The organism is Sphingobacterium kitahiroshimense (assembly GCF_025961315.1).
Taxonomy (GTDB): domain Bacteria; phylum Bacteroidota; class Bacteroidia; order Sphingobacteriales; family Sphingobacteriaceae; genus Sphingobacterium; species Sphingobacterium anhuiense.
The window spans coordinates 1,095,761-1,153,431 of record NZ_JAOQNK010000001.1 but is presented as its reverse complement, the minus strand read 5'-3'; the positions used below and the strand labels follow the sequence as shown (position 1 = coordinate 1,153,431).

Genomic DNA, 57,671 nt, shown 5'->3' with positions numbered 1-57,671 from the left:
CACTCTATACTTTTTAGTTCATACGCTTCAATTTGATTTCTTTAAAACTTCATCCACATATTCATTAAATCTATTGTATCCGTTATGTGATGGATTATTAAGATCTATCATTCCATCCAATCCAGAATCGTAGATTTGCCAACCCTGTAATTTTGTCAATTGTATCATTTCATAAATAGCATTTTCACCATATAGATGTAAAATTTCATTTGAATTTAACTTATCATCTACAAAATAATCTATTTCAAAACCATCTCCAACGATAGTGCTACAGTTATCTTTAACTTCAATTCTTTTGAAATACGCTTGTAGCGGTGTGAAAAAATCGGTAGCTATTAACTGATCCTCCTGAATCTCTTTAAGATCCGTTATTATCTGTTACGAATTAAACAAAACAATATCCGAACTCATTAAGGTGATATTATATGGACGTATTATATAACTAATATAGTATAAATATAATAAATCATTGATATCTAAGGCGAACAAAATTAAATCCATTTAAACTAAAATTTATAGCAAAAATAAACTAATATATTTAGTTTTATTATTTATCTTTGGATATTGAATAAGGATGGACACGATATTAAGATAACCGGTTGCTCAACATTTTTGCGTGTTCATCCTGTTCAATATTGATTTAAAGAAGGGGAGAGTTCTGTAAGTTCACTTTATAGTAAGGAATTTAAGACCGAAATGTTGACCTGTTGGAATAAGGAGATAATAATAAATATTAATTGCGATGAATGTACCATTGACAATCGAGATCTTGAAGGACTTAAAACATAAGGGATACAATATCCTGAAGTCTGAGAATAGTGTGGATGATGTTATACAGCATTTTGTCCCGACAAAAGTAAACGACCTATGGGCGTTTATGAGCGAGTTTAAGGAAGAGTCTGCGACAGTCGTGATCGAGCAGATCCTGGATGTACCAGAGGAAGTTTTAGAAGGAAAATTCTTAAGGGTTTATTAAAGTTAGTAAACGAAGAATTTAGATTCATTTTTTTAGATAAGTAATTTGTTATTATGTTTTTATTAGTGTTAAATATTCAAAAGCATAAGTATATAGATAAAATTAAAATTTAATATTTTTTGTTTATTAGTAGTATTTATACTACCTTTGTGTTGTGGTATTCGAGATGTGTATGGTAGTTTAAGGCGTAAATTATCCACTCACATTTAAATCTGTTTCAATATGAAATCAAGTGAATTCCACAAGATTTTGCGAAAAAGTGGCTGGAACCATATCCGCACGAGTGGATCTCACTACATTTATGAGAAGGAGGGTAGAACATATCCAGTTCCTTATCATGGAAGTAAAGAAATTGGGGAAGGTCTTCGCAAGAAAATCATGAAGGATCTAGGGCTTAAATAAGCCTTAGATCCCAAATGAAAATAGAAAGGAGCAAAATATGAAAACCTTAAAAATTGTTATTGAACGCAGTGAAGATATGTTTAGTGCCTATGCAGAGAATGCAGAAGGCATCTATGGCGGTGGCGATACTGTCGAAGAGGCAAAACAATCCATTTTAGATGCTATTAAAATAATTACTGAAGAGTTTACTTCAGAGAATATACCTTCCATTCTAAAAGGCAAATACGATATTATGTATCACTTCGATGCAGAGAGTTTTCTCACTTACTACAAGGGTATCTTTACCAATTCTGCTTTAGAGAAGATTACAGGTATTAACCAGCGTCAGCTGCAACATTACTCGTCGGGGCTTAAAAAACCGCGTCAACCCCAGCTTAAGAAGATTGAGGATGGGTTACATCGACTTGCAGCGGAACTACAAGCGGTAGAGTTGGTATAATTAAATATGAATTGGTTAGTTGACTATATTATATTTAATGTTTCGCTCATTTTATCAGAGATGATCGAATATTCAAGGATGGCTTTTGTTAACGAAATGAATATTAAATTTTAATGCATGACAGGTCTTCAGGAAATGATTTTAATAGATGAGGTCATCTTACAATCTAAAATTGCCCAAAGAGCTGCAGCGCGTTTGAAAGCTACTCATGACAATTTTGATCATGTCGAAACATGGTGCTCCATACAATCCATTCTTGTAGCGGTTGGAAATATATCAAAAATTCTTTGGCCTATTGAAAAATATAAAGCACGTGGTAATAAATTAAGACAGTTACTCAAAGTCGATAATAATAATCCCATATCTAGTCGCAAATTCCGTAATCATTTCGTTCATTATGACGAACGCATTGAAGAACGGTTTGAAACCACTCCAAAAGGTGTATACATCGATTTGGTTATGAATCCTTCTTTGAGGAATAGTATTTTCAATGGTTCAATTTTAAATACTAATAGAGGATACAACTCATCTAATAATTCTTTAATATTTCGTGATGAAATACTTTATTTAGACGACGTATTTATAGCACTTCAAAATATTGTTATTAATTGCAAATCATACTGATTTAGTTATTTTACAGATTTCAAATATATATGTCTTAATTCCATCCACTGAAAAAAATCTTTTCTAAATTTTCTAGAATATAGCTCTTTATCAACTATCATTTCTAAAATTTGTTCAACTTTTATTGTGAAGTCATTAAGTATACCTTTTAAATTAAAATCTTGTACGTCACCTCTTTCTTTTCCTACAATCGAAATTCTATTTCCCCATTTGTTCAGAGTACTTTGAATCAGCCTAAAGTAACCAAACGTTTGTTTATCAGTATACTGATAATTGGTAGTGTGTGAGGCTATTTTATTTCTCAAATCAATAATTGTTAATGACTTTAGATCCATTTTCAACTCTTTTTGGTTTTTGAAATTAAATAATCGTATCAAATCTATCATTGCTCCAATTTGTAAATAGCACGCATTTAATAAACCATATAGTCGAAGATACATTTCATCTAAATCCGAGCTCTGTTTATAAAGGCCGTACTTATTAAAATTATCAATTGCGTATTGAGCATCTTGTATTTGGTCGATACAAGCTCGTAGTAGATCAATATCAGATGTATTTTGAAATTTTAATTTTTTGACTAAACAATTAAGGAATTCGTTCTCTGATAAGTTATTCTTAACAATGGTATATTTTAAAATTCCTAAAATTATATCAGTATAAATCTGAACATTCGAAAACTTTTCTAAATATTCTTTATCTTCCATTCGTTTGTATTATATGCTTTAAGTTAATTGGGGTGTATTATTTCGTCTTTCGAAGATTTTGCATAGCATTTTCAATCATCTTCAATACTTCTGGATTATTTGAATATTGCACTTTCTTCTTTTCCCACATTTTGAAGTGTGCTTCAAAAATATTTTCAGTTCTAGCTTCTAGTAAAGGCATATATTCTTTATTAAGTAGAAGTGAGAATTCAAACATTTGAAGGAGTATTTTCATAAAAGAAATTGCTTTCTTAGAAACAGTCTCAAGACTAGTATTATAAATTTCATCATAGGCTATTGATGGGGTATCATCATAATGAACAAAAATATTCCTAGAATTTTTCATGTCTTTTAGCGTGAAATCATCAAATTTATCCAATTCCGAAGTTATTCTGTTATATTCAGTTTTTAAATGCGGAAAGTAGCCGGAAACGAGGATACCGATGTCTTTTTTCCATATAGAACTATTTCTATCTTTAGTTTGCAGATCTCCTTTTTGGTTTTTCCAGACATAATTATATATCTTTTTAAAGCCTTCATTAATAATAATTACAATGTGTTTAGTTGCATATTGGTGTTCATAATCTTCCTCCGCTTTAAGAGCATTCCTGTAAGCACATGCGAGATCCTGTGAGATTAAACCTAATAATATAGAGTATTCTGCTAACTTTCTTGAATGGTTTTCATATTCAGAAATTTCTAGTCCGTGGTCAAATAATTCTTCTTGAATTTTGTCTATTTGTTTAATTTGTCTGATTTGTTGTCTCAGCAAAATTAAGTTTTCACTAGTCATCTTAATATTCAATTGTGAATAAGATAGTATTTCAAGCTTTGTTTTTTCGGTAATTGGTTGTTTTTCTTCTATGGTCATTATTTAAGTATTAAATTCTTATAACTGAAATTATAAAAAATGATCATCATTATTATAAAAGTAAAGTTAATAATTCAATAATTATTGATCATTTAAAAGAACAATTTACTGTTTCACTGAAAATTGTGTATATGGGCAATAGTCAATTTTCCCTGACAATAGATCAATACTGTTCGAAGTCGTAGATAAGCTTTACCTTTATTCCGATATAGGTAAATGGGATAGTTCTAATAGAGTTTAATTTACTGTAATAGATGTGTCCATTGTTTCTTGCTAAGAGTTATTCGTAATATTTTGACTTCGGGGTAGTTCGGATATATTAAGAAGAATTAGAGGAACAATTGAAAGAAGCTAAGCAAGCAGTTGTAATTGCTAAAGCTGAAGGTGAGCATCAAAAGGCTATTGAGATAGCTTTTAAGCTGAAAAAGATGGGTTTATCAGTAGAACAAATTGCTGAGGCGAAAGGCCTTACCATTGAAGAGATTGAAAAACTGAAATAAATCAAATAGATCATATAGATAAACATCTAAAGCCATTCTGTCAAGAATGGCTTTATACGTTTTATACCTTCCTTACGGCTTCCCGTATTTTTTAATCAAACCGATCCTTTATTTTCGGGCTTTTAAAACAGTATTCATCATACACCATGATCGTTACCAGTACCAATACCATCGAGGGGAGAGAAGTCCTGCGTTATTTTGATCCCATTTCAGCAACAGCTGTTATTGGAGCCAATGCTCTGAGTGCGATCCGGAGCCAGCTTCGTTTAGTTTGCTTCACAGATCCCTTCAGGATTCTTCGGTGGGCGCTCCCGCAATTATGAAAACAAATTACAGGAGCTATATACGAGCGCAGTGGAATCTTTAAAGCAATACACTCGTAGTTATCAAGCAGATGCCGTTATAGGCTTTAGCGTCAATATTGATGAGCTCTCGGGCAAAGGAACGCAAATGTTCACGATCACCGCTATCGGTACACCAGTATTGCTCAATGAAATCAAACATATACAAGTAGAAGCAGTAGGTAGAGATATCGATTGATCAGTTATTAAGAACAAAGTCAAAGCAAGCTTGATCATAGAACGCAATACCGGTATCTATACCATGGACAATACTACAGCGGAGGTTATAGCCACATCCCGATTGACCGAATTTGTACCCCTGCTATTCAAAGCGATGAATGAAACAGGGGGGGCAGACGTTACTTTAAGGTCACTCCATCTTACATAAAAAATAATGAAAAAATTTTAATCGAAAGATATAAAAATTTTATAAATTTTTATATCTTCGACAATTAACTGAACCATTTTATGAAGAAAAAACTATTATTTGCTATAACGACATTTATATTATTGAATTTTAACGCACAAGCTCAAAATAAAGATGTCCAAAACATTGTACTACGATTTTTAGACTCCGTACAAACTAATTCCTATATGAGTCTGAATGTGAAATGGGATTCTGTTCGTCCAGATTTTATAGAACAAACTAAAAATATAAATGATATTAATGATCTCAAACCTCATTTAACTTCCTTTATCAAAACATTGAAAGACGGTCATTCATCAGTTATATTTTTGAACAAAGAAGAAGATAATACAGAAGAATCCAAGTTTGCTTTTTACAAATTAATTGGAACAACTACTGATGCGGAGGCAGGTCTTCCTCCCAAAAACTTCCAACATCGCATACTTCAAGATAAATATGCTTATATTAATATACCATCGGTAGCTCTTGAGAATCGTAAATTTGTGGATACCATTGGAATACAATTAAAAGAGTTGGATGCGAAAAATCCAAAAGCGTGGATTATTGATTTAACCGAAAATAACGGCGGAAATATTATGTCTATGATTTGGCACTTTCCAACATTAATTGATGTGAATCATTGTTATTCGTATTTTAGTCTTACTAAAGATGAAAAAGTTTCGACAAGGTTTATTGAAACAAGTCCTGATGATATAAAAGTTGCTCAATTGATAAACTTAGAATATGAAAAAGTCCTACCTATAAGTATTAAGAATAAGAATGTGCCAATAGTGATTCTGACGAGTCAAATAACGGCTAGTTCAGGAGAATTATTTGCGGCTTATTTCAAAGGTCAAAAAAATGTGAAATTAGTAGGTCAAAAAACAACTGGTTTGACCTCTAACAATAGCCCTATTGATATTGGCGGAGGTATTACTATAAATTTAACAACTTCTGTTTTGAAAGATCGAAATGGAAAAATTTATAAAATTGGTGAAGGAATTGATCCTGACATTCAGTTGAATATTGATTATGCAAAACAGGAAGGAAAAACAGATTTGACCTATCAAGAATTGAGTCAGGCTATAAAAAAGAATAAACAAAAATATTTGGATGAAGCTATTAAGATTTTGGGAAATGATAGCTTCAACTAAAAAATTGCTTAATTAATATTGCTCATTATATTGCCAAGTCTAAGTACTTTTTTAAAAAAATTAATAGATACCAAATTATAACAATGAATTAATATGACTAACCAAATTAAAATCAAACAATTATCAGCGATATTAGAGGTGTTGCAGTTAGCTGAAAAATTGAAATTTGTCTACTGAAATGCCTACAATTGAGAATCCATCTCCTTTATGCGCACGAAATAGTTCCGTCAGCTCAGGAAATTGCGCAATACATGGTCCACAGTTACTATACCAATAATCAATTAAGGTAAATTTATTATTGTTAATTAGGGTATTAAGATCAGTAACTACATTATTTCTGTTTGTCAGAGAAAACTTTGGAAACTCGTTTCCAATAGATCCCTGTTCAGCTTTCTTTAATTCTAAATCCAATATTCGCCCAATATTGCTATTTCTTAGGTTAGAGTCTAATCCGTTATATATTTCACGAAAAATTGGTCGATTTCCAAATGGTAAAAGATGTGCTATTTTATAAAGGGGAACATAAGAGCTTGAGTAGTCCTTGGCTATAATACTCACAACCGTATCTGTATTATTATAACTTAAATTTAAAAGCGAATCTTTCATCTGCATATTACCTAGCTGATGATCTCTAAGGTATTTATAGATGTCATAGTTATTAGCAAAAACATTATTATAGGCTCCCATTGCATTTTCTTCCAAATATTTGTCTCGTCTTACTAACTGATACTTATTTTGAAAGAGCCTTGCTTGAACTATATTTACGCCAGGATGTAATACAACAGGATTTGTTCGATAATTGGAATCTATAACAAAACTCACGTAGGCGGGATTTCGAATAACAGCATTAAATAGAATATCTTTACCATTTATTGCTTTTTCAGGCAAGGAGTCTAGATAATATTGATTTCCCAGAACTTTTTCAATTTTAACACCGTGCTGTTTCCCATCAGTAAATAGTATACTTAAGTAGTTTTTTCCTGACCAAAAGTGAGACTTCCAATTGAAGATATTAAAATGGCAAGTATTATAATTTGTTTCATTGTAATATCTTTTTTTTTTAGTTTTTAGTATTCCATTTTCTTATCTAATTGACACTCATGGTTTCGAAATCTAAATTTAAGTATGTCTGTGCGGATACTATGGATGTACTGCAGGATAGTAGGAGTAAGAGCGCTAGTTTTTGTAATGGTTGCATCTTTATTTGGTCGTAGTCTATAAAATGGTAGGCACAAGATACCTATTTATCAAAGTAATCTAAACTTTTAAAACCAATTTTTTTTGGAACGACTGTAACTATTCGGTTCCAAATATTTTTCCATTAAATGTATGTGTACAGCAAGCGCAAAATGGTTTCATATCTTTTGCTTTTAGATCAGGATTAGATAATTGTAAAATATTGTTATTATCAACATATAGACCTGAAAAATAGGATGACTCTCCAATCCTTACAAAGTCTTGCTTTTCGTTTTCTTTTAAAGCTACTATTGCAAATATTGGTTCATCTTTATCTAACCTAGATTTTGCTTCACTAAAAACGTCGTTCCAATCAGATCCAACTTTGGATATTAAAAATCTGTAAAGTGGTGGTGTGTAATCTAAACCGCGCTCTTTTTTAGCAGACATCTTTCCCTTTGCTTGTTCTAATATTTCTTTTTTGCTATTACGAGTGTCTTTATAATCTCCACCAAATTTATGATGAACATTAAATGTCTTAGTATTTACTTTTCTAAATAATTTGGATTTATCTTTGTTCATGTTAAATTCTTAGCAATTAATGCACAAATTTAAAGTTGGTGACAGTTGGATTTTGTTATTATTGATATAAACCAGAACTGTCATACCTAAGTTGATAAGGATAACGTTCATAAATAGCATTATCTTCATTGATCGTGTATCCATTTTTTCGATCTAGCTCCGCTTCCTCTAGTAATTTTGAAGCAGCTTCCGTTTTACCTAGATGTACTAATGAAACAGCTTTATAATACTTCGCGTCAGAAAACTGTTGATATTTATTTAGGGTACGATCAAACGTTTTTATTGCCATATCATATTTCCCTTGCTCGTACTGGGAGATACCATAATAAAATAAATCCAGATGATGGATCCACTCTTCACCAATTCTTAGAACCGTCAAATCAATTTCTTGTTTTAAAATTGCTTCTGCTTTTTCAAATTCATTTAACTGCAATAAGCTCAGCGCTATGTAGAATTTATAGGAGTGGTCCATTATATGACCGTTACCATGCCTGGCTATAGCCTCTTCAAAGTCGACTATTGCTTCCCGATAGGTCTTAGCAAAAATACATTTTATAAATCCTCGATAGTTTAGGTAATTGTCTTTGTCATAAAAAACAGCTTTATCAAGATATTGCATGCCCATTTCATATTTTCCTTGTTTAAACAAGGGCATAGCTTTTTGTTGCCAGAGATAAGCAATCGTAGAATCTTCTTTTAAACCCATATCAATATATTTTCCCCATTCTTTTGAGTAGTAGCTGTATTGACGAGCGCTGTCTGTTAAATATTTTTCTACTATGGCTTCTTGCTTTGCTTTATCACGCTCAGGAGGAGGTTTTTCAATATTTCTGTTTTTACAACTTATTATTGTTACCGCCAAACTTAGTGACAACAGGGTATATTTTAATATGTATATGATATGATGGCTGCTATATAATCTTGGCATTTTCCTTATAAATTGAACCCTCAATATACAATAAAATAGAAGAACTTATTTGAATTTAGCATTTTGAATCGATCCTCACAACTTCACCTATCCATTTCCTTCATTCACCGAGTTTTTAGTTGGTTTAGTCTAATTGCCATTGGGTAGGGACGATTTACACCCTACTTTTGAATCAACAATTGCTTAAGCAAAGCATCAAGGTTTGAGTTGGGGGATGTGGGGCTGATGCAATTAGAAACAAAAACTAACAATATAACATAAAGACATTATGAGAACTTTAACAAAAACATTCGTAGCAGCAGCCTTGATCGCAGTCTCTACTTTTACTATGGCTGCGGGCAAACCAGAGGTATCAAACCCTAAAAAAGCAGTAGTCAACTTATCCACATCAGATTTGGCCATTGATCATTATGTTGCGGTTATGACAGAAGGACAATCGACAGGAGTAGAGCAATTGTTTACAACAGACTTCAGTCAAAAAGTAAAGGCATCAGAAGATAAAACCAATAGCCGTTCGGAAGTTATTTCCTTCTTGAAAAAGCAAAAAGGTGAGCAGTTAAACTGTAAAACAAGTACCACCATTGTACAGGAGTCAGCAGACTATATGATCGCTAAAGTAACGATGCAGTTTGAAGGTTTTACCAAAACCGATCTCGTGACATTGGTAAATGATGGCGGCAACTGGAAAGTATCCCAATCGATCAATTCTTACAAGTAATTTAGTGAAGTCCTTAAAAGGGTGAAACTTTATATTTTAACCCTTTTTTGGTCCTATTGTTCGCTTATGAACATATGGTGTCCGATTATGGTCAACCCATCATAATGATATTTTCATATCATACTGTTTATCAATAAACTATATTTTTGGTAAAAGACTTGGTATTGAGAGTATACTATAATAGTAAAAAAATATAATATAAAAATGATTACTAATATTATTGCCCTTAGCATTAGAAAGACTTCTAAACATTTATTGATTATTCTATTCAGTTTATTGTTTACGTTAACTTATGGTCAATCTGAAAAAAATATGGACAAACCTAAGGTTGATGAACGTATTGAAATCCTTAGTATTGTATTTAGATTAGCCGGTAACCGCGAATACAGTTCTGAACTCTTTAAAACTTATACAGATCGTATTGCAGCGCATTATTCACTTTATAAAGACCATGAATTGATACAATTTATCAAACAGATTAAGCAGGAGAATGGTATTGGTTATGATGCTGTAATGAGTATGGCAGTTCATCTTGATGATGAGCTAAATCTTAAATTAGAATATATCGACGGTTCTCTTGACAAACGCTGGAGTAAAGAAAATGCGATCAAATTTTCAAAATTATTAAAGCAGTTTTACAGGACTAGCCATAGCAGAAAATTTTTTCAACAAAATAAAAATATCTACCGTGAAGTCGAAAAACGGTTCTTGCCAATATATCAGTCTATCGACCTGAGCTGGTATTCGCGGTTTTACGGTAAAGAGCCTGCAGAAAAGTTTTTGATTGTTAATGGATTAGGGAATGGTGGAGGAAACTTTGGGGCAGCAATGAATATTCCAAAAGGTAAAAAGGAACTCTACGCTATTATGGGAACTTGGAGTGTCGATAGTATGGGAATGCCGAACTTTTCAAAGCAAGATTATTTACCAACATTGCTCCATGAATTTAATCATTCTTTTGTTAATTATTTATTAGAAAAAGATCCGTCAGCTTTTACAAATAGTGGAGAAAAATTATTTAACATTCTTAAAGAAAAAATGGAACGCCAGGCTTATCGTAGTTGGAAAACGATGCTAAATGAAGCTTTGGTTCGAGCTTCAGTAATAAAGTATATGAACGACCATCATTTTAAAACAGAAGAGATACAGCAAGAGGTAAATGAACAATTTGAGCGGGGTTTCGTTTGGATTGAGGCACTCGTTTCTGAACTTGAAAAATTTGATAACCAAAGAGATAAATATCCTACATTAGAGAGTTACATGCCCAATATTGCTAAGGCTTATCAGTCCTATGCTATAAATATTCAATCTTTTATTGATATTTATGAAGCTAAAAAACCAAAAATAGTTTCTTTTGAAGAGCTTCAGAATGGGCAGGAGAATGTTAGCAGTACATTAAAACAACTTAAGATCAATTTTGACAGACCGTTACTGGGAAAAGGTCATTCCTTTAATGGCATTTCTAAAGAAAGTTTTCCAATTATAAAAAAACATATTTATTCTTCTGACAACAAATCTGTTACTATTTACTGGGATTTAGAAGAAAACAAGAGCTACGAAATCATTTTTACAGGTAAATCATTTAGGACTATGGATGGTATACCAATGAGTGATTATCTCTTGAGGTTCAGTACAAAGTAAATGTAACACATAAAATAAATGATCATTATACCAAATAAAGCCATTCTGCCAAGAATGGCTTTATTTGTTTATCTACCCTCCTTACTGCTTCCCGTATTTTTTAATCAAACCGATCCTTTATTTTCGGGCTTTTAAAACAGTATTCATCATACACCATGATCGTTACCAGTACCAATACCATCGAGGGGAGAGAAGTCCTGCGTTATTTTGATCCCATATCAGCAACAGCTGTTATAGGAGCCAATGCTTTGAGTGAGATCGGAGCTAGCTTCGTAGCGTTTGCTTCGCAGATCCCTGCGGGATTTTTCGGTGGACGCTCCCGCAATTATGAAAACAAATTACAAGACCTATAAAAGAGCGTAGTGGAGTCTTTAAAGCAAAATGCCCGTAGCTATAGGGCAGATGCCGTTATAGGCTTCAGCGTCAATATTGATGAGATCTCGGGCAAAGGAACGCAGATGTTTATGATCACCGCTATCGGTACACCCGTATTGCTCAATGAAATTAAACATATACAAGCAGAAGCAGTAGGAGGAGATATCGATGGATCAGTTATTAAGAACAAAGTCAAAGCAAGCTTGATCATAGAACGCTATACCGGTATCTATGCGATGGACAATGCTACAGCGGAGTTTATAGCCACATCCCGATTGACCGAATTTGTACCCCTGCTATTCAAAGCAATGAATGAAACAGGGGAGGATCAAGTATTCAAAGATCGTCAAGCCACGCTCTTCCGTTATTTTGATTTTCTGGACAAAGACCAAGCTATAGCCACCTTTAGGGATATGAAAACCTGCTTACATCGAGGAGAAATGGGACAATAAATATCCCGTATACGCTATGTCATAGTTAAATAACTGGACCAATCTTGCTGCCTTTTTTGAATATGAGAGTCAGGTGCGAAAGGTTATTTATACGACTAATCCTATTGAAGGAATGCACCGTCAGATCCGTAAAATAACGAAGTCTAAGGGTGCATTCAGTTGTGAACAGGCGTTAATGAAGTTGATGTTCTTGATAATAAAGGGTATATCTAAAAAATGGACGATGCCAATTTACAATTGGGGCTTGACTATATCCCAGCTTTAAATTAAGTGATAGGCTAAAGCTAGATAGAAACTTTTAAAGAGAAACCAATGACAGAGTTGAAGTTACACTCCCAATCAAATCCCTTCTCAAATATTTATAATTTGAGAGGAGATTTGATAAGTTCATTTTTGTATTATCTCCACCCACCTCCTAAGGCTCGATATAATTCTATACGAGCGAACAATTCTTTGCGTTTGCTAATATTATAATCCATATCACAATTAAGTAGATTATTTTGAACAGTTAATATTTCAAGATAATTAGCTTGACCACTACTAAATAACAGTTTTGTCTTTTCGATATTACTTTCTAAAATAAATCTTTGTTTAGCTAAAATTTCCTGTTGTTCCGTTTGCTTATCTATTTGCACTAGTGCATTTGATACTTCTGAAACCGCATTTAATATTACTCCTCGAAATTTAATAACAGTTTTTTCCCGATTAGCTAGCGATATTTGATGATTTGTTTTTATTTTTCGTTTTTGTAATATAGGTTGACTTATACCTCCCGCTACAATTCCAAATAAAGATGCAGGGATATTAAACCAATCGCTCATTTTAAAAGACTGGAGGCCAACATTTGCATTTAAAGTTAAAGAAGGATAAAATGCAGCTTGGGCAATTCCTACCTCTGCATTTGCAATTTCTAAATCCAATTCGGCACTTTTTACGTCAGGTCTTTGAGCTAAAAGAATTGTTGGGATTCCAGTTTGTATATTTTTACTCATCCTACTATTTTCTAAAAACTGCTGTCGTTGTTGGGGGCTTGGAAAAGTACCAGTTAGTGTGCTCAATATATTCTCTTGAAGAAAGATTTGTAATTGTAAATCTGTAATTATTTTTTTCACATTCAAACCTTGTACCTCAGACTGTTCAACAGCAAGTGAAGTGTTTTTTCCTGCTAGAAATTGTAAATTTGTGGTTTTTTTAATATCATCATTTATCTCCATATTCTTATACGCTAAAGCCACCTGATTGTCTAAAATCATAAGATTATAATAACATTGTGCGATTTGTGCTATTAAGGTTGTCTGTATTAATTTTTTGACCTCTTCAGATTGTAAATAATTTGCTATAGCCACTTTTTTTTGATTTTTTATTTTACCCCAAATATCAGCTTCCCAATTCAATCCAAAATCAATCTGAAAATCTTCAATATTTTGTTTATTTTCAATATTTAATAAGTTATACTCTGAGGGATAATCTGTAGAGGACTTAATATCTAGTTGTAAATTAGGTATATTTCTCCATTGTGCTCTTTTTAATTGTAATTTTGATATTTCGATATTTTGAAGCGCTATTAATACATCTGAATTTCTTGTTAATGCATTGTCAATTAGTTGAATTAGGCACTCATCTTGAAAATATGATCTCCAATCTAATTGACCAATATCAATACTATCTGTCATTAGATAGTTTGTTCTATATTCGTTAGGAAAAGCATCCGTTGGAATAGAAACTTCAACTTTTGAAACCGTACATGCAGATAAAAAAGTTAGAAATATTGCTAAAGTAAGCATTATGATATTTTTATTCATAGGATATATTTTAGTTTATTTTTTGATGTTGACCTGAAATTTTCTCCTGTAAGTATTGGAATATTACATAAAGCACAGGTATGATAAATATCCCTAATACAACACCACTCAGCATTCCTCCAGTTGCGGCAACACTAATGGATTGATTTCCCATAGCAGAAGGACCTGTCACACGCATCATCGGTATAAGCCCTGCTGTAAATGCGAATGAGGTCATTAAAATTGGTCTTAAACGTAATTTTGAAGCTTCGATAGCAGAAGATATTATTGATTTTCCTGAATGCCTTCTCTGGATAGCAAATTCGACGATAAGAATGGCATTCTTTGCCAGCAACCCGATCAACATGAGCAAAGCAACCTGTATATATATATTATTTTCGATGCCTACCAAACCTATAGCCAAAAACACGCCTAATAAACCTGTAGGGATAGATAATAAGATTGCTAATGGTAATATATAGCTTTCATATAAGGCTGCCAGGATAAAGTAAATAAACAAGATACTTATGCTAAAAATAATTAAAGACTGTCCGGATGAAGTAATTTCCTCCTTCGTCATTCCTGTAAATTCATAAGAATAACCAGCAGGTAAATCCTTTAATGCGACTTCTTCAACTGCGGTAATAGCATCTCCTGTACTGTATCCTGCTTTTGGAATAACATTAATACCAATTGAATTAAAAAGATTGTATCGAGAAGCTGTTTCTGGTCCATAACTCTTTTCAAAACGAACTAAAGTGCTTAGAGGAATTTTTTCTCCTAACTTATTTTGTACATAAATAGCATCCATTGCGGATAAATTACTACGATCTGATTTATCGGCTTGCAAAATCACGCGGAAATATTTTCCAAATCTATTAAAATCGGAAGTCTGCGCACTTCCAAAGTAAGTTTGCATCGTCTCTAAAATAGTTCTAACCTTAACTTGTAATTGAGCTGCTTTTTCTTTGTCTACAACAAGTTCTAATTGTGGATAATCGGATTTAAAAGAAGTGAAGGCAAGATCAATTTCTGGGCGCTCTTGCAACTTACTAATGAAATTATTAGTGATATTACCAAAAACGTGTAAATCCTTCCCCATTCGATCTTGTAACACAATATCTAAACCATCCACATTACTAAAACCAGAAACAGTAGGTACGGTAAAAACAAAGAATTCAGCTCCTTTAATAGAAACTAGTTTATTTCTGATTTCTTCCATTATCAAGTTTATATCTTGTATTTCTCCTCTGTCTTTAGCTGGTTTTAATAGCATATAAATGGCTCCCGCTGAAGGGCTAGTCGTTCCTGTAAGAGGATCGGAACCATATAATGCATTTACAATTTCATTAGATTCCATGGGTTGGAGTAAACTTTCAGCTTTTTGCATTGTTTTTTCGGTTTGATACTGTGATGTGCCAGCAGGCATAGATAATGCAATGACTATAAAACGAAGATCTTCCGAAGGAATAAAACCAGTAGGTGTTTTCTTTGACATAAACAATGTAAGTGACGCAACGAGCACCAACATGGACATACTTAGCCATTTGTACTTTATTAATGTTTTAATTGATCGACCATATTTATTTGATAATTTTTCAAATCCAACATTGAACCCTGTAAAAAACCGCTCCTTGAAACTAATTTTCACACTATTATCTTTGCGCTTGTTTGGATCAACTTTTAAGAACACAGCTGCCAATGCCGGGCTTAATGTCAAGGCATTAATTGCAGATAGGAGAATTGCTATAGCCATTGTTAATGCAAATTGCCTATAAAATACACCCGTTGAACCTTCCGTGAAGCTTACTGGTAAAAATACTGCCGACATCACTAGAGTAATCGATATAATAGCTTGAGTGATTTCACTCATTGCCGATAATGTTGCTTTCTTAGGTAAAACATTTTCCTGATGAATTTTACTATGTACAGCTTCTACTACTACTATGGCATCATCTACTACAATTCCAATTGATAATATAAGTGCGAAAAGTGTTAATAAATTGATAGAAAATCCGAAAATATACATAAAGAAAAATGTTCCAACGATCGCTACAATGGCTGAAATAGCAGGAATGATGGTAGATCTAAGATCTTGCAAGAAAAGAAATACGACGATAAAAACAAAAACAAAAGCTTCTATCAAAGTATAGATAACCTGTTCAATAGATTGATCTAATGCTTCCTTTGTATTATATATAGTCGCCTGTTTTATTCCCTTTGGAAGATTCTTCTCGGCTTTGGACATGATCTGGGCAACCGATTTTTGTATTTCATTAGAGTTAGAGCCTGGGGCTTGCAAAATGTCAATATTAATCCCTGGTTTTCCATTTATACGTACATGATTAGTATAAGTTGCTGCACCAAATTCAATACGTGCTACGTCACGAAGTCGAATTAATGAGCCATCAGTGTGCATTCTTATGATAAGAGATTCATAATCGACAGGTTTGTTTAGTTTTCCTTTGTATTTAATAACATATTCAAAGGACTCTGTACTGTTGGCGCCAAGTTTTCCTGGTGCTGCTTCTAAATTATTGTCATTGATAGCTTCATGTACCTCTGCTGGTGTCATATTATAATTTGCTAATTTCGTCGGGTCTAACCAAACACGCATAGCGTAACTCTTATCTCCACCATCAATTCCAGCTTTTCCTACACCAGGAATACGCTTAATCTCTGGAATAATATTGATCTGCGCATAATTTGATAAAAAAGTTTGATCGTATAGATTTTCATCTTCTGTATACATTCCGAGTACCATGATCAAACTATTTTGTTGTTTTCTTGTCGTTATACCTGCTAACAAAACCTCTTGAGGGAGTTGACTTGTTGCTTGAGATACGCGATTTTGCACATTTACTGCGGCTTGATCTGGGTCAGTGCCTAAACGGAAATAGATGACAATACTTAACGTGCCATCATTACTTGCAGTAGAACGCATGTAATCCATATTTTCTACTCCATTAATAGCTTCTTCGAGAGATGGAGCTACAGATCGCAAAATAGTTTCAGCATTTGCTCCAGGGTAGGTTGCATTGACCTGAACAGCTGGTAAAGCTATATCTGGAAATTGTTGTAACGGTAATTTGTATAGACCTAGTAAGCCCAACATGACCAAGATGATCGAGATAACTGTAGCTAATACAGGTCGTTCAATAAATATTTTAAACATTATTGTAGTTAATAAATTATTAGATTAAAGTTCTTCTTCAACAGGATTTATAGTCTCGCCATCGGACAAAGCATCGATGCCTTTTGTTACAATTCGATTTCCGAATGATAGGTCTGATCTAAACAAATAATTGTTGCTGCTATTCGTTAAAACCTTTATAGCTTGAGCATGCACTTTGTTGTTTTTGTCTAAAACATATACAAATGTTTTATCTTGTATATCCAAAGTAGCCGATTGCGGAATAGAAAAAACATCTTGGTGGTTAATCTGCATCTGTATTTTTCCTGTATTACCAGATCGGATTAAAGCTTTAGAATTCGGGAAAATTGCTCTTAGTGTAATTGATCCAGTTGTTCTATCAAATTGACCATTGACCATATCTACCTTTCCTTTCTCACTATAAAGTATGTTATCTGCTAAGAGGAGTGAAACAGCAGGTACTTGTTTTATTTTATCTGTGAGTGTATTTCCATTGTAGGTGTCTTTAAAATGATTAAAGTCCATTTCACTTAAAGAAAAGTACACAAAGATTTGTTCTACATTGGAGATACTTGTTAGTGACTCTATATCATTGCGAGTAATCAAACTTCCAATTTTTCTAGGTATCCTTCCGATATAGCCTGAAATTGGAGCTTTTATTGTTGTAAAATCAACATTAATTTTAGTTGATTTTGCTGCTGAACTCGCCTTCGCTACTCTTGTTTGTGCTATTTTGTAATTAGTTTTGGCAATCTTCAGTTCATATTCTGAACTGATTTTATTTTCAATTAAAGGGATAAGCCTGTCTAATTCTAACTTTGCATTGAGTAATGCATTTTCTGCTTCATTTAAGTTTGCTAATGCTTCATTGTATAGTTCTAAATAAGGTAAATCATCTAGTTTAAATAACGGATCTCCCTTTTTAACGTATGAACCTTCATCAACGAACTGGTGAATCAAGTGTCCATCTACTCTAGAACGAACCTCAATATCCATAACCCCCTCTATTGTTGCAGGGTATTCTTTAAAAGTTACCGTATCGATCTTATTTAAGAAAACAAAAGGTAAAGTTTTATTTTCGTTGATTTTTGATTCTTCTATTTTCGAAGAGCAACTGAGAAAAATAATTGTTGGCAACAAATAGATTATGATGTTTGTTTTAAAACTATTCTTAAGCCACATTACATTATTGAAATTATTCAGTTTAAATTGTTTTTTTTGTTTTTCCATTTATTTATCTATTTTGTTGTGCAAATTTATACAGATTTATGGCTATAAAATTTGTATAAATCAACACTTGTTCTGTATCTTTACAGCATGAAAATAGAAAACATGTACAGTCCTTACGAGATAGAAATAATGGTAGCTGATGAGTGTCCTCTAAGAGATAACATTCTAAATTTTTTCCAGATTGTATATGTTGTTAGAGGCGAGGGTAAGCAATGGGTAAATGATCATGTAGCTGCCTACGAATCGGGAGATTTATTATTGATGATTCCTGAAGACAAATATTCTTTCGATGTAGAAACCACTACGGAATTTTTATTCATTAAGTTTAACAACTTCTATCTTCATGAAAAAAAAATAGGAACTGAAAGCATTCATCGATTGGAATATATACTAAATAATATTAGCTTAAAGATTGGATGTATAATTAATAGCGAAAATGATAGGGAATTTGTAGAATTACTGACTCGTGCAATTACTGAGGAAAATAATAACAGGAAATTATACGGCAATGAAATAGTTCAACAATTAATTAACACCTTAATTATGGTTATTGCTAGGAATATTGCTATTTATTTACCGGGCAAAATTAAGGAATATACGGATACAAAAGTTGGAGATATTCTTCAATACATTCAATGTAACATTTATGCCCCAGAACAGTTAAGGTTAGAAATAATGGCCAGCAACTTGGGGTTTTCTGACACTTATATTAGTCGATTCTTTAAAAAACACACCAATGAAACCATACAACAGTATATTACTCATTACCGTATGAGTTTAATAGAGAATAGATTGAAACATAGCAACATGAGAATTGGCGAGATAGCCTTTGAGTTTGGTTTTAGTGACGAAAGTCATTTGAATAAATTTTTTCGCAAACAAAAAAACCTTGCACCGAGTGAATTTCGAAAAATTTAATGTTTTTTTTAGTGTATTATCATCTTTCGCGGTCGCAAGACCATCACAGATCTTACCTATCGGGATACCGAGCGTATCGGAGCAACCGAAGAGATTGGCAAAGTTATCTTTGATCTGGTAGTCCAGATCAGTACAGGAGAAGAGATCATCATCGAGATGCAGACCAGTACACAGAGCAACCTGAAGCAACGGATGTTGTACTATGCAAGTAAAGTTATTTCAGACACAGCGCCCAAAGGAAACCGTAAAGCCTGGGGCTATGCCATTCCCGAGGTTTATACCATTGTACCGATGGATGGTTTTCATATGCCAGGAGGTGATCATAAAACCTATTTTTCCTCAAGCAATGCGCTTGATATTTGAGTATAAATATGGATTATTTTTTTAGAATTACTATTATCTCTATGAAACATCATCGATGTATAAAGTTTTTGGGTTTCTTGATGCCCTATATTGAAACTAATTATATTGTCAAGTTTTATTATAGCATGATGATATGGAGAATTTTTGTACCATCTATCAAAGATGTCATGACGCAATTTGGATTTTTTGTCATCATCAGAACAAATATATATTAACGAATTTTCAACCGTTTGGAAAAATTTTTCAACAATGTCTTCTATTGTTTTAGAAACTTTAGCATCATAAGATTCAAGAGCTTCAGTTGCTTTTTCGACAACTAATTGGAACATGTTGGGAATGGTCTCTCCAGATATTGATGAAAAAGTTTCATCCACCACAAATGCAACCCTGTATAAAATAGAATTTCTTGTTACAAAATTATACGTATTTGTAATATTATCGAAAACGTAGTTATAATGGTTTTGCAAACTTGATACCTTTTTTATCCAGTTCTTGAAGCGTTGTTTTACCTTTCATGTATGAACGCACAGCTTCCTTATCAGCAATCATTTGAGATACTGAAGTTATAATCACTTGCTTTTTAATTTCTTGTTTTTTCATACTATCACAAAGGTAATAAAAAAACATTAATTATCTATATCACAGTGTTATGCTGTAGAAATTCTTTAAACCAAACCTTTCCTTACGGCTTCCCGTATTTTTTAATCAAACCGATGCTTTATTTTCGGGCTTTTAAAACAGTATTCATCATACACCATGATCGTTACCAGTACCAATACCATCGAGGGGAGAGAAGTCCTGCGTTATTTTGATCCCATTTCAGCAACAGCTGTTATTGGAGCCAATGCTTTGAGTGAAATCAGGGGCCAGCTTCGTAGCGTTTGCTTTGCAGATCCCTTCGGGATTTTTCGGTGGGCGATCATGCTCGTTATATTGCTTATCTTGGTTTACATTATCCCGAGTATATTATCCACGAAATCCAGGATCTGGAAGATCTCATCCAAGTATTGATGTGTCTAGATCGAAAACAAGCGAAGTAGTGGTTTAGCACGCATAATATCACTGTTCTACAGTCAGATATCTGGATCCAAGACAAAGATGCTATTATAACTATTTTCCCTATTAAAAATAATCAACAGTTTATGACTTCCTTGGATGATAACGAAGACTTGATATATAATCTAATGAGTATAGCAGACTTACTGAGTCTCCGTGATCTATTTTGGATAGATCCGAGGATAAGTTAGATTCCTATAATTTTTAATAGAATTGAATTATTATTGTAGACTTGGATTAAATGACGTAGAAATATAGAATATCCCGTAGGTTCTGACATAAAATTGGTTTATAATGATATATATGATTACTTTTATAAGCAGGATGATCTTCAGAAAGGAATCTTCCGGATATTTTTTTTCTCTTTTCTTTTATGTCTTTCAATAATCCCATGGAGCCGTTTTTCAAATAGAAAATAAGAGGGAGAAATATAAACACCTCATAACTAATTGCTGTGCAGGATATTTAACACTTACTAGGGATAATGGAAGTATTGCCAATTCATTGAAAATAACAATAGTAAACTGGAATAATTGCATTAAGAGATTAATAAATATGAGCTATTTTAAAAAGTTTGTTTATGATTTAAAGCCAGAATATTCGGTTCTAATAGAAGATGATGGTAAGGTCTGTTACGCATATCTATTCATTAACAATAAAATCGTTGGTGATGTATGGCTATACAATAAAATAGAAAGTCCAATTGTTGCTGAGTGGCACAGTCCAGATAATTTACCATTTTTAAATCCTATTGAATTTATAAAAGATAATATTAACTCATTTAGTGATGAAACAAATGTAATTGTCGATTGGAATTCAGAGAGTAAAGTGTTTGCAATGATTTATATTTCAAATAGATTGATTGCTAAGTTAACAGAAGGCGATTTTCCAGGAAATTCAACTTTAGTAATTAAAGATGGGCCTCTTGCAAGAATATTATAATATTATATAACCCATTGTGCGTTATTATTAAAGGCAAGCGAGAAGAATCGATTGTTATTGCTTTAGAGTTCAGGGAAATGTGATTACCTATTGCCGATATTGCCAAAGCTACGGGGCTTACCATCGACGAGATTGAAAAGCTGTATAGCAATATGTCAATTAATATATAGCAAATATTCAAACCTAAATAATAAATTGTAATTTTACACTATATTCAAAGTGCAATGGAACAACGTTTTACAGATGTCATTCAGTTAATCAAACAATCTCGTAGCAAGGCGATAAAAGCAGTAAATACTGAGCTGATCAATTTGTATTGGAATATTGGCGAGTACATTAGTAGGCGCATAGAAACTACTGAATGGGGTCAATCTGTTGTAAAAGAATTGGCACAATATATCCAAAGAACGGAACCAGAAATAAAAGGCTTTTCTGATAAGAACCTTTGGCGTATGAAGCAGTTTTATGAAACCTATAAAGATTTTCCGAAACTCTCAGCACTGTCGAGACAATTAAGTTGGTCGCATAATTTGGCTATATTTTCTCGATGCAAAAGCATAGAAGAAAGAGAATTTTACCTAAATATTTCTAAGCAAGAAAACTATAGTTTTCGTGAATTAGAACGTCAAATATCAACAGGTTATTTTGAACGTACCATGATCGGGAATACAAAACTCTCAACAGTGTTGAGAGAATTTAATTTTGGTATAACTAATGCATTTAAAGATAGTTATATTTTTGATTTTCTGAACCTTCCAGAGCCATATAACGAAAGTGATTTACAAAGAGGTTTAATTCATCAAATGAAAAATTTCATTTTAGAATTAGGAAAAGAATTTTTATTTATTGCCGAAGAATATAAAGTACAAGTTGGAAATAGTGATTTTTATGTTGATTTATTATTTTATCATCGAGGATTACAATGTCTGGTCGCTTTTGAGTTGAAAGCCGACAAGTTTAAACCCGAACATTTATGACAATTGAATTTCTATCTCGAAGCTCTAGACCGTGATGTGAAAAAAGCTAATGAAAACCCCAGTATTGGCGTTTTACTGTGTAAAGACAAAGATAGCGAAGTGGTAGAATATGCTCTAAGTAGAAGCCTTTCACCCACAATGGTTGCCGAATACCAAATGCAATTACCTGATAAAAAATTACTACAGCAAAAACTGCACGAGCTGTTTGAGAATAATCAAGTATAACAGCAATAAAATGCAGTGGGAACATGATCATATAAATAAACGTATAAAGCCATTCTGTCAAGAATGGCTTTATACGTTTTATACCATCCTTACGGCTTCCCGTATTTTTTAATCAAAACGATCACCATAAAAATCCCATTTCAGCAACAGCTGTTATTGGAGCCAATGCTTTGAGTGCAATCAGGAGCGAGCTTCGTAGATATCTTCGGTGGGCGTTCCTGCAATTATGAAAACAAATTACAGGAGCTATACAAGAGCGTAGTAGAGTCTTTAAAGCAAAGTGCCCGTAGCTATAGGGCAGATGCCGTTATAGGCTTCAGCGTCAATATTGATGAGCTCTCGGGCAAAGGAACGCAAATGTTTATGATTACTGCTATCGGTACATCTGTATTGTTTCAACATCTTTAATAGAATTCATATGTTAACTGAGTTGTACCTTTTATCTTTTCCAGTAAAATTTTCCCATCCAAAAAATCTTTCCACGAGACCGAATAATCTTTGTTTTCAATTTCTTTAATCATTTCAAAAAAACTTTGGCCATGTAGGCTATCGATAGTCGGAGACTGAATAAATTCTGTAGGTAAACCATAATAAAAAACTAAAAACTGTTCTAGCGATTTGTAATCGTAATAATTGTTATAAACACTTCGTGCTCCTTTTAGCTTGTTATTCTTAATTACAATTTTTTTGATTTTCCCTTTATTGTAATAATAATCTACAGTCGAAGCATGAAACCGATCTAGCCATCGTCCTCCTATATGTCTTATATGATCCTTATCATAAACGGCTACAGAGTCACTTTTATAAAAGAAATGACCAATATCTCCTATATGAGATAGCTTACCAAATTGAAATGAATAATTCTTCCTGATATTCATAGGCCTATTATCTTTATTTGCAGGAATCCATTTCGATATATTTTCAAATTTTTGTTTCAATGAGTCTATGCCATTAATATAACCTAAAGAATTTAAATCTAAAACACTGCTGTCTTTCATTGCACTGAATTCTATAATAATTCTTCCATTAGCATGTGGAAAAGCTTTCAAAAGTTCTTCATAAAACTTATATACACCAATTTTGGGCGTTGGTAGAAAGTTTTCATACGAGATAAATACAACCTCTTTATCTTCTTGGCTTTTGGCGATAAAACTTAAAGCTAATAATGAAGCAATTACAAAGCATCTAGCTAGACTATATTTAATACCGCTTGAATACATAGATTTAATTATTGTAAGTATATAGGTTAATCGTATTAAGTTACGAATAAATACCATATATACATCAAGGATAATAGTTGCGAATGGTTGAAAATCCATATACATCAAAAGGGCCTAATTCTCATTAGACCCTTTATCTTGGCGTTTAACTTGCACAGTAATTTTTATGTTTCTTATCGTTTCCTCTTTTTTGTTTCATCATCCAAATTGTTTTCAAGCAATTGGATTTATTTACTGTACTACGTCATTTATCGTTTTACACTTTCATGTTGAAAGTATGTTTGTTATCGCTTTGTATTATAAGAACACCTGTCGAATAAAATAGTTCAAAAAAGTTTAAAATAATTTCACCTATTCATTTTGACAGTTCACCGAGTTTTTAGTTGGTTTAGTCTAATTGCCATAGGGTTGGGACGATTAACACCCTACTTTTGAATCAACAAATAAGATAAAACTAACAATATAACATAAAGACATTATGAACACTTTAGCAAAAACATTCGCAGCAGCAGCCTTGATCGCAGTATCTACATTCACTATGGCAGCAGGCAAACCAGAGGTATCAAACCCAAAAAAAGCAGTAGTCAACTTATCCACAGCAGATCTAGCCATTGATCATTACGGTGCGGTTATGATAGAAGGACAATCGGCAGGAGTAGAGCAGTTGTTTACAGCAGATTTTAGTCAAAAAGTACAAGCCTCTGAGGTGAAGACAAACAGCCGTTCAGAAGTTATCAGCTTTTTGAAAAAGCAAAAAGGTGAGCAGTTGAATTGTAAAACAAGTACCACTATCGTACAGGAGTCAGCAGACTATATGATCGCCAAAATAACGATGCAGTTTGAAGGTTTTACCAAAACCGATCTTGTGACTTTAGTCAATGACGGTGGTAATTGGAAAGTATCCCAATCGATCAATTCTTATAAGTAATTTATTGTTTAATCATATGTTTAGTTAAAGCCACGTCGTAAGATGTGGCTTTTTTTTGTGTCCGGAAAGCAAGACTAGGTTAACAAGTTGATGCTTTTGTTACCAGCTAGCCGACAACAAACGACTACTATCGACTACAAACGTTTAATAACCGGCTAATAATTTTAGTTTTTCTGATGTTTGCTTAGCAACATTAATTATTTAAGCAAAGCATATTATTATGAAAAAGACAAAAAGTAACATGGGCAAGTATGTTGGTTTTAGTGGCGACTGGAGCTTTAAATTTTATTTTGGAAGAGAAGAAAATAAGCCTATTTTAATTGGATTTTTAAATGGACTCTTTGAGGGAGAGAAAGTTATTCAAGATCTTCATTATCGGCCAGTGGAGCAGGGTGGCGATGTTGAAAATGAGCGTAAGGTTATTTTCGATCTCTATTGTACCGGCATTGATGGGGAGCATTTCATTATAGAGATGCAACAGCTTTATCAAGATTTTTTTAAAGACCGAACCGTTTTTTATACATCCAGGCTTATCAATAAACTTATACCCAAGGGCTATAAGGGAAATACATACGAACTTCCCGAAGTATATTTTATCGGTATCTTAGAGTTTGAATTAGGAGAAACTGAATCCGGAAAGTATTTTTATGATGTTGCTCTTTGTGATAAGCAGAGTAATCGTGTTTTTTATGAAAAGCTTGGTTACAAGCTCTTAGTATTACCAAATTTTAACAAGAATGAGGCTGATATAAAGACAGATATGGATATGTGGATATATCTATTGAAAAACATGAGTAAACTTGATAAAATACCGGATTTTTTGGATAAGCGGGTATTTGGTCTTATCTTTGACATAGGCGAAGTCGCAAAATTAACACCGGAGGATAAGATGGCATACGAAGCAAGTTTAAAACATAAGCGTGATGCAGAGAATACCTATTCTACTGCTCAGCGTCTTGGACATGATCGAGGTTTAAAAGAAGGTTTAAAAGAAGGCTTAAAAGAAGGTATTGCTCAAGGCGAACACAAAAAAGCCATTGAGACAGCTTTAAAATTTAAAAAGATGGGTTTACCTTTAGAACAAATTGCTGAGGGTACCGGCCTTACCATCGACGAGATTGAAAAACTGAAATAAATCAAATAGGATATAAAAAACCTAATAAAGCCATTCTGTCAAGAATGGCTTTATTAGGTTTATACCTTCCTTAAGGCTTCCCGTATTTTTTAATCAAACCGATCACCACATCTACTCGATTTCAGCAGTAGACCGCTCATACTAGAGCTAAAATCTAATCAGCTTTTAAACATCAAAAGTGCCTAATTCTCATTAGACCCTTTATCTTGGCGTTTAACTGCACAGTAATTTTTATGTTTCTTATTGTTTCCTCTTTTTTGTTTCATCATCCAAATTGTTTTCAAGCAATTGGATTTATTTACTGTACTACGTCATTTATCGTTATACACTTTCATGCTGAAAGTATATTTGTTATCGCTTTGTATAATAAGAACACCTGTCGAATAGAATAGTTCAAAAAAGTTTAAAATAATTTCACCTATCCATTTCCCTCATTCACCGAGTTTTTTGTTGGTTTAGTCTAATTGCAATAGGGTAGGGACGAATTACATCCTACTTTTGAATCAACAATTACGAACAACTAGAAACATAAAACTAACAAACTATAACATAAAGACATTATGAAAACTTTAGCAAAAACATTCGCAGCAGCAGCATTGATCGCAGTATCAACATTCACTATGGCAGCAGGCAAACCAGAGGTATCAAATCCTAAAAAAACAGTGGTCAATTTATCTACAGCAGATCTCGCCATTGATCATTATGTTGCGGTTATGACAGAAGGACAATCGGCAGGAGTAGAGCAGTTGTTTACAGCAGACTTCAGTCAAAAAGTTCAGGCATCAGAAGATAAAACTAATAGCCGTTCAGAAGTTATATCCTTCTTGAAGAAACAAAAAGGCGAGCAGCTGAACTGTAAAACCAGCACCACTGTCGTACAGGAGTCAGCAGACTATATGATCACCAAAGTAACGATGCAGTTTGAAGGTTTTACCAAAACAGATCTTGTGACTTTAGTCAATGACGGCGGTAATTGGAAAGTATCCCAATCGATCAATTCTTACAGGTAAATAAATTCTAAAAATAATATATATTAGCATTAAACTCTGATAATATTTTCTAATAGATTTAACAACTAAATTGTTCATGATATTATGTACTAAACCCAACATATTAATGTTAGCATTAAACTTGGTTTTTTATTGCTGTTTGTCGCAAGTAAACAGTAAGAAATCGGTACCGCTACATGGGATGACCTATTCACAATTGATGCAAAGTGCATCGACTAAATTGACCTCGCATGAATATGCGTCGGCACTGCGTGATTTTAGCCAAGCTTTCAAGCAGCATGACTCGATTGGTAAATATGATTATGCAAATGCTATGGTTGCTGCCTATAAATTAGATAGTATCGAATTGGCATTAAATTGGTTCAGTAAAGGAGTTGAATTAGGGCTGGGGTTAAGCAATGGCGAATATGAATATTTTAATAATGCCAGCGATTTTCCTGGACTTAAAGATCAACCCCACTATCAAGCATCTTTAGTTCAGATTTCTGAAAAACTGAATAACCAAAAAAGTGATAAAGCCCTCAAAGATAAGCAATGGTTCCAAATGATTGAGAGAAATGGGGAAAATGTAAAACACAATAATGATTCACTTAGCGTTGGTTTTTCGCTCTATTGGAATGATTCAGGAACTTCTAAAGTTCCTTATTTGGTATATTTGCCTAAAAAATCAATCAATATTAAAAATCTAAAGACCATTGTGTTTTTGCATGGAGGAGTTGTTTCTACACCTGAATTTTCATATCAAGAATCAGCAATTTCCAGCGAACCAATATTCAAAGTTGCAGATAGTTTAGGATTTATTGTTATTTACCCCTTTGGTAAAAAAAGTTATGGTTGGGTTAATCAGAAGGAGGCCTTTTATCAAATCCTTGATATCGTAGAGGAAATAAAAGGAAAATATCCTTTAGTGGAACAGGAAATATATCTGGGTGGTATGTCTAACGGAGGAACAGCGACGTTTTGGTTTGCGAGTCAATCAAAGACACCATTTAAATCTTTCTTTACATTTTCAGGCAATTGCGAATTAAAAGTAGATACCATAGATTGGAAAAAAATAGATGCTTCAAGATCTCTATATTCTGTCAACGCAATTGATGATAATGTATTTCCAAAAGATAACATACAAAGATATTATTCTGAGAAAAGTGTAATTGCACAAGGGTGGCATTTAGAGATGGTAGAATCAGGCGGGCATGGCTTTATCTATGATCCGACTGCTTTAAATCTATTTCTTATACCTTTCTTTAAAAGATTTTTGAATATTAACTGACATAAAACTTTATCTAAAGTTTTATTATTCATCACATTTCATACTTTAGTGAATGTCGTCGAGTATAAAAAAGCCATTGAGACAGCTTTGAATTTGAAAGAGATGGGTTTGTCTACTCATCAGATTGCCAAAGCGACAGGCCTTACCATCGACGAGATTGAAAAACTGAAATAGATCTCATATCATGTAAAATAAACAAATAAAGCCATTCTGTCAAGAATGGCTTTATTTGTTTTATACCATCCTTACGGCTTCCCGTATTTTTTAATCAAAGCGATCCTTTATTTTCGGGTTTTTAAAACAGTATTCATCATACACCATGATCGTTACTAGTACCAATACCATCAAGGGGAGAGAAGTCCTTCGTTATTTTGATCCCATTTCAGCACCAGCTGTTATTGGAGCCAATGCTTTGAGTGAAATAGGAGCCAGCTTCGTAGCGTTTGCTTCGCAGATGACTTCGGGATTTTTCGGTGGGCGCTACTGCAATTATGAAAACAAATTACAAGAGCTACATAAGAGCGTAGTATATGCCATCACTATTAAGTAGTGCATATATCCTAATTTTTGATTCTATAGGTCCACGATCTATAGTAGCTGGAAGCCAGTTTACATTATTCGATCTTTACAACTCCCTACGTTGAGATTATCGATTATAACCACAGGTAAATACTTTTAAAGCGCCATTTTGGACTTGTGCAAAAATTTCAATATAGCTTTTCACAATTCGACCTCCTAGCATCCTTGGTTGCCATACAGGTCCAGACTGCTGTAGTGAACGAAGTATTTGGTTGCCTACCGGATCATTACCCATTAACATTTGGATATTATTTATATACCCTTTCTCATCAACTATACCTTTAAAAAGATAATGAGTTTCTTGATTTATATTTCTAATGCTAGGAATATCCCTATTTAAATTTTCTTCTAAGACAGCGTTACCCTTTTTGTAACTAGCATTGAATCCTTCATAAGGGATACTGGAAAGTTCACGTTGAACTTTTGTTCCTTTATGCAACCATTCTGTTAGGATGTATTTTAGACTATCTTTTGTTAGTATTGCACTTATTGTGTAGTTTATAAGTTCATTTTTTTCATCATATTTTTCATCAATTATTTTTAAGTCATATATTGGATAATCTGGTACTTTTAAATTGGGATAGTCTCTTTTTAAAAGGAATAAATCACCTGGAAATTTTAAATAGAAGTAGGATTTTTTATTTTGTCCGGCTTTCTTATTTTCATATTTAAAAAAAAGTTCTATAGGTTCATTTTTGTCGTAGTTAATAATTAAACTATCTAAATCTTGATTTTTTTCAAAATAATCTGAGTGACAATTATTTAATCCGCTAATAGTCAATTCTTTTAGTCTATAAGATTGAGCAATACAAAAGTTACTACTTAGAAATGTAATGGTAAGTAGTAAAAACAAAAATATTTTCATTCTATATAGTATTTTCGGTTAGTCATATATTAAAAGTTATATTGTGTAATACACAATATCGTAGGAATAAAGATTTGTATCATCACCAGCTGTAATATGATTTTCTGTAAAAGCAGTGAATGATACGTTGTCTTGAATACTAGCATTATCCGTTTTTTATGAGTGTAATTATCTGCACCATTTACTATTGCTGAATGTGCTATAAATCGATCCTCTGAAGATTTATATCTGTATCTATATTCCAATGATCAATTTTTGGTCAATGCATTTTAACTTAATTATTATTCAATAATTTCGCTAGTTTTTTTGGTGTACTAATACTCATTGTCCCGTCATCATTTTTTTCTTTTATGAAACATTCATAGTTTCCATTAAAATACCAAAAGAAATCAAGAGTTATATTACCTGGGTCTTCATCAAAACATTGTTCAACTGTCGGATAGATTGTTACGATAACGTCTAAGATATCAGCTTCTGAAATGGGATATAGAAATGCAGTTCCTTTTGTTGGTAAAGCAATCAAAGTTCCAAATTGTCCAATAGTGAAGTCTAAATCTTGTTCAATTAATAATGTATATGAACTTGAAAAGTCGCCATTAAGTAATACAAAGACATCGTATTTATCTTCATATGTGTATTGTTTAATTTCTATTTCTTCTTTTCTTAAGTTATTTTTTGCAATTTCAAATAATTGGATTTCATCTACTTCCCAAAGATATACTTTACTTTTTTCTACATAATGAAATTGATCTTCAAAGTCAAAGACCAAAAATGTCAATAAATTGGGATAGCTTTTTTGATAAACGAAATCTTCATTGTTGGGTAAAATATCGTCTGCTTTCAGTAATATTTTAAGAAATTGCTTTGCATAATCAAAATCCTTGTAAAGATAGGTGTATGCTTTTGATTGGTCTTTTAATTTACTGAAGTGCGTTTGTATTACAATATCTTGTTCCTCATTATTTACTTGTATGTATTTCCTTAGAAGGTTGTCTAAATAGAAATGTGCTTCTATGCTGTTTTCTTTTTCATATACAATGTCACCATTGTTAAAACTTACAACTTTATAACCTAGATCCTTAAGTGTTAACAGACATTTCTTCAGAAAGATTTCATAAGATTTTTCGTCTATAAGGTTTGAGTAATCTTCAGGAAGAATGGTTCTCTTTTTAAAAATATTAAACATTGTCTATTGTTGTGATCCGTTTTAAATTAATGCCAAGAACAATGTTGGTGAAACAGAACTTTTCATTACCCTTGTCACTTATTCATGTATTGGTAAAACTAATATATAAAAAAATGATCAATCTGTCTAAAAACTAATATAATACTCACATAATATAAAATTTTTGTTTGAAAAGAAGCTAAAAAAGCAACAATTGAAGCGATGGGTTTACCTTTAGAACAAATTGAAAGAGTTACCGGTCTTACCATTGAAGAGATTGAAAAGCTGAAATAAATCAAATAAATCATATCGGTAAAACGCATAAAGCCATTCTGTCAAGAATGGCTTTATACGTTTTATACCATCCTTACGGCTTCCCGTATTTTTTAATCAAACCGAAGCTTTATTTTCGGGCTTTTAAAACAGTATTCATCATACACCATGATCGTTACCAGTACGAATACCATCGAGGGGAGAGAAGTCCTGCGTTATTTTGATCCCATATCAGCAACAGTTGTTATTGGAGCCAATGCTTTGAGTGAAATAGGAGCCAGCTTCGTGGACTTTTTCGGTGGGCGCTCCCGCAATTATGAAAACAAATTACAGGAGCTATATAAGAGCGTAGTAGAGTCTTTAAAGCAAAATGCACGTAGCTATCGGGCAGATGCCGTTATAGGCTTCAGCGTCAATATTGATGAGCTCTCGGGCAAAGGAACGCAAATGTTCATGATCACCGCTATCGGTACTCCTGTATTGCTCAATCAAGTTAAACATATACAAGCAGAAGCGGTAGGTGGAGATATCGATGGATCAGTTATTAAGAACAAAGTCAAAGCAAGCTTGATCATAGAACGCTATACCGGTATCTATACCATGGACAATGCTACAGCGGAGTTTATAGCCACATCCCGATTGACCGAATTTGTACCCCTGCTATTCAAAGCGATGAATGAAACAGGGGAGGATCAAGAATTCAAAGACCGTCAAGCCACGCTTTTCCGTTATTTTGATTTCCTGGACAAAGATCAAGCTATAGCCATACTCTATGGACAGTTACTGTCCGATGATTTAACCGGTGCGCAGTTTAAGATCATTAGCAAAGCTATCAGCAGTTCCAATCTTATCGATTACGATCAAGTGGCGAAACTGTTAGCAGGATCTTTATTGGCAAAAAACGCAGCATTACAAGTGCTTTCATTAGACAAAGACTGGTATTCCGCTCAAGATATTGCCTATCTACAGACATTGAAAGGAGAGGGCTTGGTACAGCTATTTCAAGAAGTAGTTACCGTTAAAGAATCAAAGGGCATGTTTTCTTCGGGCAAAGAAGTATGGGAATGTTTATGTGGCTATAGCAACAAGCTGGATGCTACAGCATGTATTTCTTGCGCAAGGGATAAGCGAGGTTTTAGGGCGGAAGAATTAAAACCTGAAGCTGTGCAGAAACTGATTAATCGGAGATTAGAGGTTATAGATGGGATTTAATGGAAAATAGAACTATTTTACTTTTTATTTTTTAATCTTTAATTTTCACGGTATATTGTGGTTGATTTTGAGAAGAGAATCTTAAGCCATGAATCTAAGTTATCTTTTATAGTAAATTATACTATAATTATTATAGAGGCTAATTAGTTGTAATCATTTCAGTATTTTAAAATTAAAATTGCAGTTGCTGTATTAAATCCATAAAAAAGATTTTACAGAGATTAGCGAAGGCGTGATCTACTAATATCAATTAAAGTATAAATATGTTCAATGCAACAAAGGAAAGAGGAAGCTTTATTGACGACAGCATTGGGCGAATATAATTGTATAGGAAAGAAACGGATTTAAACAATTTATTATGAAACCATTTATTCTTCAATTTAAAGAGGCTCCATTAGAAACTAATGTTGACTATTCAGGGATCTCATATGATGAGAATTTAAACTTAAGTATTGATATACAAACGGGTTTGCCGGCTATCTCAGCATTAGATCTTTCGACTGAAACCTTAACAAAAACTAATAATGAATCTACTGACTCTGATCATAACTTTGTTGCTCGTTTAATGGGAACAGAATCCGTTACTTTGGTTAATAATGAAGCAACCGACAGTGATCGCGATCGTTTAAATTTTATTATGTTAATGGGTACCAACACTCAGACTAGGACTATTACGGAACAAACTGATAGTGATTTTCATTAAGCATGATTTTAATTATAACCCATAAATTAGACTTCACAGCTGATTACGTTATTAATATACTTAATGAACGAAAAATCCCTTATCGACGATTTAATTGTGAGGATGTTCTTAATGTCAGTTGGGACTTTAAATACAAGCCAGACTTCACTTTCGATTTTTTGGGAGTAGATGATTATCAGTCTGTGTGGTTTAGGAGAACGATGCTACCAGATTTAAGCAATATTGATGAAGAATATAGACTGTATATAACAACTGAGATTGATGTATTTTTGAAAAATATTTTTTCAGTAATTGATGCAAAATGGATTAGTGATCCAAATTCTATCTATAAAAGTGAGAACAAAATGTATCAGTTAAGGATAGCGCATAAATTAGGATTTAATATACCAGAAACTTTAATTACTTCAAAAAAAGAAGAAATTGTTGAGTTTTATAATAAACATAAAAAAATAATTGTTAAACCGCTTTCACAAACTCGTATTAATAAAAATGATAGTGCTGAGTTTATTTTTACAAGTACCGTTTCACATAAACAGATAAATAACCTTTCTGATTTTGATATCACTCCTTGTATTTTTCAAAAGGAAATTGATAAAACACTTGAAATAAGAGCTACAGTTATAGGGGATTCTGTTTTCTCAGCTCAAGTAAACTCTCAAACTGATGATGAAACTAAAGTTGATTGGAGGAGGAAGAGACTATCTTTTACGCCGTTTAATTTACCTCTTGAAATGGAGATCAAATGTATTAATTTAGTTAAAGATATGGGACTTTGTTTTGGTGCTATTGATTTAATTTTATCTCCTAATGGAACTTATACTTTTTTGGAGATAAATCCAAATGGTCAGTGGGTGTGGATAGAAAATGAAACAGGGCTTCCAATTTCAGACACATTGATAAATTATTTACTACGATGAGGCTATATGAAATCTTTAGGGATTGGGGAAAAGATATTGGAATAGGTTATGTTCATGATCCTAAAATTAATGATACTTATAGTTCCACTGAATATCAAGAAAAAGATGATCTTAATAAAATTAAGGAGCATAGAGATTTTTTATTACGTTTGGAAGATCAAGAAGTAAAACGATTAGAGAGTATTGAGAATAAGACATCTACTCTAATAGCACAAACAGCGATAGTCTTTTCAATTTTAGGATTATTTCTACCTTTTATAATAGATAAAATGTCGAGTATTCATTTGATCATAAAGTTTTTGATTACATTTTGTCTATTAAGTTGTTGTTTTTTTTATATTCTAACTATAATTAATGCTATTAAAAATTATAGTATTAATGATTTCAAGTATGTAAGACCATCAGCAAATAATGTGTTAATTTTTAAGGAAAAACAAGCAGATTTTGTTTCAGAAGAAGTCCGTGATTTGCTTTTTGCAATTCCAAGAAATAGGCATATAAATAACGAAAAAGGAACGAATTTATTACATTCTTATAATTCTTTCAAATATGCAAATATATTATCTGGAATTTTAATTTTGGCATGTTGTATCGTTTTATTTACCAATTCCGAAAAAGGTGAAAAGAGTGAAATTAATATAAAAATAGTTTTGGCGGATTCTTTTTTTTCTATAAAAACTAATGAATTAAAGATGGACACACTAATAATTGGCTTACATTATTATGACTGGAGACGCCAGAATAGATCAAAATGAATAATATATGACTTTGGTGAAGAGTGTAACTTAAAATTTTGTCAAGCCTGGTCATATGTTCAGTTGTAACAGTACTAATCTTAATGTTTTCGTTTCTTACATGATTTTGGTATGGATTTCCAAAACAGGACATTTAAAACCATGTGTATTTCTAATGATTATCCTAACTCAAAAAAACAAGATATGGCTGAGAAGGTTATCCATTGTTTGAAGAGGTGCATTTGTAGCACGAGTAGTACGGTTACATAAATCGAGCTAATAAGCATAAGACCAGAGCTCAATGTTCAGTAATAAAACTGTTTGATTTAGAAAATGTGAGAAACTTAGAGATTTCCAATCTTGTTCATTGGTGGGAACTCACACCAGAGCAACAGTTATACTAAAGTAATTAAGATCATGAGTACACTTCAATAAATTGTAATTGAACGATTCAACCGAACATTTAGACAGGATGTGCTAGATTATTTTATGTTTGATAATCTTTCTGAGGTTAGAAAATATGCAAATGCATGGGCTTGGATGTACAATAATATAAGGCCTCATTCCTCATTAGGACAATTGACTCCGACAGAGTTCCTATTGAAATATGGAAAACTCTCCGAGTTTCCCACATTCCAACAGGATAACAATAGCAAATCTGATTGGAATTTTTTAGTTTTGGGTGTAGTTATTTAGGGTAAGATTACAGAAATTTCAAGAAAGCAAACAAATTAAGCATCGAAGGTCTAATAATATTTTTATGATAAGTAATTGTGCAGAATGTCAAAAAGTGAAAGGTAAAAGGAGATGTATGACATCGGGACAGTTGATTTGCAGCAAGTGTTGTGGAGAAAAACGTTCTTGGACATTTTGCAATACAGAATGTGAATATTTTCCAAATGAATCTGTAAATTATGTTCCTTATAATTCACAGAAAACAGAGTTAGTGATGTTACCAAGTGGGATAACAACAAAATTTGAGGTTCCGTTATTTTTACCAAATTTATTTGATGTTATTACTTGTACTGTAAAAGAATTAAAGATTGATCTTCTGGATTTTAATAAAGCTATAGTATCAATTCAATTTAAATTAGCTGGAGATCGGGAGCTTGGAAATGAAGTTTATATTAAAGATCGATGGAAAATCCCGACTTCAAATGTAATAATTAGAAATGATAAAATTCTTGCACCACTTATCATAATGTCAACTGCTGTCGGTAGCACATGTAATTTCGTAGAATCCAAAAGCAAGTACGGGGAATCTAGTTTGTCATTAGTTAAGACCTCTTACAGTTTAAACGTTTGGTTACCATATTCAAAATCTTCGATGAAGAAAATTGATGTGCGAGATAAACCTGAATTTAATTCGAATTTCGTGACGGGTGTGGTTAATGAAGGAAGGCTTGCATCCAAGAAAAATGATGTTTTTTGGGCAGAGCTTAATACAAAATTTGATTATAAAATATCCTTTCAGATCGATAATACAGATATAGTTGTAAAAGAAGAAAAAAAATCATTATTGTATTTAGGGTTTTTCCTACCATACAAAAAAGTGATTGTAGAAAAGTTTATTCTAAATAAATCTAGTTCATTTTCTATAAGTGAGGATTCTTTTTTGGCTCTACAGACTTTTGGTGAGCAGAAAATTGATAGATTATGGGAAATACCTTTAGAAGAAAATTTTAAAAATCAATTTCATGGTGGATATGTTAAAAATAATATTTTAGATTTATCTAGTCCTTATCACTATGACGAATATTTATATAATGATTATTTCTTCTTTTTGAGAAACAAGTCTGACATATCAATTAATGTTCTTTTTAATTCAGATGATATTGTATCGGCCTATTTTAATATCTTACGAGAAGTCTATAAAGGAAAATATTCACCCATACTCTTAATTTTAGCAAATATGAGCATGGAAATTAAAAAAATAAAAGTTATTTTCGAAATCAAAAGTTTATCTGAGAGATGTGTAGAAACTATTTATTTATCACCTTTAGAAACTTTGAGTTTACCACTTTTTCCGATTTTAAATGAAACTAAATTATCTGAATTAAATGAGCACACAGCAGTTCAGTTTTTTGTTGAGGTTTTTTATGATAATGAATTAATCTATGAAGAGTCAAAAAACTTAAATTGCTTACCAAAAGAAACCTTTGTATACGATAGCGAGGATCTGGGAAAGGCATATAAATATTATTTTTATTCATTTCTTGCTCGGTGGGTAACACCTAATTCTGTATCTATTGAAAGTTTAATAAATGAAGCTGTAGAAGCGGTAGGTGGTTTAGAAGGAATGTCACAAGAACCGGATAACATTATGAAAGAAATAAAGGCACTTTATGATGTAATCTCTTCAAAAGTGAAATATGTATCTAAAACATTTAGTTTATACAAAGGTCTTACTTCACTTCACCAAAAAGTACATCTTCCGGACAATACAGTTGCAAATGGTGGAGGTAATTGTATTGATTTGGTAGTTTTGATGGCTAGTTGTTTGGAGAAATTAGGATATAATCCCCAGATAATAATTGTTCCGGAACATTCTTACTTAGGAGTCAAATTTGATAATTTCTCAGTTTTTTTGGAAATGACTTATATTTCTGAGAGTAATTTTCATGAGTCTCTTGTTGAAGGAAATAGAGTTCACCAGAAATATTTTGACAATACTAATAATGCAAAAATGGAAAAATGTATTATTATCGATGTTAAACAATCTAGAAAAGCCAAAATTTATCCGATGAACTAGTCGATTGTTGGTAATAATGGTTGGTAGTACTTTACTGCTTCAAAATGTTAATGATATAGTAATTATTCTTCGTAAACTGGGACGACTTTCCCATCTTCAACTGTATAACGAATTATTGTTTTATTATTAGTGGGTAATGCCTTTATTTTACTTTTAATAGTTTTTATTTGATCTGCAAGTCGTTTTATATCATCTATTTCACGTTCATATATATAAGAATATATAACAGGATATTCAGATAGTTCTTTATTTTTCCTTTCCTCTTTATTTTCTCTTTTATTTCTCATATCTTAATCTATTTAAATAGTTTTGCAGGGTTATTTCCATATAAAAGAACTTTCTTAGGTTTTTCATCTTTCTTTACATCGGTTGAAATACAACCATAACTTTCTAGGTCACTGTTATTATAAGTGATAATCTTATAGAACGTTGTTGTTGGATTATTTGCATAAGTGTCAAAAATTAATCCTAAAGGTACATATCTTCTTGATTCATTAAATCGAGTTAAAGCACGTTGAGATGCTTTAACTCTATCTAGTTCTACTAATGTTAAATGTACAAAATAGTTTGATTTTTTCAAAATTTCAATTAAAGTGATTATTCCTGTCAAATTACTCCCTATTTTTGGTAGCACTATATTAGCACCAGTTTCAATGCAATGTTCAAATAATGATTTAAAAGAATCTTTATTATTACTGCTAAAAATTATTTTATCTGATTCTTCATGTACCAAAGTTGCACCAAAAGGTAGAGCAGAAAATTCAGGTAATTTTCTTTTAGCATAATCTGAATCTAATATAATAGCACCATATTCATCTGCAATAATATTGGAAATACCTGATTTCCCTGATGCGGGTAGACCAATTACTATAAAAGCATTACGGTCCGTTTTCACAGGTTTTAAAGGAAAAGCTCCTCCCTTTCCAAGTACTATGTCTTCATCGTTCTCTAATCTTGTTTCGATCAGTAGTTCCGCTACAATTCGCTTTTGAAGGAGTAGTCTTTGAGAATCTTTCCTGTACTTATTAATTCTATAGGATTTGCTATTTAAGCTTATAAGAGATTCATCAAAATTTTCAATATTAAGCTCCGTTGAAACCACCTGACAAACTATTTCGTACATTTTGTCATCTTCAATATTGATTGAAAGAGCATTCTGTAAGAAATGTTCTACCAGTTCAAAATTATTTAAGGGCCTACTTGTTTTATTTGCCATCTAAATTATTGATATAAATAAGTCGATATTCGTGAGTCGATAATCTTTAAGTTTTAAAGTGTTTTTTTTATTACACAAAGTTAAGGGTAGTTTTTTTATTCCTGTAATAAATTTAAGTTTTTCACAATATATTTTTAAATTATTTATACAAGTTACATTATACTTTTAATCCTATTGAAGGAATGCACCGTCAGGTACGTAAAATCACGAAGACTAAAGGTGCATTCAGTTCTGAGCAGGCTCTTATGAAGTTGATGTTCTTGATAATAAGGGACATTTCTAAAAAGTGGACAATGCCAATGCACAACTGAGGCTTGACGATATCTCAACTTTATATTAAATTTGGAGATAGGCTCAAGCTAGATAGAGGCTTTTAGGATTAGGTTAATTATCCAATGACACAGTTTGAGTTACACTCCCTTATTATTTTTATGCACAAATATTTAAAAAGTCTTTTAGGCATTTTGTTGTTTCCGCATATTGAGATAACTGTGATAAAGCAATTGCAGTATCAATTTTAAATTTTGTTTTCTTTTTTAAAATTGTTTTGGCATTATTTGCATCATTAATCAAATAATTAATAAATTTCAACATGAATTCAAATTGATATTTCCCTCTAAATCTGAAAACTGGATCCTTACTATAAAAATCAGTTCTGTTAGCATTTAAATCCTCTTCTGAAATATCGATTGCTTCTGGAAATTTTATTTTAATATCATTTAACGTATAGTTCCAAGTAATGGAATCAAATTTAAATTGAATAAATTCTTTAATAAAAATATCATTTAGACAAGCTTTTACAATAGTTGAATTGTTTCTTGCTTTCAATTTCGCGGAATAGTACCATAAATTAAATAAGGATGTTGCATCATGAAATTCTTGTTGTCTTTTATTAAACGTATTTATTGCATCTAGATATTCCTTATCTGATATTTTTAAAAAAAATTCATTTTTTAAAATTCTGCTTAAAACATCCACAGTGCAATAAAAATTTTCAATTGAATATCCAAAAGTTACGTACAAATCTTTTTTTTGTATTGGATCATCAAAATCTGAATCTATAAAAAAAACTGTTTTATAAATAGGGTACTTCTTCTTAATAATTTCATAGGATTCTAAAACACTTTTCTTATTTCCACAAACAATTGTATGATTGTTTTCATTGTAATTATTAATTCGGGGGAAATAATATTGAGAATCAGATCCTTCAAAAAAACAAAATAAATCAGTTTTATGTTTACGATGCAAAAGAATGAATCTATGAAATGCAACCTGGGGAGATTGTGTCTGCTGTAATAATTCTTTTGGTTGCATTAATCGAATTTAATATAATCAGTTAGACCATAAGCATAATTCTGCATATCGTTATCATAAATAAATGGTGAGTGAGTTACCGTAAGTAAAAAATTACATTTATTAGAATCTAAGATGTCAGTAAGTAGCCTCTGTTGCCAATATATTGAAAGAGATAATTCTGGCTCATCAAAAAGTATTATAAATGATTTATCTAATTCAAGATGAATTTTAGAAAAAAGTGATACAATTTGCTTTTCCCCAGAAGATAATTGTTCTAATTCAATCTCATCTGTGGATGAGTCTCGTTGTATTTTCAAAGAGATTGAACTTTCATCATAGATAAATCTTTTTAAATTCAAGTACATATTGCAAGTGTCTGCAAATTTCTTTATTGCAACATCTAAGGTTTCCTGTTGATTGTAAAGATCAATTAATTTGTCGATTAAATATAATAAGCCTTTATTACTCTTATTGCCGGAATGAATATAATCTTTGATATTCTGCTTATCATTATTGTTTATAGAATGTCCAACCCTATCTAAAATGATTTGGAGTTTTTTTTGGTCAAATTTATTTTTAAGCTTATAGTTTTTAAATTCATTTGAAAGCTGGCTTAATAAATCTCCAGTAATTTTTGAAAATCCTTTGAGAGACATTTCTCTGATTTCTTCAGTTAAATACTCGATTCTAGCTTTAACATCTTGCATTCCAAATTTTAAATTATCATCAAAATTTGAATTGTCTTTATGGTCTTCGTCTCCCCATAATAATATACTTTGTTGCGATACCTGTTGAGGATTTAAATTCTCGAAGTGTGATTCAATTCTTCTGTACGTAGGGAAGTATAATATTTTTGACGTAATATTATTATCTAAAGTATCAATTACAGTTTGAAAATTTATTGCTTCAAATTCACTAATGAATTTATTTATATTTTCATAAATAAATTTTGAAGGCGCTCCTATATTGAGGTTAATTTTTTTTAAATATTGCGTTACTTCTAGACGTTTATGTACATCCTCATTCTTATTTAGAATAATTTTTTTCATGATTTCGACATCGTCTTTTTTTATTTTATCTTTCAGGATTTGAAAAAAATGACTTTCTTGATTTTGACTCCTACCATTAATATAAAAATTTAAATCGTTTTTTGTGAAAGAAATTTTTGATTTATTACTGAAAATTAGTTCTATAGATTCAAATTTTAGATTATTTAACTTCCTGAATTTTTTATCTAGTAGAAAATATAGTGCATTAAGAATTGTCGTTTTTCCTAAACCGTTTTCACCAATTAAAATTTTATATCGGTCATTGAAATCTATATCAACATCTTGATATCCAAATAGTTTTGTTATTTTAAAGCGAGAGATTCTTGTTTTTATCATTTTTTTGATTATTGAAAGAAATATTTCGTTCGTATAATAGATTTTAGTGTTTTATTTTCAGTATAAATTTAATAAAAAATATCATTAGTTCTGTGGTAAGCCGTATTTTTAATAAAATTATTTAAGTTGTGAGAGTATTATCAATTTTGTAATTTAATAAATTCTTATCTTTGTGAAATTTTCAAATTAACCTTATATTATTTATGGAAGAAAAGATTTTTGAGAAAAAGACTAAAAATCAAAATTTACGACTTGTATTTTTAGTTTTATTTGGTTTTCTTGGTATTGGTTTAGCTGTTTATTGTCATTGGAAGGGTATTATAGATGATATTAACGGATACAACAGTATTAATGCTGTAATTGCTTTTATTTCACTAGGAATTAATATTTTAACAGTTATTTTTGTGTTTGTTACTTATGAAGCTCAAAGAGAGGTAATTCGTATGCAAGCTAAGCAAATAAAAGATGATAAAAAAGATGGTGATTTTACTAGGGTAATGGAGCTTATATATAAACAGTTGGAATATACCAATAAAAGGTTTAATATCGAGGAAATAGAAAATTTAGGAGAATTTTCATTTAAGTATTCCTATTTAAGTCTATATAATGAAAGTCTAAAAAAAATAACTGTAAATAATATTTCTTTAATAAATGTGGAAACGACTAGTCGTATAGGTAATCATTCGCGAATACTATCATTTTTTAATAAAGAACTGGAGGTATATTACAAAATTATCAATACTAATAATAACCTATCAGAAGACGATAGAGACTTTTTTACTAAGCTTTTTGTTGATAACATTGATAATACAATTATTACTAAAATTGATTTATTTCAAAGTTGGTATTATGAATACAAAAAATGGTATGATCTTCCTAACGAGGGACAAAATTATTACACAATAAATAGTATCGATTATGATTTGGCTTTAGTATTGGAATACCTACGAATACCTAAACTTGAAGCTTTGGACCTTGGGAAATAGGAAATAAAGATATAAAAAACTTTAAACTAAGAATTTTTTTTATGTTCAGTATTTGTGTACTAACAATTCTCCAATTAGTGAAATGTAATGGTGAAGGAGGTTTCAGTTTTCGTGTAATCAAGATCAAGCCAATTGTCAAAAAAGCGAAGCTGATCTGTGAAATTGTAGAATGCCAATTCAGAACCTACCTTATTATGTAAAAGAGCGCGAAGTTAATTCGATGTCCAGGTTATTGAGAACATATGTAGAGTCGAACGCGCTATCTTCAAAGGCTTTTAGGGGTTCTATTGTATCTACAATACCTAAAAGATAAAATAAAGGAAAATCTTTAAATTTTATTCTTTTTAATCCTATGAGAGCTTGGAGACTGTAATCCAAACTTATTGTATATTTCCTCATCTTTTTTTTCCGGTATCCACATATTGTGAAGTGTAATAGCATTGGCTGCCATATTATATTGATAGATGAGCTTTCGATCCCAAAAAAGCTTTTCTTCCTGTATTTGTTTCTTATATTTTCTAATTTTATATAAGCGATTATATAGCAATATACCACCCAATAATCCGTGATCGAAAACCTTGTGGCAGGAGTTTCTCCTAAATTTGAAGCAGTTTTGAAGTATTCTATTTATTAAGAATAAAAACGTGATCTAATACTGAAGGCAGTTCTTTAAATAAATCCTTTTTGTGTATACGCATACATTCATAAACAATGTGATTATCTGCACTAGACCTTGTTTCTTCGAAGCCAAAGTATTTGTCCATAATTTCGTGCTCTGATAGATTAGCATTATTTTCAACTGAGTTGAATACCTCTCGATATGTTCTTATAGAATCTAATATGTCCTGTTTTGTCATAATTTTGATAATTAGTTTACTAATTTTGGCGCAGCGTTAGCTGCGATGGATGTCCCGATTGCCCACATTGTTTTTGTTACTGCGTTTCCAACATTTGATATAGTCGTTTTATTTTTATTATGTTTCATATGATTTCCCTTTCTAAGTTTTAAGTATTTGTAAATAATTAGAGTTAATACTAGGACAATCGAAACCAAACCACCGCCGCTTAAACCGGCCCCTCCAAGGAGAGCTTTTAGTATCTTTAGATTGATTTAAATTTTTTAAATCACTATTGCAATTAACTGAGTGTACATTATAAAGTTGTATAAATAATAAATATTAATCCATTACTCTCATTGCATCATCAATCGCTTTGACAATCTTTAGTTTAGCTGCTTCTAAATCCTGCGGGAAATTAGTCCAATCAAAACAAGTAATGCTATCTCCACTATCCTCAATCTGAACAAATTCTACACTTTTACCGTTAACTGTCCCTTTCCATATAATAGGGGACTCCCAAGTGTATGGATTAAATGCTTGATCCGCATTTAAATAAAAGTACTTTGTGTCAATATCTTTATATTCTCCTTCTACTTGATTCATAATTTCTCGTTTGTATTTGTTTATAATTTATATATTCATAATTAAGTATTATTTTTTATGTTGTTGGACCAACTAGGATAATCAATTAGATTTACAAGTTCTTCAATAATAATTCTAATTTCTGTTTTTAGATTATCAATATCAGTCTTTTTAGCTGAAAATCTTTTACTATGTACACTTGAATCGGCAAACTTCTTTACTTTAAGAATGTCAATTTTCACAATTTTTGTTAAATGCCAAGTTTTTTGTTCAGACATTTTTGCGATTAAGTCACTTAAAAAGTAATATCCACCGTTACCATTTTTTATTTGAGATTCCAAGCCATGACGTTCAAATAATTCAATTATTAAAGTTTCTAACAATTTCCTTAACATAAAGAAGCAAGAGTTATAAAGGCTAAAATCATAACAACAAGATGCTTCTTTAGCAAAATCTACTAAATATCCTCTAGTATTGTCAAATATACTAAGAGGAAATAGGTTATTTGTTGCTACTGGTATGAAATCCAAGTCAATTGTCTGTTCTAATTCTTTAATGTAGCCAGCCTCTAAAATGTATAAATCTTTTCTTTTAATAAATTTTTGACCTTTTCTACGTTGGGCATTTTTACTTAGATAACTACAAATATTTGAGTATGGACTTAAGCTTAATTCATTAAAGCATTCGACTATATCTTTCGCTTTTACACCATCTAATTTTCTTTGATCTATTAAAAAGTGAATGAAATAATCTATTTTTTTACTGGAAGAGCATGAATCAAAACTTGATACTTTTCTTAAGTAGCTTTTTAGGTCCATTTATTTTGTTTTTATAGTATGTTCAAAAAAATTCTCTCCTGATTGGGTTATTTTAAGATCTGAGAAATTAGAGGTGTTAATCCAACCTTTTCTTACTTTGATATTTTTTAGACTTGCTCTAATTCCTGGTACAGAAAGTGAAAGGTCTTTGAAACAGGTATAAATCATATTTTCATTAATGCCTTCCTGTAATAGTACTTTCTGAAGATAATAGACAATTAATAAAACTGTCTCAGTATTATCTTTTGGCTTATACGTTTCATAGTATTCTTTTAAACTTTTCTTTTCTTTTGGATGCAGATTAAGTTCTGTAACAAGCGAATAACTAATGTTTGAATTGTTTTTCTGTTTCTTTTTTTTGACAACTGGTGAACTTTGGTCTACATCTATATTTTCTTTTGAACTGGTCGTGTTTTTCGCTATAGATCGGGCTTTACCCTTCTTTTTTCCGTTTATTAAATTTTCAATATTATTTAAATTATCTACTTTAAATTTTACTTGTTCATCATTTAGGGTGGCAAAATATAATTTAAAAAGATTTTTCCAATTATTTTCAAAATTGTTGACTCTAGAAGTTGTTTTTCTACTTGCCAAATATTGGTCACGGACTGATTGACGTGTAAAAGCTTTCTTTGCGAAATCACTTTCGTAATATGCATATATTAAAATCCATTCAGATTCACTGCAATTTAAAATTATTTCTAAATCTTTTATATGAGGGAACTGTTGTATTTGTTCTAATTCCTCTTTTTGAATTGATACATCTCTATCGATGTCAACAGAGTTACTTGTAATATTCATATCATCATTTAAGGGATGATTTTCTATATGTGGAGCATCGTCATTTAATTCTATATAAGGTGTATTTTGTTGACTTGTAATGTTTTTAATTAGACTTTGAATACCGTCTTTACCAACTTCATTAGTTAACGAAACTTCACAAAAAATCTCATCCTTCGTTCTATGGTACTTTATTGTACTTTTTTCGCCGATTAGATTTTCCTTATTAACTTCAACATTTGATCCGCATTGTGAACAGTATTTCGCCTCTTTACTTAAAACTGATTTACAAGAAGGACATTTAACTTTATTTCCGCAACTAGAACAAAATATGGAGTGTTCAGGTAAGGAAGTATTACATGAGGCGCAATCGATAAAATTCATAATATAGTTTTTAATCTTTATACGAATATAAATTATTTATTTCATTTAATTAATTTTCATTTTTTATAATGTAGTACTATGTGGAAAAATATAGTTTACTGGTAATGAGTGTTTAGTCAGGTTTTTTGGGAAATCAGGATGTTAATTAATTTTCTTCTACCCACTAACATCCACCAACTTCATAATCTTTCCATCATCAGAAAACTCAAATATTGATTTGCCTTTTAGACGCAGTTCTTGGCCTTTCTTTAGACCATTTGGAAGATCTTTGGCTAATTTAGCTTCGTAGTTGATTGTGATTTCAGAGATATTGTTGCGGTGTAGGATGGAGGTGATAATCTGCTTCCTGTCGACAAATAGATCTAATACTGACAAAGCCTGTTTAAGAAAGGCATCTTTGCCTTTTAAGGTCATTGTCGTATTGCCATCATGTATATTCTCAAACACAACATCCTCAGTCATATTCTTGCACATATCTTTTGGTTTAAAAGCATTGTATGCATTGATGTAATGGACTATAATAGAAGTTTGAGGGTGAGACTTCCAGTAGTAGATAATACCATCAATAGTTTTCTTAGTTAAAATGCTTTTGGTAGATAGTATTTTGAGACATTTTTCTAGATCACTGATGGAAAATTCAAATTGAGATTCCGATATGAGCTTTTTCCAAATATCAATTGAAGGCGTTGGTAAATCGAGGACACCTTCATCGATCCATTTTATCAGAAGATCAAGTAAATTTTTATTAGTTTTTCGGAAAGATCCTTTTTGATTTATCTTCTTTGTCCAGATAATTCGAGTGCCTTTTCCGTTGTTATCGTAGATAATATGACTAAAACCTTTTTCTTCATCGTTTTCAATTTTTTGGCTATGGAAAAGCTGGATATTACCTTTAGGACAATCGTTAGCATATACGTCCGTGCAATAGCAATTTAGTAAATAGGGGAGCAGGTCAACCTGGTCAGATTTGAATTTATTTTTATCATTCGGATTGGCGATATAGCTAAAGACATAATTGTTTGGTTTTCCAAGTAGGAAAGATAATTCTTCATCATCCATGCCAATATCTGCCATTAAATCAATTACGCGGCATATAATATGATAATCCATGTGAGAAATAGTCACAATTGGACCGTCCTTCTTTCGTACCGATTCTCTTTTTACTATTTCAATCAATTTAGGCTACCTTTCAAATTATTAATAAATACAAATCATAACCTCAGTCTGAATGGTGAGCTTATAAATATAATTTCGAATTTAATAAATAAAAATGATAGCTAAACTTCAGCTCTATAATTATGCTTTATTATTGGCCACAAATTTTTCCCAAACCTCTTTTACGACTTTTCTTTCTTCAACTTTATCACTTTTTAGATGAAAATGACCATATAAATTCTCTATATTTTCTAAAGCTTTATCTTGTGTATTTCTAGCATATATTGCTGAGATTACTCTTTTTGCAAAACGTGGATCTTTTAGGGTGTCAACAAATTTATCAACTTTCGCATGCGAATCACTGACGTCCCATTCATCAGAAGGAATAAAATCATGAATTTTACATTCGAGTTCATCTGCAATTACTGCAAAGTCAGCAGAATTGTAATGATCAGGTTTGTCCTTATCTTCTATATGTGATACATAGTTTTTATTCTTTTTAATACCAATTGATAAATCATAAGCAGATTTCCCAATTACTAATCTTAAAAATAGAATATAGTTTACGATATATAATGATAGCTTGTTTATCTTTTGCATGCTACCATTTTAAGCTTTTACGATAAAAACATTTTAAATAGTATTCAAGGTAAAATTTGTAATAATCGAATTTTATAATTATGTTTGTTATGTCAATGTAGCTAAATGCTATGTTTGATAGTATGTTAAAGGCTATTGATGCTGAATCTTACTTTCGAAAACGTAGGAAATTTTCAAAGGGTGTAAGTTCAGGAGATCAAAGCCCATTCTCTATCTTTGTGTTTTCAAAGGAGAGATGGGCATTCTCTTGTTTTCACCTAAGGTTCTTCCTACGACCCTCGAAAGAAAATAAGGTTTGTCCCATCTCTTTTTTGATGAACTTTCCTTATCATATACTAGATTTATTGCTCAAGCTTTTTTAGACCTTAAAAAAGAGAGTTATGAACAAAAAACAGACCACCAAAAACATCATCAAGCCGGCAGATTAGATCTGTTGCGCAAAGTCACTATGCTGACTATCCATTCAAAATGCAATCACGAAGCCAATTTTTAACCTTGATGTAGACTAATAATTGCATTTTTTCCAATTTATTTTTTAACTATTGCAAGTTGAACAGGGGGCTTATTGCCAAATTTTTAGCTCCTGATTCACTTTCAATATAAACCTTAAAAAAATGCAAAAAACTTGCAATCGGGAGAGCTATGCGCTGTCCCCAGGGAAAGAACTGTCTTCGTTTTTGAACGAAAAACGTGTTCCAATTATCAAAAAACCAATTATGATTACAGATTTACCTGAATGTTTATTTAAAAGGTTCGATACAGAATTTAGACATATAACGACCCTGTCTGCATTGAGATATGTGAAAAGTGAACGGCCATCACAACGTTATTATTCACTGTTGATACACCTTTCAGAACCTTCGGATTCTTTTAGTCTGGTTGTGCGCAACGAAGCTATCGATGTCCTGCGAATCTCGCTGATCAATATGAAGATCTATGAGATTTACCTTTTTGCTTTAACGCTACCTGCCGACTTTCCTGTCAACCAGATACTGGTGCTAGGAGAGGACCGTGAACGGTTTATTCCCAATGAGGAAAAAGGAAATATTCCGGGATACTGCTACGAACTAACGGTACCTGCGAAAACAGAACGTGAGGAATACCAACAACGGATATTGAATGATCTGAATAAACACTTTAAGCTTGATGTAAGAATCGAGAAGCTAGCTGTCGTAAAAGACAGTCGAAAAGTTACAAAGATGACGGGCGAGTCTGTTGAACTGATCTGGGCAGAACAGCTCACGATGATTATGAAAGCGAAACGCCTACCAGTAGTCGTACGAACCATGAATTAAAGTCTCCTAAAGGAACGTAACGAATATAGTTTCACTGTTTAGAAGCCCGGATGCTGCCGAGGGAAGAGAAAAGACTTTAGGAACAAGTCACCCTCGGTAGTTGAAGGGGACAATAGGAGAGCTATATGCATTAAAAAATTACAACAATGAAAATAGATAAAACATATAAAACCAAGGATTGGAGGGATCTCCAAAAGCTCGGTAAATATAAGGGAGAGGTATTGCTACTCAGTAAGCTATTACTGCTCTCCTTATTGATGATCTTTCATATGGTTAGTTTATATGCTCAGACACCCCGCAAGGACAGCGGGATGAACGGGCAGACAAAATATGAACTTGCAGGTAGAGTGATATCATCCATTGACGGTACGCCGATGCAGGGGGTATCTATCCGTGTCGATGATGAGAATCTGCAGATCCGAACATCCAGAAATGGAACTTTTGAACTGCTGGTCACAAACCGAAAAGGGAATGTGAAATTCTCCTATGTTGGTTTCGAAACTCAGGAAATCAATTATACCATAGGGGTATCGTTACTGGTCAGAATGATACCTGGAGAGAATAAAATCGATGAAGTGGAGGTGGTATCTACAGGGTACCAGAAAATTCCGAAAGAACGTGCGACAGGATCATTTGAGTTTGTGGACAATAAACTCTTCAACCGTAAAGTCTCCACAGACTTTGTGAGTAGGCTAGAGGATATTGTGCCGGGGATAACAGCGAGTAAGGTGTACAATAATAGAGGAGGTTATTTGAATATAAATGTTCGTGGAATGAGTACGATGAACTCTGAAAGATGGCCACTCGTTGTTGTTGACGGTGTACCGTATGAAAGTTATTATCAAGTTGCGGGAATGGGTGCTTTCAATAATCTTAATCCCAATGACATTGAAAGTGTAACCGTGCTTAAAGATGCTGCCGCATCCTCCATTTGGGGGGCGCAGTCGGGAAATGGTGTAATCGTGGTCACGACCAAAAAAGGGAAATTTAACCAGTCGATGCAACTTTCATTTAATGCCAATGTAAGTATAAAGGCTAAACCAGATCTATATTATTACCCACAGATGAAAACTTCCGATTACATTGATATGCAACAGTATCTCTTCGACAAAGGAAAGTTTAATGGACAGTTCAATACTTGGTATTACAATCCCGAACCCGTAGTTCGGTTGATGCAAGATCGAAAAATTGGAGCAATATCCGAGTCCGTAATTAATGAGGCAATTGGTAAGCTCAAAGCTATTGATGCGCGGGACGATTTTTTGAAATACATCTATCGTAATGCTGTTAATCAACAATATAATCTTCAGCTTCAAACGGGGAGTGAGAAAGCAAATACCCTTTTTTCTGCCGGTTATGATAAGAATCTGAATGATGTTGTTACTTCTTCATATAACAGATTAAACTTGAAATCTAATACGCAATTGCGTCCGGTCAAGAATATGTTGGTGGATATTGGTGGCTTATATACGGAGTCTCGAAATGTGAATTCGAACATACCTGTTAACTACAATGGCTTAGGAAGAGGACTTAGTAATTATCCATACATGAAATTGGTAGATCAAAACGGTGATCCTGCAGTGGTGGAGGCAACGGCCATCAGTAACATTTATCGTGATACTGTAGCTGGAGGAAGATTGTTGGATTGGACCTACCGACCTTTGAGTGAGCTGTATGATACGAAATGGACGCAGAATGTAAGAGAGCTATTTACCAATTTTAATGTGAACTATGCCTTTGATTTTGGTTTGAAGTTGAATATGCAGTATGCTTATCAGCGCTCCATGAATTCGAGTGAACTTTGGAAGGGAATAGGATCATTTAGCCAAAGGGATGCTCTTAATGCTGTAGCGAGTTACGACGCGAATTCTGTTACTTGGAATTTGCCGCTTGGGGATGATCTGAATATAATAGACTGGAATACCTATTCCCATCAGAGCAGGGCAACAGCCGAGTATCATAAAAAGTGGCAAGATCAAAATGAGCTATCATTTTTTGGTGGCATGGAAGTCCGTAAGATCCATAAAACTTTAACTGCGGCCCAATATCAAGGTTTTGATCCAGAAACCGGAGCATTTAAACCGGCACCCTATGGTGTTGCTGTTCCATACTTTAATGGTGCTTTTGGGTCATTTTATATGCGTGATAATAATCAATATCAGGTATTAAGAAATAATTTTGTTTCCTATTTTACAAATGCTTCTTATACCTACGCAAGCAAATATGTATTGAGCGGAAGCTTCAGAAAGGATGCCTCTAATTTATTTGGTGTTAAAAGTAATGACCGAGGGCAACCCTTCTGGTCCGTAGGTGGCGCTTGGGTACTTTCTCGAGAATCATTTTTGAAAGAAAATGACCTATTCAATTTATTGAAGCTGCGTACCACCTATGGTTATAATGGCAATGTCAATAATTCGGTATCTGCTTATCCAATTATGTCCATAGAGAGTGAGTCACATTTTATCAATGGTCAGAAATATGGAATGATCCTGACTCCTCCCAATCCAAAATTACGATGGGAACGTGTGAGTATTATGAATTTGGGGCTTGATTTTGCGCTACGTGATAATTGGTTAGGCGGTAGTGTGGAGTATTATGAAAAAAATGCCAAAGACCTGATTGCTCCAGACCAGATAGATCCGAGTACTGGTTTTACCAGCATGATGGTCAATAGTGCAAACCTAAAAACAAAAGGTTGGGATATTTCAATCAATGCATTACCATTCGTATCAAAAAATTGGACTTGGAACAGCAATCTTGTATTTTCTTATGTTCGGACAAAAGTATTAAAAGCATTCGTACAGAATGAAATTGGTCAGGATTATATTAGTACGGGCCTAGCCAATGTGATGACGCCTATTGAAGGAAGGGATCTGTTTAGTCTGCTTACCTATAAATGGGCCGGACTGGATCCAGAGACCGGAGCACCACGAGCATATCTCAATGGTGAGATTTCAAAAGATTATAGTGCTATTACGAATATGAATGTAAAGGATCTGGAATATCAAGGTTCTGCTATTCCCTTGTATACAGGTAGTTTTCGGAATAGTGTTCGGTATAAAACAGTAGAACTATCTTGGAATATCTCTTACCAATTGGGGCATAAGTTCCTGCGAAATTCCTATAATAATCATTTATTGGTAAACAGCAGTATTGGACATAAGGATTATGCACTACGTTGGCAGAAGCCTGGAGATGAGCTGATGACAGATGTTCCAGCTGTTACCTATCCTGCAAATTCGATTGCTAGTAATGTATTTCTAGGATCGTCTGCTTTACTGGAAAGTGGGAGCCAGATTAAACTTAGGGATATTCAACTGACCGTGAACCTACCTTTTGCTTCGAGTTTTAAACTCAAAAACTGCAAGATCTATGGCTACGTGCAAAATGTAGGAACGATTTGGCGGGCCAATAAATGGGGAATCGACAGTGAATATGGTTTCAATATACCGGATCCGATGATGTCAGCACTTGGATTTAGTTTTAACCTTTAATCTATTTATCATGAAATCAAATAATCTTATAAATGGGATTTGGATGCTACTGCTATTTTGTGGTTGTAGCAATTTTTTAGAAGAGAAGCCTGATATAAAAATGGTCATTCCCAAAAGTTTGAATGATGCAGAGCTTCTACTCAATAATTATAGCACCATGAATATGGGATATCCTTTATTCGGTGAATGGGGTGCTGATGAATATTATGTAACCGATGAAAATTTTGACGGTGCTCTTAACTTAGAACAGCAGCAAACTTATACCTGGCTAGATGAGCCCAATAATGATATCATGCAATGGCAAAGACCGTATAAAGTGGTTTACAATGCAAATCAAGTATTAGAGATTATCGATAAGTTAGGAGCAGAGAGTAATACTGAAAAGGCTAAAAATTTGATCGGTATCGCTCATTTCTTTCGTGCTTTTGCCTTTCAGCAAATAATAGAAGTATTTGCACCTCCTTATCAGGTAGGAACTGCGATGTCCGAAATGGGTATACCGTTGCGTCTAGATCCAGGTATTGATGATCCTTCTACTAGGGCAAGTGTACAACAGAGTTTTGACCAGGTGATTAAGGATTTTAAAACTGCTATATGGCAGTTGCCATTACAAGAAACGGTAAAGGGAAGACCTTTTCGTGCCAGCGCCTACGCAGGTTTAGCTCGTACTTATCTGTATATGGGCAATTATCAACAGGCATATTTATATGCAGACTCAAGTTTACAATCGCATTCAATTTTGCTGGATTATAATACACTTAATGCTTCTGCAGATCTTCCTATAGGTCGATTTAATGTAGAGGTTCTTTTTGCGGCTATTACTGGAAGTTCTGGACCGATGAGTTTGAATAATGGATTAGTGGATTCTGTGTTGGTAAAATCATATGCCGATAACGATTTACGAAAGCTCCTGTTTTTTAGAAAAAATCTCTTCCCAATGAATACTTATGCCTTTAAGGGTAATTACGACCAGTCTATGGCTACGCTATTTGTAGGATTGACAACTAGTGAGATGTATTTAGTTAAAGCTGAGGCGGCAGTTCGTATTGGAAAAGTACCTGAAGCGCTTTCTGCCTTGAATACGCTTCTTAAGAAAAGGCAAGACAGTAATCAATTTGTTCCTGTAATAGAAACAAATCCAGACCTGCTTTTGCCTTTACTGCTGAAAGAACGTCAAAAGGAATTGGTGTTTCGAGGTCGTCGCTGGTCAGATCTGAAACGGTTGAATCTGGATTCACGGTTTCAAAGAACACTTAAAAAAGTAGTGAAGGGGAAGGAATATATGCTCGATCCCAATAGCAGAAAATATGCTTTTCGACTTCCTGAACCAGTAGTTATTAATGGAAAAATACCCCAAAACATACGTTAAACATTTATAAAAAAACAAATATGAAACATTTAAAATTGATCGCACTTTTATTCTGCATACTCACACCAGTGTGTATAACACAAGCACAAACTGATAAAAAAGTAGATTTGAGTAAATCCCTTAGAGTAGGAGATGCATTTATCCCTCCAACTGCTGTGGAAGTAATGCGCGGCTTGGATAAAACAATTGATTGGAAAAAACTGAAAGATAAGGTTGTCATATTGGATTTCTTTGATACTTTTTGTGGTACTTGCATACAGACGATGCCCAAGTTGCAAAAACTGCAGGACAAATTGAAAGATAAACTGCAGATCATTACGGTTGGATGGCAGAATAAGGCTACTTTAGACGATTTCTTTGCAAAAAATGCATTTTTGAAAGAAAATAAAGTCAATTTGCCCGTCATCTATTCTGATGTATATCTTAAGCAGCTCTTTCCGCATAAAGGTGTTCCGCATGTCGTATTCTTGTTTAAGGGAAAAGTTCATGCTATCGCTGTAAGCAATTTGATCACCGAAGAAAATATTTTGAAGCTATTTAATACAGGTTCGATTGACATACCATTAAAAAATGACTTTGGTAAAGGAAATTTAGTAGGACAACAATCAGACGAGAGCCCGAAGATGAAAGAAGGAGTTTGGATTTCGGGCTACCAAAACGGAGTTCCTTTTCAGTCACTAGTCATCAAGCAGGATAGTATATCAGGTTTGATCAAAACTTCGTTTTACAATGTTTCAATTTATAGTGCAATACTATTTAACTGGGCAAAAGTAAAGAAGGTAAATTATATTCCGAGAGCTGAAAGGTTAGTCCTTAAAGTAAAAGATCCAAATCGTTATCAGGATTTTTCTAAGGAAGGAGAGGCTTGGTCTTTAAAAAATGGCATATCTTATGAGCGTTTGGATCGGGTTCAAAGAAGTGATTCTGCTCAATCACGGTTGGTGCTGAATGATCTTCACAGTTTTTTCGGTATTCGTTCTTATAAAACAATGCAAGAAATAGACTGTCTTATTTTACAGCCATGTCCCATAAAAGCATATACGGGCAATAGTTCGGAATCTAAGATGAACTTTGCCAATAGCTCTGTGCTAGCTGTTATGACTGATCTTGGTGAAAAATTCCCACCAGTTCTTGACTTAGTCAATAGCAAAGAGGAGATTATAATTGGTGACTATGAAACTTTAGAAGAATTGAATGCACAATTGGCAGCTTATGGAATAGAGGCGATTTTAGGTAGAGGAATGCAAGAAGTATTGGTGATTGAGGAGGTAAATGAATAATTAAAATAGAAGGGGTATGATGGTGAGATCATACCCCTCCTTACTATGATAGGTCGTAGACAATCTTTTTTGAAATTACTGAACTATCTAGCCTCCAATAGTACGTTTGTCGTATTTATTTCATTCTGCAATGCATTGATGATCTCGTTCTTCAGTTCGTCACTGATAACTGGTTGATTATTTCCATCATTCATGGCATAAATAGCACAAAGTTTCTGTGGAGGTGCTGGACATATAGGTACGGAAACTACTAAAATATAATGTGCGGGATTTGATGGGTTTGGACCCGTTAGTTTGAACCAATTCATAATTATTATATTAAAATGTTGAATCATTTAGGGTATGACTCGTCGTCATACCCTATTACTTATGTAGCAAACGCTTATGTTGATAGGTTAATTAAACGCCCTACCTCGTTTTCAAATTTACATTTACCCCATTTACCTGGTTCTGTAATGAATTAATAATTTCATTTTTCAGAGCATCCGTAATAACTGGATTACCGGCACCATCGTTCATCGCCTGCAAAGCACACATTTGTTGTGTGGGTGCATTACATGAAGGTGTTCCTGGTAATAATGTATAATGTGCGGGATTTGACGGGTTTGAACCCGTGAAATTAAACCAACTCATAATTGTTAAATTTTTTATTTTCAAAAATTGATATAAATATTTCGTATATTCATATCGGTTCAAATCGATCATCCTACGTGTTGAAGGATGGCCACGTAAAAGCTTCCGCGCATTGGGGGCTTTTACTATTAAAGTGGACTTTTATTTCCTGCCCCGGCCACCGGGGAATGTCGCAAATTTGCGACGGTATCTTTTGATACCTGTTCTGTTCATCATGACATTATTTCAATTAAAAAACCAACGTAATTTTTATTATTTAACTTTATAACCTTCTCACTTTCCAATCTATCTAACTCATTAACCATCTCACTTTCTAACCCTCATTTGAATCTATATCAAAGATAAGTTGGCGATGCAGGTGAACGTTAGGTAGAATCCGTTTGTTGATTATGCAGTTTCCGTTTCAATACTTGCGTTCTGCCAATCAATCGTTCTGGTAATGATATACTTGATAAGGATAACCTACTGGAAAAGCTTGGTAACAATGTACATAAGCTAGTACAGCATAATTTATTTTTTGACGATTGTAAAGCGAAATGATGCCAGCAAAGTCGAAAGGATCTACAAATGTATGTTGGTAGGATTTTAGATATTTCTGAATAGTTTTCGTGATTTGATGCTTTTGCAAACTTTTTTCATAAATGGATAATGCGCTATGTTCAATATAACTATGTTCTTGGTAGCAGATAGCTATATGCATCAATTCAGCGTCGATATGATGCCAGACGTATTGTTCTTCCTGTAGTATTTCAAATACTAATTGCAGGCAATTGAACCGATCCATATCATCCCAGTCTATAGGTATATCATTTAAAAAAAAGAACTGAATATCTTCCTCAGAAATAGGACTCTGCTCACCGGCAATCTTTAAAACTATTTCTTCCACATCAGTATATGGGAGGTAGTAATGCATTATATCAGTTGTATTTTGATGCTGGTATAATAAGAAACCTTCTGTACAGATGTCATAGAGCAACAAAAACAGCAGATAAAACGCTTCTTCCTTATCCTGATAAATTCCTGGATATTGGAAGTAATGGTACTCTTCAAGGCTGATGGCATATTCATTGAGAAAGGTGAATTGATCCATGTTTTGCTTGTTAATGTAATTGTTTTCGTTTTTCTCTGCGAATAAAGCTGTAAGATATTCGCGATAAGCCTGTTGTTGAAAATTGAGAATCTGTTGATGATACTTTGATTCTTTCCACCCTTTGGGTGCAAGTATTTTCATTAAGTGCGGCACTTGAAGATGTATCTTGCGGAGTATAGCTTTTATCCTTTTATCAGGTAGAGTTTTGAAATAATGTTGTACCATACTAGGGAGAATTAAGTTTTTTTAAACTGTCCTACGGACTTGCCTGTCATATTTCTAAAAAAACGGTTGAGTTCGCTATGCCCTGCGAAATTGAGCTCTTCGGCCAGCGTACCAAACTGGTTGGGATAATCTTCCAGCTGTTTTATGATGCGCTGAAGCAACAATTCGTTGCGATATGCCTGTAAGCTACAGTCGTAATACTCCTGGTGCAAGCGAGTTAAACGATCCTGATCGACCTGTAGGCTTTTTGCAATATCTTTAATCAGGGCTTTTGCCCCAAACTTGCTCACCGTGAGTTGCAGATAAGCACGGGCTTGATCGACAAGAGTTACTGTATTGTTTATCTCGGTTGTTTCGGTGATGATCTTGAGTCTGGATAAGGTGATTAGATAGATCTGATGATGGACCAGTACATATTCATTTTCCATAACTTTGGGGTTGATCTTACTGAACAGATTTAAGATTTCAGTGCGCGTCAACGGACCGATTTTAAAGTCTATACTTTGAAGGGGTTTGCGATCACCTGTCCGTTTGGCATATACCAGT

Annotated in this window: 59 protein-coding genes and 3 pseudogenes (1 of these 62 cut by a window edge); 35 read left to right on the top strand and 27 right to left on the bottom strand. The window is 32.9% G+C overall.

The features are described 5' to 3' along the window. Positions 1-27 precede the first annotated feature (27 nt). Positions 28-168 carry a hypothetical protein gene (locus M2265_RS05180; protein ID WP_021191089.1) on the bottom strand — a complete coding sequence of 47 codons (141 nt, stop codon included), beginning with the start codon at positions 166-168 and terminating at the stop codon, positions 28-30. 574 nt (positions 169-742) lie between these two features. Between M2265_RS05180 and M2265_RS05175 the strand changes: the two genes are divergently transcribed. The 4 genes from M2265_RS05175 (at position 743) to M2265_RS05160 (ending at position 2,441) form a co-directional block, all read left to right on the top strand. Beyond that, positions 743-976, top strand: coding sequence for a hypothetical protein (locus tag M2265_RS05175; RefSeq protein WP_132767229.1), 234 nt, complete (start codon positions 743-745; stop codon positions 974-976). A 222-nt stretch (positions 977-1,198) separates the two neighbouring features. Further along, positions 1,199-1,378: a type II toxin-antitoxin system HicA family toxin gene (locus M2265_RS05170; RefSeq protein ID WP_021190573.1), complete on the top strand. Its 180-nt coding sequence runs from the start codon at positions 1,199-1,201 to the stop codon at positions 1,376-1,378. A 37-nt stretch (positions 1,379-1,415) separates the two neighbouring features. Further along, positions 1,416-1,817, top strand: coding sequence for a type II toxin-antitoxin system HicB family antitoxin (locus M2265_RS05165; RefSeq protein ID WP_132767231.1), 402 nt, complete (start codon positions 1,416-1,418; stop codon positions 1,815-1,817). 117 nt (positions 1,818-1,934) lie between these two features. Continuing rightward, on the top strand, positions 1,935-2,441 hold the full coding sequence (locus tag M2265_RS05160; protein WP_132767233.1) for a hypothetical protein: 507 nt from the start codon (positions 1,935-1,937) through the stop codon (positions 2,439-2,441). Positions 2,442-2,446: 5 nt separating this feature from the next. Here M2265_RS05160 and M2265_RS05155 read toward each other — a convergent pair whose 3' ends face one another. Both M2265_RS05155 and M2265_RS05150 read right to left on the bottom strand, forming a co-directional pair. Continuing rightward, positions 2,447-3,145 carry a hypothetical protein gene (locus tag M2265_RS05155; RefSeq protein WP_132767235.1) on the bottom strand — a complete coding sequence of 233 codons (699 nt, stop codon included), beginning with the start codon at positions 3,143-3,145 and terminating at the stop codon, positions 2,447-2,449. Between the two features lie 37 nt (positions 3,146-3,182). Next, a complete protein-coding gene (locus tag M2265_RS05150; RefSeq protein WP_132767237.1) occupies positions 3,183-4,016 on the bottom strand; it encodes a hypothetical protein in 834 nt (277 codons plus the stop codon). A 341-nt stretch (positions 4,017-4,357) separates the two neighbouring features. On the opposite strand from M2265_RS05150, the gene M2265_RS05145 reads away from it, so the two are divergent. From M2265_RS05145 to M2265_RS05135, 4 genes are all read left to right on the top strand, one after another. After that, positions 4,358-4,516 (top strand): hypothetical protein, encoded by a 159-nt coding sequence (locus M2265_RS05145; RefSeq protein WP_165905801.1) that lies wholly within the window; start codon positions 4,358-4,360, stop codon positions 4,514-4,516. Positions 4,517-4,798: 282 nt separating this feature from the next. After that, positions 4,799-5,056 (top strand): heavy metal-binding domain-containing protein, encoded by a 258-nt coding sequence (locus M2265_RS26935; protein WP_132768902.1) that lies wholly within the window; start codon positions 4,799-4,801, stop codon positions 5,054-5,056. 30 nt (positions 5,057-5,086) lie between these two features. Next, the gene (locus M2265_RS05140; protein WP_165905802.1) at positions 5,087-5,245 is read left to right on the top strand and encodes a hypothetical protein; all 159 of its coding nucleotides are present in this window, start codon (positions 5,087-5,089) and stop codon (positions 5,243-5,245) included. Positions 5,246-5,325: 80 nt separating this feature from the next. Next, entirely contained in the window at positions 5,326-6,417 is a 1,092-nt protein-coding gene (locus tag M2265_RS05135; RefSeq protein WP_132767240.1) for a S41 family peptidase, read from the top strand. 147 nt (positions 6,418-6,564) lie between these two features. On the opposite strand, the gene M2265_RS05130 is transcribed toward M2265_RS05135, so the two are convergent. From M2265_RS05130 to M2265_RS05120, 3 genes are all read right to left on the bottom strand, one after another. After that, positions 6,565-7,305 carry a TlpA family protein disulfide reductase gene (locus M2265_RS05130; protein ID WP_132767242.1) on the bottom strand — a complete coding sequence of 247 codons (741 nt, stop codon included), beginning with the start codon at positions 7,303-7,305 and terminating at the stop codon, positions 6,565-6,567. A gap of 408 nt (positions 7,306-7,713) precedes the next feature. Continuing rightward, entirely contained in the window at positions 7,714-8,175 is a 462-nt protein-coding gene (locus tag M2265_RS05125; RefSeq protein ID WP_132767244.1) for a hypothetical protein, read from the bottom strand. A gap of 58 nt (positions 8,176-8,233) precedes the next feature. Next, positions 8,234-9,103 carry a tetratricopeptide repeat protein gene (locus M2265_RS05120; RefSeq protein ID WP_132767246.1) on the bottom strand — a complete coding sequence of 290 codons (870 nt, stop codon included), beginning with the start codon at positions 9,101-9,103 and terminating at the stop codon, positions 8,234-8,236. 268 nt (positions 9,104-9,371) lie between these two features. Here M2265_RS05120 and M2265_RS05115 point away from each other — a divergent pair, with 268 nt between their 5' ends. The 4 genes and pseudogenes from M2265_RS05115 to M2265_RS26930 form a co-directional block, all read left to right on the top strand. Continuing rightward, a complete protein-coding gene (locus tag M2265_RS05115; protein ID WP_132767248.1) occupies positions 9,372-9,821 on the top strand; it encodes a nuclear transport factor 2 family protein in 450 nt (149 codons plus the stop codon). Between the two features lie 204 nt (positions 9,822-10,025). Then, a complete protein-coding gene (locus M2265_RS05110) occupies positions 10,026-11,462 on the top strand; it encodes a DUF4932 domain-containing protein (protein ID WP_132767250.1) in 1,437 nt (478 codons plus the stop codon). Positions 11,463-11,617: 155 nt separating this feature from the next. Then, positions 11,618-12,289 (top strand): annotated as a pseudogene (locus M2265_RS05105) (heavy metal-binding domain-containing protein). A gap of 40 nt (positions 12,290-12,329) precedes the next feature. Further along, positions 12,330-12,554, top strand: a pseudogene (locus M2265_RS26930) (transposase); the annotation flags it as partial. A 133-nt stretch (positions 12,555-12,687) separates the two neighbouring features. On the opposite strand, the gene M2265_RS05100 reads toward M2265_RS26930, so the two are convergent. The 3 genes from M2265_RS05100 to M2265_RS05090 are packed head-to-tail and all read right to left on the bottom strand — an operon-like array spanning position 12,688 to position 18,454. Continuing rightward, positions 12,688-14,091 carry a TolC family protein gene (locus M2265_RS05100; RefSeq protein WP_132767256.1) on the bottom strand — a complete coding sequence of 468 codons (1,404 nt, stop codon included), beginning with the start codon at positions 14,089-14,091 and terminating at the stop codon, positions 12,688-12,690. Positions 14,092-14,101: 10 nt separating this feature from the next. Then, a complete protein-coding gene (locus M2265_RS05095) occupies positions 14,102-17,245 on the bottom strand; it encodes an efflux RND transporter permease subunit (RefSeq protein WP_132767258.1) in 3,144 nt (1,047 codons plus the stop codon). A 24-nt stretch (positions 17,246-17,269) separates the two neighbouring features. Beyond that, positions 17,270-18,454 (bottom strand): efflux RND transporter periplasmic adaptor subunit, encoded by a 1,185-nt coding sequence (locus M2265_RS05090; protein WP_132767260.1) that lies wholly within the window; start codon positions 18,452-18,454, stop codon positions 17,270-17,272. Positions 18,455-18,541: 87 nt separating this feature from the next. Here M2265_RS05090 and M2265_RS05085 point away from each other — a divergent pair, with 87 nt between their 5' ends. After that, positions 18,542-19,372 (top strand): AraC family transcriptional regulator, encoded by an 831-nt coding sequence (locus M2265_RS05085; protein WP_132767261.1) that lies wholly within the window; start codon positions 18,542-18,544, stop codon positions 19,370-19,372. A 15-nt stretch (positions 19,373-19,387) separates the two neighbouring features. After that, entirely contained in the window at positions 19,388-19,735 is a 348-nt protein-coding gene (locus tag M2265_RS05080; protein WP_132767263.1) for a PD-(D/E)XK nuclease family transposase, read from the top strand. Here M2265_RS05080 and M2265_RS05075 read toward each other — a convergent pair. Both M2265_RS05075 and M2265_RS05070 read right to left on the bottom strand, forming a co-directional pair. Then, on the bottom strand, positions 19,702-20,202 hold the full coding sequence (locus tag M2265_RS05075; RefSeq protein WP_132767265.1) for a DUF6169 family protein: 501 nt from the start codon (positions 20,200-20,202) through the stop codon (positions 19,702-19,704). The genes M2265_RS05080 and M2265_RS05075 overlap by 34 nt on opposite strands. Then, positions 20,186-20,335, bottom strand: coding sequence for a hypothetical protein (locus tag M2265_RS05070; protein ID WP_153197979.1), 150 nt, complete (start codon positions 20,333-20,335; stop codon positions 20,186-20,188). Before M2265_RS05070 ends, M2265_RS05075 begins: the two co-directional genes overlap by 17 nt. Positions 20,336-20,491: 156 nt before the next feature. Here M2265_RS05070 and M2265_RS05065 point away from each other — a divergent pair, with 156 nt between their 5' ends. The 4 genes and pseudogenes from M2265_RS05065 (at position 20,492) to M2265_RS05050 (ending at position 23,343) form a co-directional block, all read left to right on the top strand. After that, positions 20,492-20,746 carry a heavy metal-binding domain-containing protein gene (locus M2265_RS05065; RefSeq protein ID WP_132767266.1) on the top strand — a complete coding sequence of 85 codons (255 nt, stop codon included), beginning with the start codon at positions 20,492-20,494 and terminating at the stop codon, positions 20,744-20,746. A gap of 600 nt (positions 20,747-21,346) precedes the next feature. Continuing rightward, positions 21,347-21,733: a hypothetical protein gene (locus M2265_RS05060; RefSeq protein ID WP_132767268.1), complete on the top strand. Its 387-nt coding sequence runs from the start codon at positions 21,347-21,349 to the stop codon at positions 21,731-21,733. 224 nt (positions 21,734-21,957) lie between these two features. Beyond that, positions 21,958-22,935, top strand: a pseudogene (locus tag M2265_RS05055) (PDDEXK nuclease domain-containing protein). Between the two features lie 174 nt (positions 22,936-23,109). Further along, a complete protein-coding gene (locus tag M2265_RS05050; protein ID WP_132767269.1) occupies positions 23,110-23,343 on the top strand; it encodes a heavy metal-binding domain-containing protein in 234 nt (77 codons plus the stop codon). Here M2265_RS05050 and M2265_RS05045 read toward each other — a convergent pair. After that, on the bottom strand, positions 23,340-24,155 hold the full coding sequence (locus tag M2265_RS05045; RefSeq protein WP_132767271.1) for a hypothetical protein: 816 nt from the start codon (positions 24,153-24,155) through the stop codon (positions 23,340-23,342). The genes M2265_RS05050 and M2265_RS05045 overlap by 4 nt on opposite strands. Before the next feature lie 478 nt (positions 24,156-24,633). Between M2265_RS05045 and M2265_RS05040 the strand changes: the two genes are divergently transcribed. The 5 genes from M2265_RS05040 to M2265_RS05020 all read left to right on the top strand — a co-directional run bounded on the left by M2265_RS05040 (position 24,634) and on the right by M2265_RS05020 (position 29,048). Next, entirely contained in the window at positions 24,634-25,083 is a 450-nt protein-coding gene (locus M2265_RS05040) for a nuclear transport factor 2 family protein (RefSeq protein WP_132767273.1), read from the top strand. Between the two features lie 220 nt (positions 25,084-25,303). Beyond that, positions 25,304-26,218 carry an Rpn family recombination-promoting nuclease/putative transposase gene (locus M2265_RS05035; RefSeq protein WP_243655349.1) on the top strand — a complete coding sequence of 305 codons (915 nt, stop codon included), beginning with the start codon at positions 25,304-25,306 and terminating at the stop codon, positions 26,216-26,218. A gap of 560 nt (positions 26,219-26,778) precedes the next feature. Next, on the top strand, positions 26,779-27,228 hold the full coding sequence (locus M2265_RS05030) for a nuclear transport factor 2 family protein (RefSeq protein ID WP_132767274.1): 450 nt from the start codon (positions 26,779-26,781) through the stop codon (positions 27,226-27,228). Positions 27,229-27,424: 196 nt separating this feature from the next. Next, positions 27,425-28,498, top strand: coding sequence for a hypothetical protein (locus M2265_RS05025; protein ID WP_132767276.1), 1,074 nt, complete (start codon positions 27,425-27,427; stop codon positions 28,496-28,498). 319 nt (positions 28,499-28,817) lie between these two features. After that, the gene (locus tag M2265_RS05020) at positions 28,818-29,048 is read left to right on the top strand and encodes a heavy metal-binding domain-containing protein (RefSeq protein ID WP_132767278.1); all 231 of its coding nucleotides are present in this window, start codon (positions 28,818-28,820) and stop codon (positions 29,046-29,048) included. A gap of 96 nt (positions 29,049-29,144) precedes the next feature. Here M2265_RS05020 and M2265_RS05015 read toward each other — a convergent pair whose 3' ends face one another. Continuing rightward, on the bottom strand, positions 29,145-29,942 hold the full coding sequence (locus M2265_RS05015) for a hypothetical protein (RefSeq protein ID WP_132767280.1): 798 nt from the start codon (positions 29,940-29,942) through the stop codon (positions 29,145-29,147). Between the two features lie 274 nt (positions 29,943-30,216). Beyond that, complete coding sequence (locus M2265_RS05010) at positions 30,217-31,128, bottom strand: hypothetical protein (protein WP_132767282.1); 912 nt, start codon at positions 31,126-31,128, stop codon at positions 30,217-30,219. A gap of 420 nt (positions 31,129-31,548) precedes the next feature. Here M2265_RS05010 and M2265_RS05005 point away from each other — a divergent pair, with 420 nt between their 5' ends. The 6 genes from M2265_RS05005 to M2265_RS04980 all read left to right on the top strand — a co-directional run bounded on the left by M2265_RS05005 (position 31,549) and on the right by M2265_RS04980 (position 37,698). Beyond that, entirely contained in the window at positions 31,549-32,592 is a 1,044-nt protein-coding gene (locus M2265_RS05005; RefSeq protein WP_132767284.1) for a heavy metal-binding domain-containing protein, read from the top strand. A 358-nt stretch (positions 32,593-32,950) separates the two neighbouring features. Next, positions 32,951-33,295: a hypothetical protein gene (locus M2265_RS05000; protein ID WP_132767285.1), complete on the top strand. Its 345-nt coding sequence runs from the start codon at positions 32,951-32,953 to the stop codon at positions 33,293-33,295. A gap of 2 nt (positions 33,296-33,297) precedes the next feature. Next, a complete protein-coding gene (locus M2265_RS04995) occupies positions 33,298-34,212 on the top strand; it encodes a hypothetical protein (RefSeq protein WP_132767287.1) in 915 nt (304 codons plus the stop codon). Continuing rightward, positions 34,209-34,967, top strand: a complete 759-nt coding sequence (locus M2265_RS04990) for a hypothetical protein (protein WP_132767289.1) — start codon at positions 34,209-34,211, stop codon at positions 34,965-34,967. The genes M2265_RS04995 and M2265_RS04990 overlap by 4 nt, the downstream gene beginning before the upstream one ends. A 414-nt stretch (positions 34,968-35,381) precedes the next feature. After that, positions 35,382-35,642, top strand: coding sequence for an integrase core domain-containing protein (locus M2265_RS04985; RefSeq protein WP_132767290.1), 261 nt, complete (start codon positions 35,382-35,384; stop codon positions 35,640-35,642). Between the two features lie 64 nt (positions 35,643-35,706). Beyond that, positions 35,707-37,698, top strand: coding sequence for a hypothetical protein (locus tag M2265_RS04980; protein WP_165905804.1), 1,992 nt, complete (start codon positions 35,707-35,709; stop codon positions 37,696-37,698). A gap of 62 nt (positions 37,699-37,760) precedes the next feature. Here the strand turns inward: M2265_RS04980 and M2265_RS04975 are convergent, their stop codons facing one another. Beyond that, positions 37,761-37,985 (bottom strand): hypothetical protein, encoded by a 225-nt coding sequence (locus tag M2265_RS04975; protein ID WP_132767294.1) that lies wholly within the window; start codon positions 37,983-37,985, stop codon positions 37,761-37,763. An 8-nt stretch (positions 37,986-37,993) separates the two neighbouring features. Beyond that, on the bottom strand, positions 37,994-38,914 hold the full coding sequence (locus M2265_RS04970; RefSeq protein ID WP_132767295.1) for a zeta toxin family protein: 921 nt from the start codon (positions 38,912-38,914) through the stop codon (positions 37,994-37,996). 128 nt (positions 38,915-39,042) lie between these two features. Here M2265_RS04970 and M2265_RS04965 point away from each other — a divergent pair, with 128 nt between their 5' ends. Continuing rightward, a complete protein-coding gene (locus tag M2265_RS04965) occupies positions 39,043-39,225 on the top strand; it encodes a transposase (protein ID WP_262708411.1) in 183 nt (60 codons plus the stop codon). A gap of 118 nt (positions 39,226-39,343) precedes the next feature. Here M2265_RS04965 and M2265_RS04960 read toward each other — a convergent pair whose 3' ends face one another. Both M2265_RS04960 and M2265_RS04955 read right to left on the bottom strand, forming a co-directional pair. Further along, a complete protein-coding gene (locus M2265_RS04960; protein WP_132767297.1) occupies positions 39,344-40,228 on the bottom strand; it encodes a DUF4435 domain-containing protein in 885 nt (294 codons plus the stop codon). Next, a complete protein-coding gene (locus tag M2265_RS04955; RefSeq protein WP_132767298.1) occupies positions 40,228-41,595 on the bottom strand; it encodes an AAA family ATPase in 1,368 nt (455 codons plus the stop codon). Before M2265_RS04955 ends, M2265_RS04960 begins: the two co-directional genes overlap by 1 nt. A 203-nt stretch (positions 41,596-41,798) precedes the next feature. Here M2265_RS04955 and M2265_RS04950 point away from each other — a divergent pair, with 203 nt between their 5' ends. After that, on the top strand, positions 41,799-42,581 hold the full coding sequence (locus M2265_RS04950; RefSeq protein ID WP_132767300.1) for a hypothetical protein: 783 nt from the start codon (positions 41,799-41,801) through the stop codon (positions 42,579-42,581). Between the two features lie 1,178 nt (positions 42,582-43,759). Here M2265_RS04950 and M2265_RS04945 read toward each other — a convergent pair. The 5 genes from M2265_RS04945 to M2265_RS04925 all read right to left on the bottom strand — a co-directional run bounded on the left by M2265_RS04945 (position 43,760) and on the right by M2265_RS04925 (position 47,739). After that, positions 43,760-44,023: a hypothetical protein gene (locus tag M2265_RS04945; RefSeq protein WP_132767301.1), complete on the bottom strand. Its 264-nt coding sequence runs from the start codon at positions 44,021-44,023 to the stop codon at positions 43,760-43,762. A gap of 41 nt (positions 44,024-44,064) precedes the next feature. Continuing rightward, complete coding sequence (locus tag M2265_RS04940) at positions 44,065-44,820, bottom strand: hypothetical protein (protein WP_132767302.1); 756 nt, start codon at positions 44,818-44,820, stop codon at positions 44,065-44,067. Then, positions 44,821-45,984: a zinc ribbon domain-containing protein gene (locus tag M2265_RS04935; RefSeq protein WP_132767304.1), complete on the bottom strand. Its 1,164-nt coding sequence runs from the start codon at positions 45,982-45,984 to the stop codon at positions 44,821-44,823. Positions 45,985-46,140: 156 nt separating this feature from the next. Next, positions 46,141-47,160 (bottom strand): nuclear transport factor 2 family protein, encoded by a 1,020-nt coding sequence (locus tag M2265_RS04930; protein WP_207902313.1) that lies wholly within the window; start codon positions 47,158-47,160, stop codon positions 46,141-46,143. Positions 47,161-47,280: 120 nt separating this feature from the next. Continuing rightward, the gene (locus M2265_RS04925; protein WP_132767305.1) at positions 47,281-47,739 is read right to left on the bottom strand and encodes a hypothetical protein; all 459 of its coding nucleotides are present in this window, start codon (positions 47,737-47,739) and stop codon (positions 47,281-47,283) included. Positions 47,740-48,353: 614 nt separating this feature from the next. On the opposite strand from M2265_RS04925, the gene M2265_RS04920 reads away from it, so the two are divergent. The 4 genes from M2265_RS04920 (at position 48,354) to M2265_RS04905 (ending at position 55,177) form a co-directional block, all read left to right on the top strand. Continuing rightward, on the top strand, positions 48,354-49,034 hold the full coding sequence (locus M2265_RS04920) for a hypothetical protein (RefSeq protein ID WP_132767307.1): 681 nt from the start codon (positions 48,354-48,356) through the stop codon (positions 49,032-49,034). 146 nt (positions 49,035-49,180) lie between these two features. Continuing rightward, positions 49,181-52,528 carry a SusC/RagA family TonB-linked outer membrane protein gene (locus M2265_RS04915; RefSeq protein WP_132767309.1) on the top strand — a complete coding sequence of 1,116 codons (3,348 nt, stop codon included), beginning with the start codon at positions 49,181-49,183 and terminating at the stop codon, positions 52,526-52,528. A 10-nt stretch (positions 52,529-52,538) separates the two neighbouring features. After that, on the top strand, positions 52,539-53,897 hold the full coding sequence (locus M2265_RS04910; protein ID WP_132767311.1) for a RagB/SusD family nutrient uptake outer membrane protein: 1,359 nt from the start codon (positions 52,539-52,541) through the stop codon (positions 53,895-53,897). 20 nt (positions 53,898-53,917) lie between these two features. Next, complete coding sequence (locus M2265_RS04905) at positions 53,918-55,177, top strand: TlpA family protein disulfide reductase (protein ID WP_132767312.1); 1,260 nt, start codon at positions 53,918-53,920, stop codon at positions 55,175-55,177. Positions 55,178-55,260: 83 nt separating this feature from the next. Here M2265_RS04905 and M2265_RS04900 read toward each other — a convergent pair whose 3' ends face one another. The 4 genes from M2265_RS04900 to M2265_RS04885 form a co-directional block, all read right to left on the bottom strand. Next, positions 55,261-55,485 carry a hypothetical protein gene (locus M2265_RS04900; RefSeq protein ID WP_132767314.1) on the bottom strand — a complete coding sequence of 75 codons (225 nt, stop codon included), beginning with the start codon at positions 55,483-55,485 and terminating at the stop codon, positions 55,261-55,263. 100 nt (positions 55,486-55,585) lie between these two features. Then, positions 55,586-55,810 (bottom strand): hypothetical protein, encoded by a 225-nt coding sequence (locus M2265_RS04895; protein WP_132767316.1) that lies wholly within the window; start codon positions 55,808-55,810, stop codon positions 55,586-55,588. A gap of 424 nt (positions 55,811-56,234) precedes the next feature. Beyond that, positions 56,235-57,041, bottom strand: a complete 807-nt coding sequence (locus tag M2265_RS04890) for a hypothetical protein (RefSeq protein WP_132767318.1) — start codon at positions 57,039-57,041, stop codon at positions 56,235-56,237. Between the two features lie 95 nt (positions 57,042-57,136). Further along, on the bottom strand, positions 57,137-57,671 hold the 3' portion of the coding sequence (locus M2265_RS04885) for an AraC family transcriptional regulator (RefSeq protein WP_132767320.1). It continues 455 nt past the right edge of the window; the window shows 535 of its 990 coding nt (coding positions 456-990); the start codon falls outside the window, past its right edge; its stop codon occupies positions 57,137-57,139.

Coding starts and splice junctions, on each gene's coding strand:
- M2265_RS05180 (WP_021191089.1), bottom strand. CDS start 168: ATGATACAATTGACAAAATTACAGGGTTGGCAAATCTACGATTCTGGA.
- M2265_RS05175 (WP_132767229.1), top strand. CDS start 743: ATGAATGTACCATTGACAATCGAGATCTTGAAGGACTTAAAACATAAG.
- M2265_RS05170 (WP_021190573.1), top strand. CDS start 1,199: ATGAAATCAAGTGAATTCCACAAGATTTTGCGAAAAAGTGGCTGGAAC.
- M2265_RS05165 (WP_132767231.1), top strand. CDS start 1,416: ATGAAAACCTTAAAAATTGTTATTGAACGCAGTGAAGATATGTTTAGT.
- M2265_RS05160 (WP_132767233.1), top strand. CDS start 1,935: ATGACAGGTCTTCAGGAAATGATTTTAATAGATGAGGTCATCTTACAA.
- M2265_RS05155 (WP_132767235.1), bottom strand. CDS start 3,145: ATGGAAGATAAAGAATATTTAGAAAAGTTTTCGAATGTTCAGATTTAT.
- M2265_RS05150 (WP_132767237.1), bottom strand. CDS start 4,016: ATGACCATAGAAGAAAAACAACCAATTACCGAAAAAACAAAGCTTGAA.
- M2265_RS05135 (WP_132767240.1), top strand. CDS start 5,326: ATGAAGAAAAAACTATTATTTGCTATAACGACATTTATATTATTGAAT.
- M2265_RS05125 (WP_132767244.1), bottom strand. CDS start 8,175: ATGAACAAAGATAAATCCAAATTATTTAGAAAAGTAAATACTAAGACA.
- M2265_RS05120 (WP_132767246.1), bottom strand. CDS start 9,103: ATGCCAAGATTATATAGCAGCCATCATATCATATACATATTAAAATAT.
- M2265_RS05115 (WP_132767248.1), top strand. CDS start 9,372: ATGAGAACTTTAACAAAAACATTCGTAGCAGCAGCCTTGATCGCAGTC.
- M2265_RS05110 (WP_132767250.1), top strand. CDS start 10,026: ATGATTACTAATATTATTGCCCTTAGCATTAGAAAGACTTCTAAACAT.
- M2265_RS05100 (WP_132767256.1), bottom strand. CDS start 14,091: ATGAATAAAAATATCATAATGCTTACTTTAGCAATATTTCTAACTTTT.
- M2265_RS05095 (WP_132767258.1), bottom strand. CDS start 17,245: ATGTTTAAAATATTTATTGAACGACCTGTATTAGCTACAGTTATCTCG.
- M2265_RS05090 (WP_132767260.1), bottom strand. CDS start 18,454: ATGGAAAAACAAAAAAAACAATTTAAACTGAATAATTTCAATAATGTA.
- M2265_RS05085 (WP_132767261.1), top strand. CDS start 18,542: ATGAAAATAGAAAACATGTACAGTCCTTACGAGATAGAAATAATGGTA.
- M2265_RS05070 (WP_153197979.1), bottom strand. CDS start 20,335: ATGAAAAAACAAGAAATTAAAAAGCAAGTGATTATAACTTCAGTATCT.
- M2265_RS05065 (WP_132767266.1), top strand. CDS start 20,492: ATGATCGTTACCAGTACCAATACCATCGAGGGGAGAGAAGTCCTGCGT.
- M2265_RS05060 (WP_132767268.1), top strand. CDS start 21,347: ATGAGCTATTTTAAAAAGTTTGTTTATGATTTAAAGCCAGAATATTCG.
- M2265_RS05045 (WP_132767271.1), bottom strand. CDS start 24,155: ATGTATTCAAGCGGTATTAAATATAGTCTAGCTAGATGCTTTGTAATT.
- M2265_RS05040 (WP_132767273.1), top strand. CDS start 24,634: ATGAACACTTTAGCAAAAACATTCGCAGCAGCAGCCTTGATCGCAGTA.
- M2265_RS05035 (WP_243655349.1), top strand. CDS start 25,304: ATGAAAAAGACAAAAAGTAACATGGGCAAGTATGTTGGTTTTAGTGGC.
- M2265_RS05030 (WP_132767274.1), top strand. CDS start 26,779: ATGAAAACTTTAGCAAAAACATTCGCAGCAGCAGCATTGATCGCAGTA.
- M2265_RS05020 (WP_132767278.1), top strand. CDS start 28,818: ATGATCGTTACTAGTACCAATACCATCAAGGGGAGAGAAGTCCTTCGT.
- M2265_RS05015 (WP_132767280.1), bottom strand. CDS start 29,942: ATGAAAATATTTTTGTTTTTACTACTTACCATTACATTTCTAAGTAGT.
- M2265_RS05010 (WP_132767282.1), bottom strand. CDS start 31,128: ATGTTTAATATTTTTAAAAAGAGAACCATTCTTCCTGAAGATTACTCA.
- M2265_RS05005 (WP_132767284.1), top strand. CDS start 31,549: ATGATCGTTACCAGTACGAATACCATCGAGGGGAGAGAAGTCCTGCGT.
- M2265_RS05000 (WP_132767285.1), top strand. CDS start 32,951: ATGAAACCATTTATTCTTCAATTTAAAGAGGCTCCATTAGAAACTAAT.
- M2265_RS04995 (WP_132767287.1), top strand. CDS start 33,298: ATGATTTTAATTATAACCCATAAATTAGACTTCACAGCTGATTACGTT.
- M2265_RS04990 (WP_132767289.1), top strand. CDS start 34,209: ATGAGGCTATATGAAATCTTTAGGGATTGGGGAAAAGATATTGGAATA.
- M2265_RS04980 (WP_165905804.1), top strand. CDS start 35,707: ATGATAAGTAATTGTGCAGAATGTCAAAAAGTGAAAGGTAAAAGGAGA.
- M2265_RS04975 (WP_132767294.1), bottom strand. CDS start 37,985: ATGAGAAATAAAAGAGAAAATAAAGAGGAAAGGAAAAATAAAGAACTA.
- M2265_RS04970 (WP_132767295.1), bottom strand. CDS start 38,914: ATGGCAAATAAAACAAGTAGGCCCTTAAATAATTTTGAACTGGTAGAA.
- M2265_RS04960 (WP_132767297.1), bottom strand. CDS start 40,228: ATGCAACCAAAAGAATTATTACAGCAGACACAATCTCCCCAGGTTGCA.
- M2265_RS04955 (WP_132767298.1), bottom strand. CDS start 41,595: ATGATAAAAACAAGAATCTCTCGCTTTAAAATAACAAAACTATTTGGA.
- M2265_RS04950 (WP_132767300.1), top strand. CDS start 41,799: ATGGAAGAAAAGATTTTTGAGAAAAAGACTAAAAATCAAAATTTACGA.
- M2265_RS04945 (WP_132767301.1), bottom strand. CDS start 44,023: ATGAATCAAGTAGAAGGAGAATATAAAGATATTGACACAAAGTACTTT.
- M2265_RS04940 (WP_132767302.1), bottom strand. CDS start 44,820: ATGGACCTAAAAAGCTACTTAAGAAAAGTATCAAGTTTTGATTCATGC.
- M2265_RS04935 (WP_132767304.1), bottom strand. CDS start 45,984: ATGAATTTTATCGATTGCGCCTCATGTAATACTTCCTTACCTGAACAC.
- M2265_RS04925 (WP_132767305.1), bottom strand. CDS start 47,739: ATGCAAAAGATAAACAAGCTATCATTATATATCGTAAACTATATTCTA.
- M2265_RS04920 (WP_132767307.1), top strand. CDS start 48,354: ATGCAAAAAACTTGCAATCGGGAGAGCTATGCGCTGTCCCCAGGGAAA.
- M2265_RS04915 (WP_132767309.1), top strand. CDS start 49,181: ATGAAAATAGATAAAACATATAAAACCAAGGATTGGAGGGATCTCCAA.
- M2265_RS04910 (WP_132767311.1), top strand. CDS start 52,539: ATGAAATCAAATAATCTTATAAATGGGATTTGGATGCTACTGCTATTT.
- M2265_RS04905 (WP_132767312.1), top strand. CDS start 53,918: ATGAAACATTTAAAATTGATCGCACTTTTATTCTGCATACTCACACCA.
- M2265_RS04900 (WP_132767314.1), bottom strand. CDS start 55,485: ATGAATTGGTTCAAACTAACGGGTCCAAACCCATCAAATCCCGCACAT.
- M2265_RS04895 (WP_132767316.1), bottom strand. CDS start 55,810: ATGAGTTGGTTTAATTTCACGGGTTCAAACCCGTCAAATCCCGCACAT.
- M2265_RS04890 (WP_132767318.1), bottom strand. CDS start 57,041: ATGAAAATACTTGCACCCAAAGGGTGGAAAGAATCAAAGTATCATCAA.